At 38.4% G+C, this 57,671-nt stretch carries 55 protein-coding genes and 1 pseudogene (1 of these 56 running past the window's edge); 10 read left to right on the forward strand and 46 right to left on the reverse strand.

Translation table 11 applies throughout. The annotated features are described in order from the left end of the window. Positions 1-160 precede the first annotated feature (160 nt). The 23 genes from ABEQ24_RS06390 to ABEQ24_RS06500 form a co-directional block, all read right to left on the reverse strand. On the reverse strand, positions 161-733 hold the full coding sequence (locus ABEQ24_RS06390) for a DJ-1/PfpI family protein (RefSeq protein WP_430005993.1): 573 nt from the start codon (positions 731-733) through the stop codon (positions 161-163). A gap of 768 nt (positions 734-1,501) precedes the next feature. Then, positions 1,502-3,283 (reverse strand): L-lactate permease, encoded by a 1,782-nt coding sequence (locus tag ABEQ24_RS06395; protein WP_430005994.1) that lies wholly within the window; start codon positions 3,281-3,283, stop codon positions 1,502-1,504. Positions 3,284-3,530: 247 nt separating this feature from the next. Beyond that, positions 3,531-4,298 carry an IclR family transcriptional regulator gene (locus ABEQ24_RS06400; protein WP_430005995.1) on the reverse strand — a complete coding sequence of 256 codons (768 nt, stop codon included), beginning with the start codon at positions 4,296-4,298 and terminating at the stop codon, positions 3,531-3,533. A 73-nt stretch (positions 4,299-4,371) separates the two neighbouring features. Then, positions 4,372-5,148 carry a fumarylacetoacetate hydrolase family protein gene (locus ABEQ24_RS06405; protein ID WP_430005996.1) on the reverse strand — a complete coding sequence of 259 codons (777 nt, stop codon included), beginning with the start codon at positions 5,146-5,148 and terminating at the stop codon, positions 4,372-4,374. A 13-nt stretch (positions 5,149-5,161) separates the two neighbouring features. Then, positions 5,162-6,349, reverse strand: a complete 1,188-nt coding sequence (locus ABEQ24_RS06410) for an NAD(P)-dependent malic enzyme (protein WP_430005997.1) — start codon at positions 6,347-6,349, stop codon at positions 5,162-5,164. A 30-nt stretch (positions 6,350-6,379) separates the two neighbouring features. Then, the gene (locus tag ABEQ24_RS06415) at positions 6,380-8,560 is read right to left on the reverse strand and encodes a malate synthase G (RefSeq protein WP_430005998.1); all 2,181 of its coding nucleotides are present in this window, start codon (positions 8,558-8,560) and stop codon (positions 6,380-6,382) included. A 117-nt stretch (positions 8,561-8,677) separates the two neighbouring features. Continuing rightward, a complete protein-coding gene (locus ABEQ24_RS06420) occupies positions 8,678-10,132 on the reverse strand; it encodes an FAD-binding oxidoreductase (protein WP_430005999.1) in 1,455 nt (484 codons plus the stop codon). After that, complete coding sequence (locus ABEQ24_RS06425; RefSeq protein ID WP_430006000.1) at positions 10,132-11,496, reverse strand: (Fe-S)-binding protein; 1,365 nt, start codon at positions 11,494-11,496, stop codon at positions 10,132-10,134. The genes ABEQ24_RS06420 and ABEQ24_RS06425 overlap by 1 nt, the downstream gene beginning before the upstream one ends. After that, positions 11,497-12,804, reverse strand: coding sequence for an FAD-binding oxidoreductase (locus tag ABEQ24_RS06430; RefSeq protein ID WP_430006001.1), 1,308 nt, complete (start codon positions 12,802-12,804; stop codon positions 11,497-11,499). It abuts the gene before it with no gap. Positions 12,805-12,864: 60 nt separating this feature from the next. After that, the gene (locus ABEQ24_RS06435; protein WP_430006002.1) at positions 12,865-13,557 is read right to left on the reverse strand and encodes a FadR/GntR family transcriptional regulator; all 693 of its coding nucleotides are present in this window, start codon (positions 13,555-13,557) and stop codon (positions 12,865-12,867) included. Positions 13,558-13,713: 156 nt separating this feature from the next. Further along, positions 13,714-14,733 (reverse strand): zinc-binding alcohol dehydrogenase family protein, encoded by a 1,020-nt coding sequence (locus ABEQ24_RS06440; RefSeq protein ID WP_430006003.1) that lies wholly within the window; start codon positions 14,731-14,733, stop codon positions 13,714-13,716. A gap of 128 nt (positions 14,734-14,861) precedes the next feature. After that, positions 14,862-15,947 carry a Gfo/Idh/MocA family protein gene (locus ABEQ24_RS06445; RefSeq protein WP_430006004.1) on the reverse strand — a complete coding sequence of 362 codons (1,086 nt, stop codon included), beginning with the start codon at positions 15,945-15,947 and terminating at the stop codon, positions 14,862-14,864. After that, positions 15,934-16,848, reverse strand: coding sequence for a sugar phosphate isomerase/epimerase family protein (locus ABEQ24_RS06450; protein ID WP_430006005.1), 915 nt, complete (start codon positions 16,846-16,848; stop codon positions 15,934-15,936). The genes ABEQ24_RS06445 and ABEQ24_RS06450 overlap by 14 nt, the downstream gene beginning before the upstream one ends. A gap of 9 nt (positions 16,849-16,857) precedes the next feature. Continuing rightward, positions 16,858-17,838, reverse strand: coding sequence for a Gfo/Idh/MocA family protein (locus tag ABEQ24_RS06455; RefSeq protein ID WP_430006006.1), 981 nt, complete (start codon positions 17,836-17,838; stop codon positions 16,858-16,860). Positions 17,839-17,854: 16 nt separating this feature from the next. Further along, complete coding sequence (locus ABEQ24_RS06460) at positions 17,855-18,682, reverse strand: carbohydrate ABC transporter permease (RefSeq protein WP_430006007.1); 828 nt, start codon at positions 18,680-18,682, stop codon at positions 17,855-17,857. 11 nt (positions 18,683-18,693) lie between these two features. After that, positions 18,694-19,638: a carbohydrate ABC transporter permease gene (locus tag ABEQ24_RS06465; protein WP_430006008.1), complete on the reverse strand. Its 945-nt coding sequence runs from the start codon at positions 19,636-19,638 to the stop codon at positions 18,694-18,696. Positions 19,639-19,700: 62 nt separating this feature from the next. Continuing rightward, the gene (locus tag ABEQ24_RS06470) at positions 19,701-20,984 is read right to left on the reverse strand and encodes an ABC transporter substrate-binding protein (protein WP_430006009.1); all 1,284 of its coding nucleotides are present in this window, start codon (positions 20,982-20,984) and stop codon (positions 19,701-19,703) included. A 208-nt stretch (positions 20,985-21,192) separates the two neighbouring features. Continuing rightward, on the reverse strand, positions 21,193-22,329 hold the full coding sequence (locus tag ABEQ24_RS06475) for a GntR family transcriptional regulator (protein ID WP_430006010.1): 1,137 nt from the start codon (positions 22,327-22,329) through the stop codon (positions 21,193-21,195). 168 nt (positions 22,330-22,497) lie between these two features. Continuing rightward, positions 22,498-23,622 carry a Gfo/Idh/MocA family protein gene (locus tag ABEQ24_RS06480; protein ID WP_430006124.1) on the reverse strand — a complete coding sequence of 375 codons (1,125 nt, stop codon included), beginning with the start codon at positions 23,620-23,622 and terminating at the stop codon, positions 22,498-22,500. 190 nt (positions 23,623-23,812) lie between these two features. Beyond that, a complete protein-coding gene (gene mgrA / locus ABEQ24_RS06485; protein WP_430006011.1) occupies positions 23,813-24,808 on the reverse strand; it encodes an L-glyceraldehyde 3-phosphate reductase in 996 nt (331 codons plus the stop codon). Between the two features lie 133 nt (positions 24,809-24,941). Continuing rightward, on the reverse strand, positions 24,942-26,195 hold the full coding sequence (locus tag ABEQ24_RS06490) for a YeeE/YedE family protein (protein ID WP_430006012.1): 1,254 nt from the start codon (positions 26,193-26,195) through the stop codon (positions 24,942-24,944). Between the two features lie 476 nt (positions 26,196-26,671). Continuing rightward, positions 26,672-27,337, reverse strand: coding sequence for a GNAT family N-acetyltransferase (locus ABEQ24_RS06495; protein ID WP_430006013.1), 666 nt, complete (start codon positions 27,335-27,337; stop codon positions 26,672-26,674). 12 nt (positions 27,338-27,349) lie between these two features. Beyond that, on the reverse strand, positions 27,350-28,234 hold the full coding sequence (locus ABEQ24_RS06500; protein WP_430006014.1) for a carbon-nitrogen hydrolase family protein: 885 nt from the start codon (positions 28,232-28,234) through the stop codon (positions 27,350-27,352). Positions 28,235-28,392: 158 nt separating this feature from the next. Here ABEQ24_RS06500 and ABEQ24_RS06505 point away from each other — a divergent pair, with 158 nt between their 5' ends. Further along, a complete protein-coding gene (locus ABEQ24_RS06505; RefSeq protein ID WP_430006015.1) occupies positions 28,393-28,905 on the forward strand; it encodes an ion channel in 513 nt (170 codons plus the stop codon). 25 nt (positions 28,906-28,930) lie between these two features. On the opposite strand, the gene ABEQ24_RS06510 is transcribed toward ABEQ24_RS06505, so the two are convergent. Continuing rightward, positions 28,931-30,040, reverse strand: coding sequence for a histidine kinase N-terminal domain-containing protein (locus tag ABEQ24_RS06510; protein WP_430006016.1), 1,110 nt, complete (start codon positions 30,038-30,040; stop codon positions 28,931-28,933). Positions 30,041-30,282: 242 nt separating this feature from the next. Beyond that, the gene (locus ABEQ24_RS06515; protein WP_430006125.1) at positions 30,283-30,963 is read right to left on the reverse strand and encodes a cyclic nucleotide-binding domain-containing protein; all 681 of its coding nucleotides are present in this window, start codon (positions 30,961-30,963) and stop codon (positions 30,283-30,285) included. Between the two features lie 91 nt (positions 30,964-31,054). Here ABEQ24_RS06515 and ABEQ24_RS06520 point away from each other — a divergent pair, with 91 nt between their 5' ends. Further along, complete coding sequence (locus ABEQ24_RS06520) at positions 31,055-31,477, forward strand: DMT family transporter (RefSeq protein ID WP_430006017.1); 423 nt, start codon at positions 31,055-31,057, stop codon at positions 31,475-31,477. Positions 31,478-31,491: 14 nt separating this feature from the next. Continuing rightward, positions 31,492-31,917, forward strand: a pseudogene (locus ABEQ24_RS06525) (DMT family transporter); the annotation flags it as partial. Positions 31,918-31,954: 37 nt separating this feature from the next. Here ABEQ24_RS06525 and ABEQ24_RS06530 read toward each other — a convergent pair. Continuing rightward, the gene (locus ABEQ24_RS06530; RefSeq protein ID WP_430006018.1) at positions 31,955-32,437 is read right to left on the reverse strand and encodes a CBO0543 family protein; all 483 of its coding nucleotides are present in this window, start codon (positions 32,435-32,437) and stop codon (positions 31,955-31,957) included. Between the two features lie 114 nt (positions 32,438-32,551). On the opposite strand from ABEQ24_RS06530, the gene ABEQ24_RS06535 reads away from it, so the two are divergent. Beyond that, positions 32,552-32,794, forward strand: a complete 243-nt coding sequence (locus tag ABEQ24_RS06535; protein WP_430006019.1) for a hypothetical protein — start codon at positions 32,552-32,554, stop codon at positions 32,792-32,794. Between the two features lie 21 nt (positions 32,795-32,815). Here ABEQ24_RS06535 and ABEQ24_RS06540 read toward each other — a convergent pair whose 3' ends face one another. Genes ABEQ24_RS06540 through ABEQ24_RS06555 form a run of 4 tightly spaced genes read right to left on the reverse strand, consistent with a single transcriptional unit; the run spans position 32,816 to position 35,618 of the window. Continuing rightward, complete coding sequence (locus tag ABEQ24_RS06540) at positions 32,816-33,280, reverse strand: DinB family protein (RefSeq protein ID WP_430006020.1); 465 nt, start codon at positions 33,278-33,280, stop codon at positions 32,816-32,818. Beyond that, positions 33,280-33,981, reverse strand: a complete 702-nt coding sequence (locus ABEQ24_RS06545) for a Type 1 glutamine amidotransferase-like domain-containing protein (protein ID WP_430006021.1) — start codon at positions 33,979-33,981, stop codon at positions 33,280-33,282. The genes ABEQ24_RS06540 and ABEQ24_RS06545 overlap by 1 nt, the downstream gene beginning before the upstream one ends. An 18-nt stretch (positions 33,982-33,999) precedes the next feature. Then, the gene (locus ABEQ24_RS06550; protein ID WP_430006022.1) at positions 34,000-34,857 is read right to left on the reverse strand and encodes a DUF3307 domain-containing protein; all 858 of its coding nucleotides are present in this window, start codon (positions 34,855-34,857) and stop codon (positions 34,000-34,002) included. Further along, complete coding sequence (locus ABEQ24_RS06555; RefSeq protein WP_430006023.1) at positions 34,854-35,618, reverse strand: hypothetical protein; 765 nt, start codon at positions 35,616-35,618, stop codon at positions 34,854-34,856. Before ABEQ24_RS06555 ends, ABEQ24_RS06550 begins: the two co-directional genes overlap by 4 nt. Before the next feature lie 293 nt (positions 35,619-35,911). Here ABEQ24_RS06555 and ABEQ24_RS06560 point away from each other — a divergent pair, with 293 nt between their 5' ends. The 6 genes from ABEQ24_RS06560 (at position 35,912) to ABEQ24_RS06585 (ending at position 40,492) form a co-directional block, all read left to right on the forward strand. Continuing rightward, on the forward strand, positions 35,912-36,121 hold the full coding sequence (locus ABEQ24_RS06560; protein ID WP_430006024.1) for a hypothetical protein: 210 nt from the start codon (positions 35,912-35,914) through the stop codon (positions 36,119-36,121). A 65-nt stretch (positions 36,122-36,186) separates the two neighbouring features. Next, positions 36,187-36,966, forward strand: a complete 780-nt coding sequence (locus ABEQ24_RS06565) for a hypothetical protein (RefSeq protein WP_430006025.1) — start codon at positions 36,187-36,189, stop codon at positions 36,964-36,966. Then, positions 36,963-37,226: a PqqD family protein gene (locus ABEQ24_RS06570; protein WP_430006026.1), complete on the forward strand. Its 264-nt coding sequence runs from the start codon at positions 36,963-36,965 to the stop codon at positions 37,224-37,226. The genes ABEQ24_RS06565 and ABEQ24_RS06570 overlap by 4 nt, the downstream gene beginning before the upstream one ends. Then, entirely contained in the window at positions 37,216-37,659 is a 444-nt protein-coding gene (locus tag ABEQ24_RS06575) for a S24/S26 family peptidase (RefSeq protein WP_430006027.1), read from the forward strand. The genes ABEQ24_RS06570 and ABEQ24_RS06575 overlap by 11 nt, the downstream gene beginning before the upstream one ends. Next, on the forward strand, positions 37,656-39,458 hold the full coding sequence (locus ABEQ24_RS06580) for an ABC transporter ATP-binding protein (RefSeq protein WP_430006028.1): 1,803 nt from the start codon (positions 37,656-37,658) through the stop codon (positions 39,456-39,458). Before ABEQ24_RS06575 ends, ABEQ24_RS06580 begins: the two co-directional genes overlap by 4 nt. A 20-nt stretch (positions 39,459-39,478) precedes the next feature. Beyond that, on the forward strand, positions 39,479-40,492 hold the full coding sequence (locus ABEQ24_RS06585; protein ID WP_430006029.1) for a nucleotidyltransferase family protein: 1,014 nt from the start codon (positions 39,479-39,481) through the stop codon (positions 40,490-40,492). A 14-nt stretch (positions 40,493-40,506) separates the two neighbouring features. On the opposite strand, the gene ABEQ24_RS06590 is transcribed toward ABEQ24_RS06585, so the two are convergent. The 16 genes from ABEQ24_RS06590 to ABEQ24_RS06665 form a co-directional block, all read right to left on the reverse strand. Further along, on the reverse strand, positions 40,507-42,846 hold the full coding sequence (locus ABEQ24_RS06590; protein ID WP_430006030.1) for a right-handed parallel beta-helix repeat-containing protein: 2,340 nt from the start codon (positions 42,844-42,846) through the stop codon (positions 40,507-40,509). 136 nt (positions 42,847-42,982) lie between these two features. Continuing rightward, positions 42,983-44,782: an ABC transporter ATP-binding protein gene (locus ABEQ24_RS06595; RefSeq protein WP_430006031.1), complete on the reverse strand. Its 1,800-nt coding sequence runs from the start codon at positions 44,780-44,782 to the stop codon at positions 42,983-42,985. An 18-nt stretch (positions 44,783-44,800) separates the two neighbouring features. Continuing rightward, complete coding sequence (locus ABEQ24_RS06600) at positions 44,801-45,958, reverse strand: nucleotidyltransferase domain-containing protein (protein WP_430006032.1); 1,158 nt, start codon at positions 45,956-45,958, stop codon at positions 44,801-44,803. A 14-nt stretch (positions 45,959-45,972) separates the two neighbouring features. Next, positions 45,973-46,416, reverse strand: coding sequence for a lasso peptide biosynthesis B2 protein (locus ABEQ24_RS06605; protein ID WP_430006033.1), 444 nt, complete (start codon positions 46,414-46,416; stop codon positions 45,973-45,975). A 9-nt stretch (positions 46,417-46,425) separates the two neighbouring features. Beyond that, positions 46,426-46,716: a lasso peptide biosynthesis PqqD family chaperone gene (locus tag ABEQ24_RS06610; protein WP_430006034.1), complete on the reverse strand. Its 291-nt coding sequence runs from the start codon at positions 46,714-46,716 to the stop codon at positions 46,426-46,428. Further along, positions 46,703-47,644, reverse strand: a complete 942-nt coding sequence (locus ABEQ24_RS06615; protein ID WP_430006035.1) for an aldolase — start codon at positions 47,642-47,644, stop codon at positions 46,703-46,705. The genes ABEQ24_RS06610 and ABEQ24_RS06615 overlap by 14 nt, the downstream gene beginning before the upstream one ends. A gap of 112 nt (positions 47,645-47,756) precedes the next feature. After that, positions 47,757-47,912, reverse strand: coding sequence for a paeninodin family lasso peptide (locus tag ABEQ24_RS06620; RefSeq protein ID WP_430006036.1), 156 nt, complete (start codon positions 47,910-47,912; stop codon positions 47,757-47,759). 14 nt (positions 47,913-47,926) lie between these two features. Then, positions 47,927-49,873, reverse strand: a complete 1,947-nt coding sequence (locus tag ABEQ24_RS06625) for an asparagine synthase-related protein (RefSeq protein WP_430006037.1) — start codon at positions 49,871-49,873, stop codon at positions 47,927-47,929. A 203-nt stretch (positions 49,874-50,076) separates the two neighbouring features. Then, positions 50,077-51,111 carry a UDP-glucose 4-epimerase GalE gene (gene galE / locus ABEQ24_RS06630; protein WP_430006038.1) on the reverse strand — a complete coding sequence of 345 codons (1,035 nt, stop codon included), beginning with the start codon at positions 51,109-51,111 and terminating at the stop codon, positions 50,077-50,079. Between the two features lie 84 nt (positions 51,112-51,195). After that, on the reverse strand, positions 51,196-52,353 hold the full coding sequence (locus ABEQ24_RS06635; RefSeq protein ID WP_430006039.1) for an aminotransferase class I/II-fold pyridoxal phosphate-dependent enzyme: 1,158 nt from the start codon (positions 52,351-52,353) through the stop codon (positions 51,196-51,198). Between the two features lie 22 nt (positions 52,354-52,375). Continuing rightward, positions 52,376-52,999, reverse strand: coding sequence for an acetyltransferase (locus tag ABEQ24_RS06640; RefSeq protein WP_430006126.1), 624 nt, complete (start codon positions 52,997-52,999; stop codon positions 52,376-52,378). 4 nt (positions 53,000-53,003) lie between these two features. Then, positions 53,004-53,600, reverse strand: coding sequence for a sugar transferase (locus tag ABEQ24_RS06645; protein WP_430006040.1), 597 nt, complete (start codon positions 53,598-53,600; stop codon positions 53,004-53,006). Positions 53,601-53,622: 22 nt separating this feature from the next. Next, positions 53,623-55,179 (reverse strand): lipopolysaccharide biosynthesis protein, encoded by a 1,557-nt coding sequence (locus ABEQ24_RS06650; RefSeq protein ID WP_430006041.1) that lies wholly within the window; start codon positions 55,177-55,179, stop codon positions 53,623-53,625. A gap of 66 nt (positions 55,180-55,245) precedes the next feature. Further along, a complete protein-coding gene (locus ABEQ24_RS06655) occupies positions 55,246-56,415 on the reverse strand; it encodes a glycoside hydrolase family 88 protein (RefSeq protein WP_430006042.1) in 1,170 nt (389 codons plus the stop codon). Between the two features lie 15 nt (positions 56,416-56,430). Beyond that, on the reverse strand, positions 56,431-57,618 hold the full coding sequence (locus ABEQ24_RS06660) for a glycosyltransferase (protein ID WP_430006043.1): 1,188 nt from the start codon (positions 57,616-57,618) through the stop codon (positions 56,431-56,433). A gap of 11 nt (positions 57,619-57,629) precedes the next feature. Beyond that, positions 57,630-57,671, reverse strand: the final stretch of a protein-coding gene (locus ABEQ24_RS06665; RefSeq protein ID WP_430006044.1) for a glycosyltransferase. It continues 1,152 nt past the right edge of the window; 42 of the gene's 1,194 nt are visible here — the last part of the coding sequence; its start codon lies off the right edge, out of view — the gene reads right to left on this strand; the stop codon is at positions 57,630-57,632.

The raw sequence follows: 57,671 nt of genomic DNA on the forward strand, positions 1-57,671 counted from the left end.
CGGCGAGCCTGCGGGGTCTTCCATTTCGCTCTATTTTCCCGCAGGAGTCAAGTTCCTTCCGCTACAATCCACTAAGTGTTATAAACATCTAGTCTAAAAACAACAATTTTTACGAAAAAGACCGTGAGATTAAGTTCTCACAGTCTTATCATTTCTTTAATTAAACCCCTGTTTTCTGCGGAACATGAAGGACTTTGAAGAATTCTTTCATAAATCCCGGCAAATCAGGCCAGGCGTGCCCTGTTACCAGGTTTCCATCAACATGAAGCATTTCTTCAATATATGTGGCGCCAGCTGCTTCAACTTCAGGTCTGCATGCACTGTATGCCGTGACTTCACGCCCTTTTATATATTCCCGTACAGTAGTAAGTACAAGCTGACCGTGACAGATAACACCTAAAGGCTTATCTTCTTTTAAAAAATGAGCAGCAATTTCCTGAACTTTTGAATTCATGCGAATATACTCAGGAGCTCGTCCTCCGGGAATAATCAGTCCGTCAAAATCAGCAGGATCAATTTCATCTACAGATGCATGTGAATCAATTTTATAGCCTAATTTCTCTGTAAAGGTATCCATTTCCGGGAGAAAATCATGGACAACTGTCTGCAATTTCTTCTTTACAGGTGAAGCAATCGTGCACGAAATATTTTCTTCCAGGCATCGGTAATAAGGATAAAATACCTCCAGGGCTTCAACAGCATCTCCGGTCAGAATCAGAACATTTTTACTCATTTTTACTACCTTCCTTCGTTATAATATCAAAGCAGGATACGTGAGTCTGTTCTTTGGTGAGATGACTTCAGCTATGCAGGATCATTCTAAGAACAGTATAGCATTGAGTGCTAATCGATTTTTCATTACAGTTTTTTTACAATTTTGTTAATGGTCTCTCTGCTTTTTGTACAGGTTTCCCATTTTCCTCTATTCCCGCAGGAGTCAAGTTTGCCACAAACCACTTAGGGTTACTATTTAGTACTGCAGCAACAATATTTATGAAAGGCTCTTTTCTTAACGATTGTTGCTTTTAGGCTAGTAGTTATAACCATAAGGGGTGCAGCGGAAGGAGATTGACTCCTTCTGGTGAATAGAGGGAATTGGTTGATTCCCCTTTTTTGTGCAAAAACCTAAATTGTGGAATCATAGCGTGCGGTTGATTCCCCTTTTCGTTGTAAAAACCAAAATGGTGGAATCATAGGATGTGATTGATTCCCCTTTTCAGCGCAAAAACCAAAATGGTGGAATCATAGCATGTGGTTGATTCCCCTTTTCCGTGCAAAAACTCAAATGGTGGAATCATAGCGTGCATTTGATTCTACTTTTCTGCACAATAAACAAAATATAGAGGATAATCAAAAACAACAATCTATGCGAAAACAGCCTTATGAAAAGAGCAAAGAAAATAATCCGTACTAAACGAAATTCAAGTTGGAATTTCACATAATAGTCCGGATTTTTCTTTGGCTGAAAACCTTTTGTCCCAGCCTCTACACAAAAACACAATTATGATTTTATACTCTTATCGCTGCTCACAATCATTTCTGATCGCTTCTGGTTAGTTGCCACAATATATATGGCTGCCATCGCAATTGCAACGGCAATATAGGAACCTAGGTTGAAGATGCCTTTTTGTGAATACCAAACGATGGAATATCCGACTGCTCCTGATAATAAAGCATAATAAGTGAATGGAAATAATGTTTTTCGAATCACAAGTCCTTCTTTGCCGAAAAGTCCAACGACTGCTGATGCTGCGACGACATTATGAACGCATATCATGTTTCCGGCAGCTCCTCCTACTGCTTGGAGAGCTACTATCCATGTAGGATTAACGCCAATTTGTGAACCAACATCGTATTGGAATAAACTGAACATCATGTTGCTGACTGTGTTGCTTCCCGCAATAAAAGCTCCGATGCCGCCAATGAAAGTTGCAAAGAACGGCCAGAATTCTCCTGCAATAGCCGCCGCTCCGTTTGCAAGCTCAATCGGCATTTTATCAAAACCTGAAGCACCGCCTCCCGAGTTAATGAAAACCTGGACCATTGGGACGGTAAAAACAAGTGCAGTGGAAGCGGCTATTGTCGTTTTTGCTGATTGTGACCACGCATTTTTGTATGCGCTTCCATTCATGCCGTGCAAAAAATATGTGATGACGGACACTAAGATAAAGATTGTTCCAGGCAAATAGAGCGGCTGAAAGCTTGCACTGACTTCTGAACCAAACATGTTAGGGAATGATACAACCCATGATTGAAGCCAGCCTAATACAGGAAGCGTTTTCAATCTTGAAATCACCAAGAACATACCAACAAGAATATATGGCGCCCACGCCATAATCATACTCATATTTCCGCTTTTATGGCTGATATCTTTTATTTCAAGTGAACCCATCCATTCTGGATCCCATTTTGACTTTTCTTCAAAATCCCATGCTTCTTCTTTGGGAGGCATAAGGAATCCTTTTTTTGCTGCGAAAACTACAATTGCAAGCCCTGCTAATCCGCCGACCATAGACGGAAATTCCGGTCCTAAAGTATTTGCAACAATTACGTAAGGAATGGTCATAGCGAAAGCTGAAAATAAAGCAAATTTCCATACCTTCAATCCCTCAGAAAATGATTTGTTTTTTCCGAAATATCTTGTCATCAATGCGACTACAAACAGGGGAATCAGCGTTCCGGCAATCATATGTAAAATCGCAACCTGGCCTCCAATCTCTGTGACCAGTGCAAGGAAATCATCAGTAATCCCTGCATCTGCGGATAAGCCTGTTTGCACGCCGACAAGCATCGGTGTTCCCACTGCACCAAATGATACAGGAGTGCTTTGAATAACCATTCCTGCGATTACAGCAGCCATAGCCGGGAATCCCAGTCCGACCATCAGCGGTACAGCAACTGCTGCCGGTGTTCCAAAGCCTGATGCACCTTCAATAAATGACCCGAAAAGCCAGGCGATGATAATAACCTGAATGCGCCTGTCTACAGAAATATCTGTAAAACCCTGGCGGATCGTTTTAATTCCTCCGCTCTCCTGCAATGTGTTTAGCAGAAGAATCGCCCCGAAAATAATGTACAGCAGTGTTGCTGCAACAACCAATCCATTGACAGATGCTGCTGCAACAGTTGCTCCAGGCACTTTCCATACAAACAGCGCAAGTCCGATCGCGGTCAGATACGAAATTGGCATGGCTTTGCTGGCTGGCCACCTTAGACCTACCAAGAAGATACCTACGACTAAAATCGGCAGTAGTGATAGAAATCCTAACATCCCCGTACTCACAAACAATTCCCCCTTTTTGTTTCGTAATGCGCAACATCATTTCCGTTTGTTTCCAATGAAGAAACATGTTATACAACAATATTTAATATTGTTGTATAACACGAAGTGCCTCAAATCAATTATACAAACTATGATTATAATTTCAACAATATTTAGAAAATTTAATCTCTTATTTTCCCCAAAAAAAATTTGTCCGGAATACCTTTTAAAAAGTGAACTCGAACAAATTTTAACATGGAAGCTTATTCTATTTTTCAAAGCCAAGTCTTACCGATATTTGCCTGCCTATATTTTGCATGCGTGACTGGAGCTGTTCCAGTCTTTCTTCTGTCATGCGAATTGTAGGGCCAGAAATACTTACAGCCGCAATAGCATTCCCCATGTGATCAAAAATAGGCACAGCGATGCACGTAATTCCATTTTCATTCTCTTCCAGGTCAAGAGCATATCCTTTTTGTCTGACCGATTTCAGCTCCAGGAGGAAGTCTTCTTTATTTGTAATCGTTTTATCAGTATGCATCGGGAGGCCTTTTCGCTCCAGAATGTCCAATACCGTGTTAGATGGAAGATGGGCTAATATCGCTTTCCCAACTGATGTACAGTGCATGGGGGCACGCTTGCCCACTTTTGAATGCATTCGCAGCGTTTCACTGCCGTCAAGCTTTTCTATATACACGACTTCCCCTTGATCATACACGACTAAATGGATAACCTCATTTGTTTCATTTTCAAGTTCCTGTAAATACATTCTCGCTTCAGCTCTTAAATCAATGGATTCAAGCAGCTTTGAACTGATTTCCAGGAATTTATAGCCAAGCTTGTACTTTCCCGTCTCAGGATCCTGTTCAACATAGCCGTATTGCACAAGTGTAGACAAAATCCTGTAAACGGAGCTTTTATTAATATCGATTTGATTCGCTATTTCGGTAACTCCAAGTCCGCCTTTTTTTAAACTTACGAGCGTGATGATATCAAGTGCCCTGCTGACGGACTTTACCATATTTTCTCGATCCAACCCTCTCACCTCTGGTGCATATTGACTTTAACTCTAGTATATCATGCCTGATACCGGGTAAAGAAAGGATCCCCTAGCTTTTAACGCTCTCTCTTGCTTCAGCGAATGAATTCCTCAGAATGCCGATTTCTTTGATTTCGCATTCGATGACATCACCTGTATTGACTAATTCTGCCCCAACAGGACTTCCTGTTAAAATGACGTCCCCTTCACTCAAGGTCATGACGCTGGTTAAATAGGAAATCATTTTCCGGATTGGAATAATCATGAGATCAGTCGGGCTATCCTGCTTCAAATCCCCGTTTAACCTCGCTTCCACATTCACATTGAATGGATCAAGCTCTGTTTCAATTGCTGGTCCAAGAGGCGTGAATGTGTCAAATGATTTGCCGATTGTCCAGTGTCCGTCTCCGTGGAAAAATGCAGGAGCTGTTACGTCATTTCCTACTGTGAAGCCAAACACATAATCCATAATGTCTGATTCAGGGACGTTTTTTGCCTTTTTCCCTATGATAATGGCAAGCTCTGACTCAAATTTCACCTGTTTTGCGCCTGCAGGTATGACAATATTTTCTTCAGGACCAATTACGGATGAAGTCGGCTTGAAGAAAAACACCGGAATTTCAGGCAGAACCTCAGGCAGATCTTCCTTATTTGATACGTAGTTGGCACCAATTCCGATAATCTGATTTGGAAGTATTGGTGCAAGAAGCTGAACCTGCTCTATTTGAAAAGAACGGCCTGTATACTCCCAGTCTCTAAAAATATCACCTTGTATTTCTTTGATTTCAGAGTCTTTTAATACTCCGCTATAGACAGCTGACTGATCTTTAAATCGGACAAATTTCATGACTGTACCCCTTTCAAAACGCAGTTTTGCGAGCAGCACCTGAAATGACGGCTGCTCTTGCTACAGCTTCTGCTACAGCTGCGGCGACTCTTTTATCAAAAGCATGTGGAATGACATAATCATATTCAAGCTCTGATGGTGTAATTAAATCTGCAATGGCATAGACAGCAGCCATTTTCATTGCCTCATTGATTTCTTTTGCATGCACCTGCAGGGCTCCTTTAAAAATCCCTGGAAATGCCAGGACATTATTGACTTGATTAGACAAATCTGATCTTCCTGTTCCCACAATGACTGCTCCAGCGGCTTTTGCATCCTCAGGCATGATTTCCGGTTCTGGATTAGCCATGGCAAAAATAATCGCATCCTTATTCATTCTTTGTACCATTTCACCAGAAACTGCACCTGCAGCTGAAACGCCGATAAAAACATCTGCTTCCTTTAAAGCGTCACCAAGCGTCCCTTGGAATAAACTTTTATTTGTCAGCTCTGAGATTATTTCCTTCATCGGATTCATTCCGGTTGTTCGTCCCTCGTAGATCGCACCTTTTGTATCGCACATGATGACATTTTCTGCTCCCATCTCAAGGAGCAGCTTTGTAATCGCAATTCCGGCAGCACCGGCGCCATTTATGACAATTTTCACATTTTTAAGCCTCTTATTAACCATTTTTAACGCATTTATCAGGCCAGCAGCTGTTACAATGGCTGTACCGTGCTGATCATCGTGAAAAACCGGGATATTCATTTCCTTTTTTAGTCGTTCTTCAACAATAAAGCAATTCGGAGCAGAAATATCTTCTAAATTTACGCCGCCAAAAGTCGGCTCCAGCGCTTTCACAATGGCAATAATCTCTTCAGGATCATTCGTATTCAGACAAAGCGGAAAAGCATCAATGTCGGCAAAAGCTTTAAACAAAGCGGCTTTTCCTTCCATTACAGGCATAGAAGCTGGGGCTCCAATATTACCTAAGCCCAATACAGCGGAGCCGTCTGAAATGACGGCAACCAAATTGCCTTTCATCGTATAATCGTAGATTTTTTCAGGGTTTTGATGGATTTCTCTGCAAGGCTCTGCCACCCCTGGGGAATAAACCAGACTTAAATCATGCGAATTTTCTACGGAAACTTTAACAGTAACACTTAATTTCCCATGTGAACGCTTGTGAAGTTCCAGCGATTTTTCCCGAAGGTGCTGCATTGCCTCATCTCCTCTAAATAAATGATTAGATTATTGCTTAACTGCAAATTTAGCTTTAGCTTCTAAGCGTCTGCGATGCAGGATTGGTTCTGTGTAGCCATTTGGCTGATTATAGCCTTCAAAAACAAGGTCGCATGCTGCCTGGAAAGCAACAGAATTTTCATAATCAGGAGCCATTGGCATATAAAGAGGATCTCCTTCATTCTGTTTGTCTACCACTTTTGCCATGCGTTCAAGCGTTTCTCTAACCTGCACTTTTGTGCAGATTCCATGGTGCAGCCAGTTTGCAAGATGCTGACTTGAGATTCTGAGAGTAGCACGGTCTTCCATCAAGCCGACATTATAGTAATCCGGCACCTTAGAACAGCCGACACCCTGCTCAACCCACCGCACAACATATCCAAGAATTCCTTGTGCATTGTTATCAAGCTCCTGCTGAATTTCTTCCTTGCTCCAACTTGCTTTTTCAGCAGCAGGAATGGTGAGAATGTCATCTCTTAAATCCTTCGCTTCCTTCTTAAGCTGATTTTGAACCTCTGTTACATCTACCTGGTGATAATGCAGGGCATGAAGCGTTGCTGCTGTTGGCGAAGGAACCCAAGCTGTATTTGCTCCCGCTTTTAGATGGCCGGATTTCTGTTTAAGCATCTCTGCCATCATATCCGGCATAGCCCACATGCCTTTGCCGATTTGAGCACGGCCCTGAAAGCCGCTTTCAAGGCCTGCATAAACATTTGATTTTTCATAGCCCAAAAGCCAAGCGGAAGATTTCATGTCATTTTTAGGAATCATCGGTCCTGCTTCCATAGAAGTGTGAATTTCATCACCGGTACGGTCTAAGAATCCGGTATTAATGAAAGCGATACGGTCTTTTACTTCACGGATTGCTGCTTTTAAGTTCAGAGACGTCCGTCTTTCTTCATCCATTACCCCGATTTTAATGGTATTGCGTTCAAGCCCAAGCAAATCCTCGACTCTATTAAACAGAGTGTTGGCAAAGGCAACTTCTTTCGATCCGTGCATTTTTGGTTTAACGATATAGACAGATCCTTTTGAAGAGTTTTGATAGTGTCCGGTTCCGAGCAAGGAATGTTTTGCAAGCAGTGCAGTCATCACACAATCCAGGATCCCTTCCCTGATTTCCTCTCCGTTTTCATCAAGAATGGCATTGTTTGTCATTAAGTGGCCTACATTTCGCACAAACATCAGTGATCTTCCAGAGAGAGCAAATTCTTCACCATTAACGCTTGTATACGTTCGGTCAGGGTTCAAGGTACGTGTCATTGTTCGTTTGCCTTTTTTAAATGTAGATGCCAGATTTCCTGTCATTAAGCCGAGCCAGTTCCGGTAGACAATCACTTTGTCTTCCGCATCTACAGCTGTAACAGAATCTTCGCAATCCATGATTGTTGTCAGAGCAGCTTCAAGCAAAACATCTTTCACACCGGCTAAATCTGTTTTTCCGATTGAATGGTTTCGGTCGATTTGAATTTCAAAATGGAGCCCGTTGTTTTTAAAAAGAATGGCAGAGGGCGAATCTGCATCTCCCTGATATCCAGCCAATTTTTTCTTGTCTTTAAGGCCTGTTTTTTGACCGCTGCTTAATGTGACCGATAATGCACCATCAATAACCGCGTATTCTGCAGCATCTTTATGGGATGCATCTTCTAACGGCACTGTTTCGTCAAGAAAATTACGTGCAAATTCAATGACTTTTTCACCGCGTACAGGGTTATATGAGCCTTCGCGGCCGGCACCGTCCTCTTCACTGATGGCATCTGTCCCGTATAAGGCATCATATAAGCTTCCCCAGCGTGCATTTGCCGCATTGATGGCATAGCGCGCATTATTGACCGGCACGACTAATTGAGGACCTGCCTGAACAGCAATTTCATCATCTACATGCTGAGTTGTAATCTTAAACTCCTCTGCTTCAGGCTCTAAGTATCCCATTTCATGTAAAAATGCTTTATAAGCTTCAAAATCAAATGCCCCGCTGTTTTCCCTGTGCCATGAATTTATTTTCCTCTGAATTTCATCGCGGACAGCCAGCAGTTCTTTGTTTTCAGGACTCAATTCCTTAACAATGGCTTCAAAACCTGACCAGAATGCCTCTTGATCTAAACCTGTCTGAGGAAGTGCTTCTGAATTAATAAATTCATAGAGTACGTCTGCTACTTGAAGATTGCCTTTTTGAATATAGCCTTTCATCTTCCGTTCCTCCTTGTGTTTGTTATTACAAAACGATGTTTTTCTTTTTGTTAAAAAAATAATAGCATGAAAATCAAAGCGTTTACAATCATTTTCAGAACATTTTACCAATTTAATTTACATGCCTGCTGCTTTCATTTCTTTTTTTACTTCCGCGCAGCGTCCTGGACTTGGAAATAATTTTCCTGCATTTAATAGATTATCAGGGTTAAAGACTTCTCTGACTCTTGTTTGTGCTGAAATTTCTTCTTCCGTAAAGACAAACCGCATTTCTTCTCTCTTTTCAATACCTACCCCATGTTCACCTGTAATCGTTCCGCCAACTTCGGCACAAACCTGCAGACATGCGCTGCCGGCTTTTAAAGCCGCCTCAGTCTGACCCGGAATTCTTGAATCGAACAAGACCAGCGGATGCAGATTGCCGTCTCCTGCATGAAAGATATTGGCGATTCGGAGACCTGATTCTTTACTGATCAGATTTATTTTTTCAAGGACTTCAGGCAGTCTGCTCCGGGGGATGACTCCATCCTGTACAAGATAATCAGGTGAAATGGCTCCCATTGCTCCAAACCCAGTTTTTCTGTTTGCCCACCATCTTGCACGCTCTGCTTCACTTTCAGCAGCCTTTACTTCACGGACATTCCATTTCGTGCAAACCTCAAGAATTTGAGTGATTTGTTCATCGATGCCGGCAGATATACCGTCTACTTCTATTAATAAGACCGCTTCAATGTCTTTCGGGTGTCCTACGGGAAAAGCTGCCGCCTCAACACCTTCAATTGCGGTTTTATCCATCATTTCAAGAGCTGCAGGGACAATCCCGGCTGAAATAATGTCTGAAACAGCGCCGCTGCCGTCTGACACACTATCAAAGTAAGCAAGGACCGTCTGTTTCGATTCAGGGTTTTTTAAGATCCTCACCGTGATCTTTGTGACGATTCCAAGCGTTCCTTCTGATCCTGTTATTAATCCCAGCAGATCATAGCCCGGCGAATCCGGAATCCCATTTTTCCCAATTTCAATGATTTCACCATTAGGCAGAACAACTTCAAGACCAAGGATATGGTTTGTTGTTACGCCATATTTGAGGCAATGGGCGCCGCCTGCATTTTCTGCAACGTTTCCCCCTATAGTACAGCAATATTGACTGGATGGATCCGGCGCATAGTAATACCCTTTATCTGCAATTGAGTTCGTTAATTTAAGATTGACGAAACCGGGTTCAACGACTGCCCGTCTATTTTCAAGATCTACACTGATCAGTTTTTTCATTTTCACGAGACTGATAATGACTTCACCGTTAATTGGAATGGCGCCTCCGCTTAAGCCTGTTCCTGCACCCCTTGCAAGGAATGGCAGCTGATTTTCTGAGCAATATTTGACGAGTGCTGCGACTTCTTCTGTATTCTTCGGAAAAACAACTGCTTTTGGCAAATGCTTGTGGATGGTAAAGCCGTCACAATCATAGGCTATTAAATCTTCTTTATGATAGAGAATATTTGATGGACCGCCTGTCAATTTTGCAAGACTATGAATATGTTTATCTTTCGTTTTAAGTCCTTTAACAGCCATTAAAGCTCCTCCTTTCCTTTTTCCTCCATTTGATAGGCCCAATCAAGAAGCTGTACGGTATGAACAACTTTCTGATTTCTGCCGTATTTTTGCACACCCATAGCCATTTGGAGCATACAGCCGGGATTCCCCATTGAGATCATTTCAACGTCATCCGGAACATTTTCCATTTTGCTTTCAAGTACAGCTCCTGCCATTTCGGGGTTGGTTATGTTGTAAATGCCTGCACTTCCGCAGCATCTATCAGCATTAGGCATATGGACCATTTCCACGCCTGGAATATCCAATAAGATATCGCGCGGTTCCTGGCGCACACCCTGTCCATGTGCTAAGTGGCATGCATCATGATAGGTGATTCTTGTGTTTAATTCAGCTTTAGGTTTTTCATAGCCGGTGTCATGCAGGTATTTTGAAACATCGACTACTTTTGCTGCAAACTCTTCTGCTTTTTCATGCCATTCTGTGTCAACTTCCCGGAACAATTCCCCATACTCCTTCAGCATACATCCGCATCCTGCTGCATTAACAATAACTTGATCCGAATCTTTAAAAGCCTCAATGTTCTGTTTTGCAAGCTTGCGGCCAGTATCTCTGTCGCCTGCATGAACATGGAGGGCACCGCAGCAAGTCTGATTTTGCGGAATGGCAACGTCATTTCCGTTCTTCGTTAATACATTTATTGTGGATTCGTTAATATCACTGAACATAACGTCCATCACACAGCCAGTCAGGAAGGAAACTTCAGTCTTAGCCTTACCCTGTGCAGGGATGACCGTTTGATTTTTGTATTTTTTTCTCACGGGCATCTTGATTTCCGGCATAATGGCTTCCATGTCAGCCAGATGTTTTGGCATGACCTTCAGCATCCCGGTTTTGCGCACCGCTTTTTGAATACCGCTTTTTTGATAAAATTTAAGCAGACTTCCAACAGTATTCAATCGATCTTGATGAGGAAACAGTCCTTTTAAGAAAAATTTGCTTACAGATCCTTTTACTCCGGTTAAAGGCATTGCCTGGCGGATCTGTCCCCTGGCTTCCTCAATGAGACCGCCGACATCAACATCTGCAGGACATGCCGTCGTGCAGGCGCGGCAATCAAGGCAGGCGAAAACCGGATCCATGAATTGTTCATTCACTTGAAGCTTTCCATCTGCAACTGATTTGATTAAATGCACCCTTCCTCGCGGTGAATGCTGCTCCTGCCCTGTTATCTCATAGGTTGGACAGGACTCAAGACACATGCCGCAATGGACGCAGTCTGCCCATTTGCTCTCATCAGGATGATCCTTCCATAAATAATTGCTGAGACTTGTTTCCTTGCATGCCGGGGATGCCTGCTTTAAGTCACTTTCTCTTATGCTCACTTAAATACCTCCCAGATAACGTTTGTAATTCAGGATTGATTTTGGATCGATTGCGGCTTTAATCCCTTGAATCAGAAAGAAATATGATGGCTTTTCTCCCCATACTTCTGTTTTGTGCCTCAATGCGTATGGCAGGTGCTTGATGAGCGTATACCCGCCCAATTGAGCGGTAATTTGCTGAATACGCTCAATTGCACCTATTACGTCATTGCTGCTTCCTCTCAGAATGACTTGGCATAAACCGTGCCCTAATCCTCCATGAGCTTCAATCGACACCGACTTATGCATTCCGGCACTTTCCTTTACAATGTGGAAAACATCCAGGTTTTTCACCCCGATTTTCAAGACAGCTTCAGTAACTGAACCAGGCTTTGAGCTGACACCGCTGGGAGCTGTCTTATAAAACGCATCCCAAAATAATTCTGCTTCCGCTTGAGGCAGCAGCGAAAACAATGTACCCTCCGGCACGATGCTTTTTATAAACTCTTCCTGATAGCGGACTGATGGTTCGAAATCCTCAAAACTGATTGCAAGCGTATACATTTCATGGTTGGATAAACGTTTAGATAAGGCAGGGCTCAATAGTTCCAAAGCGATTGGCTCCATCATGGAATCCAGCAGTTTTATAACGAAAAGACTCATTTCTTCCTGAAGTTCAATCGGAAAAGATAAAAGAATAAGGCTTTCATATTTTGGAACTGGCCTGAGCTTCAACGTGATTTCTGTCACAACTCCAAGCGTGCCCATAGAACCTATAAAAAGTTTATTCATATCATAGCCGGCAACGTTTTTAACAACTTTTCCGCCTGATCGGATGATTTGACCGTCAGGATAAACGATTCTAAGTCCAATAACTGAATCTCTTGATGATCCGTAGCCAAGCCGTTTGGGACCGCTTTCATTAGTTGAGATAATTCCTCCGATCGTTGCATGCTCTGGCCAGGCAGGATCAAGTGAAACTTTTTGCATGTGCTTTGCTAAATAATCCTGAAGCTCTTTGAACGTTGTTCCTGCTTTCACGGTTACTGTCATATCTCCGGGAGTATGCTCTGTTATACCCGTGTAATGAGCCAGGGACAACTGGATATCTGCATATTCTGTTAATCCTCCAAATCCGCGCTTTGTCCCTCCGCCGATAATGGAAACTTTTTTGCCATTTTGATCAGCAAATTTAAGGACTTGTGTGATCTCCTCTTCTGTAGTCGGGAACACGGTCATTTCACCATTATTTCCGAGCAAGTGATTCGTCTGACCCTCCGTTTTTACTTTTTCTTCAGGGAAAAGTGAGATTAATTCTGTCAGGATCAAAACTCCACCTCCAATTGTTTTGTAATAACAAACACTGTTTTATATTTAGTGTAAAAAAATTCAGTTATTCTGCTGAAGACTCTTATGAAGTATGGATTCTACGAACGTTAAATGCTGCAGCATGTATTCGCTAGATTGATTCGGTTTACCGGAAGAAATACTTTCGAAGATGCGCTCATGGTGTACTGCAATGGTTTCTATCGCCTCATTATCACATTTGATAAACTGGTGAAAATCAATCATTGCATGTTTAATCGTGGTGGATATGACTTGTACAAACTGAATCAGCAGTGCATTGCCGGTTGCTTTGGCAATCGATAAGTGAAATTGATAATCATCTTCCCAGGGGGCATCAGTCTGAGTTGATAAAATCATGTTCATTTGCTTAAGATCTTTTTCGGAACGATTGCAGGCAGCCATTTCTGCCATGCCGGTTTCAACAATTTTTCTAACTTGAAAAAGCTCGGTAACATCATTTGCATTTGTCAGCATAACAGCATGGCTAAAAATTTTTCTTGAATCAAATTTGCTGACATACGTGCCTTCGCCCTGTTTCACTACTACAAGACCTTTTCCTTTTAAAGCTGTGATGGCATCGCGGACGGCTGATCGCCCAACTCCAAACCTCTCGCAAAGCTCTCTAACCGAAGGCAGCTTTTCCCCAGCAGCAATCGAGCCATCCAAAATCATTTTCTCAATTTGCTCGCTGATTGTATCTGAAACCTTCCTGGTTGAAATTTTTTCTATTAGCACTTATTCACAGCCTTTCTTTTCAGACATCACATATCTGACAAGTAATCTAGTATAGTTTCATTTAAACATGATGACCTTCATTTTTCAATTCATTTATTGAATAATTCTGAAAATAAATGAAAAAGCGGCCCTCAAGCCGCTAAATCTTTGTTTCTATTAAAATTGTTCCAGCACTATTTTCCCGATCGTACTTCCGCTCTCTAATGATTGATGTGCTTTCTTAATATTCGCGGCATTTATTGGTGATAGAGTTTGTTTTAAGGTTGTTTTTAAAATTCCCTCATCTATCAGGCCGCTGATTTTGTTCAGCAGGATCTGCTGTTCTTGCATGTCTTCTGTTTGATACATAGCTCTTGTGAACATAAATTCCCAGACAAATGTGACACTCTTGCTTTTTAACAAATTCAAATCAAGAGGTTCCTTGTTTTCAACGATTGAACAAATTTTACCCTGAGGCTTTATTACTTCACTCATACCATTCCAGTGCTGATCTGTGTTATTCAGACAAAAAATATAGTCTACTTCTGTGATTTGCAGATTTTGAAGCTCTTCTTTCAAAGATTTATGATGATTTATCAGATGATCCGCACCATATTTCTCTGCCCATTTTCTCGTTTCAGGCCTTGATGCTGTTGCAATCACGTTCAGACCTGCCCATTTTGCAAGCTGTATCGCGATAGATCCCACTCCTCCTGCTCCGCCGATAATCAAAATTTGTTTTCTTTTGTTTCGTTCCTTATCAGCAGGATCAATCATTAATCGATCGAACATCCCTTCATATGCTGTAATCGCCGTCAGCGGAAGTGCAGCTGCTTCTGCATGAGTAAGAGATTTGGGCTTTTTCCCTACAATTCTTTCATCTGCCAGATGATATTCGCTGTAAGTGCCTTGCCTTGTGATGCTGCCGGCATAAAACACTTCATCGCCAGGTTTAAAATCGGTGCAATTCTCACCGGTTTCCACCACTGTGCCGCTTGCATCCCAGCCGAGAATTTTTGGCTCATCCTCTGCTTTTTCTTTAGGTGTTCGCACTTTTGTATCAACAGGATTAATGGAAATGGCTTTAACCTGTACCAGCAGATCTTTTCCAGAAGCCGCCGGTTTTTCCAGTTCAATATCGAGCAAGCTTTCTTCATGTTCGATTGGCAAGTATTTATACAGTCCGATTGCTTTCATGAATGATTCCTCCCCATTTGATTCTATTAGTTAGTATGGGGAGAATAATCGAATAAATCAATTAAATCAACTTGGATAAACAAACAAAAAACGCCTAAAATCATAGGCGTTTTAGTAAACTGATCTACTTAAACAAATACCGGAACCTTAATATCTACTTCTTTTCCAAGTGCAGAGGAACGGAGTACTCCGTCTATAATTGCCTGATTAAGCAGGATTTGCTCTGCCGGGATTGGAGCTGGTCGATTTTCTTTTATGGCTGACACAAAATCTCTTACTTTTTCATGGAAAATATCAATTTTATGATCAATGACCGGAACCTGTGTTTCTGAATGCTGTCCGACAATATCGTGAAAGAGTGAAATACTTCCGATGCCGCCGTCCCAGACACCGCTCCAAGGTCCTTGTCCTGCAGGTGTCAGCTTAAGTCCTGCGTCTGTACCGAGAAAAATGGTAGGACCTAAGGAATCCATGTGCATCGCCCATGAAATTTTAAAATTCAGCACCTTGCCTCCTTCTAATCGAACCATCGCGACTCCAAAGTCTTCTACTTCAAATCTGGCTGCTTCATGATGATAGTGAGGATTCCTGCCAAAATGACTGGAAGTATAGGCTGAAACCGTTAATGGCTTAGGGTAATTCAATGCATTCAAGGCCAAGTCCAAAGAATAACAGCCAATATCCGCCATTGCACCAGCTCCTGCCAGCTCCTTATTTATGAATGTTCCCCCTGGCATCCCCCTTCTTCTTCCTCCTCCGGTTTGAATATAATAGACATCTCCAAGCTGTCCGGATTGAACAATTTCTTTAATCGTTTTCATATTTGGATCATATCGCGGCTGAAATCCGACTGTCAGCATTTTTCCAGTGCGGCGTGATGTCTCAACCATTTCAACTGCTTGTTCTAGTGTAACTGCCAGCGGTTTTTCAACCAGCACATGTTTATCTGCAAGCAATGAATCAATACTGGTTCTGTGGTGTGTGACATTTGGCGTACAGACACTTACACCATCTAAATCAAGTTCAAGCAATTCCAGATGACTGTCGAATGCCCTGGCATCGCGAATTCCCAGCTGTTCGATAAATTCCTTCGCTTTTCCGGGAATGACGTCTGCAACTGCAGCAATTGTAACATCCTTCATTTGCAGGTAGGCTTTAGCATGTACAGCAGCAATTCCTCCGCTTCCAATAATTCCAATTTTAATAGTTGACATCCGCAATTCCTCCTGATTTCTTTTTATGAAAAACCGACTGAAGAAAATCTTTAGCTCGCTTAATGCCTTCTTGTTCAGAAGACAGTGACCCCCAATAATGATGATCCTCAAGCTCGATGCTGATCGGACCTTTATACCCGATAGCATCTAATCTGACAGCAACCTTTCTCCAGTCAACCTCCCCATGACCCGGAATCGTATAGCGCCATGCCCCTTCGGAAAAGTCGTACTTAGAATCAAATACGCCGGGCAAGTGGCCCAAATCATATTGTTCCTCTTTCAGCAGCGCTGTATCTTTTCCATGACAGTAAAGGATTTTTTCGGCAAACTCATCGAGAAACCGAAGATAATCAATGCCAAGTCTCACCAAATGAGAAGGATCATAGTTCACTCCGAAATGCTTGGACGGCACCTCATTAAACATATATCTGAGCACCTCTGGAGTCGTTCCAAGGGTTGGATACGCCGGTGCAGGACCAGGCCAGCCTTCAAGTGCCAGGAAAAGATTGTTTTTCTCGGCAAGCCCAACCACCTCAGGAAATGTTTCTTTCCATATTTCTAAGCTTCTTTTTTTAGGAATCAGGCTGTTTTCCGGCACAAGACACATGAAAATCACCTTGCCTTCCAATGCTGATACTTGTTCAAACTGTTCCTTTAATGATAGAACTGCATTCCAGCGTTTTCCTTCATCCTCACTTAAAAGATCCGTGTTCCCAACACAGCCTTTTCCATCAATTGAACCAATTTCTATTTGATAGTTCGCTGCTATTTTTGCAACTGAGTCGTCAAGGCGCGGGAGGTCAAGTACCTTGATTCCATTTTCATTGGCCCATTTTGCTGTGAATTCAATTCCTTCTTTTCCGAAATACGGGGGTATCCTCATACCGATTTTATTGTCCATATTAATCCCTCACACTTTCTTAGAATAATCCTCAATTTGGTTTTCACTGGCACCTTCATAAATGGCTTTTGTAAAATACAAAACCTGAACAGCAAATTCGCCTGGAACTTGAACCTCTTCTTCCCCGGTTATGGCACGGATGAAGCTTTTATCCGTGTTTGTTTCCGCAGCATCAATGCTTTGTATTTCGGGCGCTTCCCCGTTTCTGACTAGTGAAACCTGTCCATTCTCGCAGAAGATGGCTCCTTTATCGCCCAAAAATGAATATGTTTCATGCCAGCATGGCGACATCCCTGCAATCGTGATCGTTCCCATCACGTTTTTTGTGTATTTAACTGTTGTAAATGAATCAATATCCACTTCTGTACCGCGCTGATGAATAAATGATTTTGTTTCAACCGGTGCGAGTCCTGTAATCCATAGAAGAGAATCTAAAATATGACTGCCTGAATCAAACAGCATACCGCCGCCTGACAAAGCTGTTTTTTGTCTCCATGTACCGGCTGACAAGTAGATCCAATCCTGATAAAGAGAGGCATTTACGCTTGTTAATGCGCCGATTTGATTTTCTTCGATCAGCTTTTTTATATGAAGAAATTCAGGTTGGAAATGACGCTGGTACGAGATTTGCAGCACGCATTTCCTCTCTTTAGAAAGGTCAATCAATTCTTCCGCTTCTTCGATAGAACATACCATTGGTTTCTCAAGCAATACGTGACAGCCTTTTAAAAGTGCTGCTTTGGCATGCTTGTAATGAAGCGTATGCGGAGAGCAAATAATCACGCCATCAATCTCTGACTTGTTCAGCATTTCTTCAAAATCATCGAATTCCAAAGCTTCTAGCTCATGAGTCTGAATGAAACTCCGTCTGCTTTCAGGATTCGGGTCGGCAATTGCTGTGATAAGGACATTCTCTAATTCTTTTAAATGTGAGGCATGATAATGGGCAATTCCGCCAGAGCCTATAAAACCAATTCTAATCTTTCCCATGCGGATTCATCTCCTGTCATCCTTTTATACCGCTGAACGTAATGCCTTTAATAAATGTTTTTTGCAGGAAAAAGAATAAGATAATGATTGGAAGTGTCATTAATGTTGAGACAGCCATCATCAATCCCCATTCTGTTCCTCTTTGGCTCTGGAATTGCTGCAAGCCTAGGGAAAGCGTGTAGGATGTTTCGTCTGTCAGATAAAGCAGGGGTCCTAAAAAATCTGTCCAGCTTCCCATAAATTGAAACAGACCTACTGCAAGCACTGCCGGTTTTGCAAGCGGAAGCATAATCTGCCAATATATGCGGAATTCTCCCGCTCCATCAATTCTCGCTGCATCCATTAACGTATCTGGCAATCCGAGAAAGAATTGACGGAGTAAAAAGATGTAGAAAGGAACTCCGAAAAAGACAGGGACAATCAGCGGAAGAGGACTGCCAACCCACCCAAGTTTTTCAAACAGAATAAACAGGGGAATCATCGTAACTTGTCCTGGGATCATCATGACGGCAATCGTCACTATGAATAAAGCATTGCTCCCTTTAAATTTTAATTTCGCGAAACCGTAAGCTACCAAAGGGCATGTGATGACAGCACCGATTGTGCTGAACACGGTAATCACAACTGTATTTTTCAAATAGCTGAAAAAAGGAATATATTCAACAGCCTCCTGATAATTGCTCCATTTAAAAGGGCTTGGAATCCATTCAGGAGGAAACGAAAAAATTTGCGTTTGATCTTTTAACGAAGTAGACAGCATCCAGAAAAACGGAACTAAAAAGAGAATCGAAATCAAGATCAGAAATGCATGGGCAAAAATACTTTTTGAAGTTTTGGTTTTCATCGTATCCCTCCTTATTTTCCTTGATAGTGAACCCACCTTTTAGAAGTTGAAAAGATAACGGCTGTTAAGATCATAATGATGGCAAAAAGGATCCAGGCCATTGCTGAGGCATAGCCCATTTTAAAGAACTTGAATCCATTGTCATATAAATACATGACATAAAACGTTAAGGAATTTGCCGGTGTGCCCTGTCCGCCGGTAAGCGCGTACGGCAAAGCAAACTGCTGAAATGCGCCAATGACACCCATTACGAGGTTAAAGAAGATAACTGGAGTTAACAATGGCAGGGTAATATGTATCGTTTTCTGCAGCCAATTTGCCCCATCCACTTCAGCGGCATCATAGTAATCTTCAGATATATCCGTAAGACCTGCCAAATAGATGACAACTGCCTGGCCGATGCCCCAAAGCGACATCATCACGATGGATGGTTTAGACCAGGTTTCACTGCCCAGCCATGCGGGACCTTGAATTCCCAGAAGATCCAGCATTCCATTGACTAATCCAAACTGCGGATTTAAGAGCCACATCCAAAGGACGGCAAGCGCAACCTGAGGCACTAGTGTCGGCAAGAAGAAAATCGTGCGGTAAACTGTCATTCCTTTTACCTTTAAGTTCAAAATCATCGCCAGACATACACCAAAAATAATGCTCAGCGGAACATAAAAGACGGCAAAATAGATGGTATTTGATACAGACTTCCAAAAAAGGTCATCACTCATCAGCTCTTTATAATTCTGCATTCCTACAAACTCTCCAGGCTGAAGGATGCTGTAAGTTGTGAAACTGAAATAGATGGATGAAATTAATGGAAAAGCATAAAAAATAATAAGTCCTATGATCCATGGTGATACAAATAGTAAACCGTATAAGGAAGATTTGTTTCTCCATACTTTCTTTTTTGTGACAGGAACCTCTTTTATTGTGGCTGAGTTCTTTATTGCTGGCTGCTGCATGAAAACATACCTCCTTTAGTTTTGTTTCAGGGATTCCCCAATTGGAGAATCCCCTTGCAGCCCTACTTTAAAGATTTTTCTACTTTTTCATTCACTTTTTTCAGAAGTTCCTCAGGGGTTCCGTTGCCTCTAGTTGCATTTTCAACAGCACTTGCAAGTTCATTCCAATATAAGCTTCCTTGTGTCATAACAGGTCTGTGATTACTTGAAGGCAAGATCTCAACAAATTCTTTAAGAATCGGATCATCCTTGTACCCTAATTCCTCATTTACAGAATCAATAATGGAAAAGTCTTTAGCAATTCCGCTGAAGATTTTCTGTCCTTCTTCGCCGCTGAAGAATTTAAGGAATTCCCAGGCCGCTTCTTTTTCTTTAGCACCTTTAGGTATGACTACGGACCAGCCGCCAGACCAGGTTGAGAAGTTATCTCCTGTAGGCGTCGGGATTGGAAAAACACCATACTCTAAATCCGGCTTGAATTTATTGATGGCAGACACAGTCCAAGGACCGCTTATTTTCATGCTGATTTGTTCTGTCAAGAATGGATCCATTGCACCAGTACCTTGTGAATTTGTGAAAGCTGTAATGTCCTCGATATTGTATTTTTTAGCGTAATCTGTGATCCACTGCAATGCTTCAACATTTTTTGGATCATCAGCCGTTACTTCCTGTGTTTCAGGGTTATAAAAATCTCCTCCAAATGCCCAGCCCCAGCCGTAGAACCAGCCTTGATCAAGCCATGGAATAAAGCCAATCTGAGAGAATCTTTTCCCTTTTTTAATCGTTAATTTTTCTGCTGCTTCTTCGAGTTCTGCAATAGTCTTAGGAGGGTTTTCCGGATCAAGTCCGGCTTTTTCGAAATGTTTTTTGTTGTAGTAAACTAAGCGGGAATCTGTCGTTGTGGGTAAACCGTAAAGTTTATCTTCGAAGGTTGCTTCTTCCCATGCGAATGGATAGAAATTTTCTTTGGAAATCTTATCTTTTTTGGCGAGATCACTTAAATCTTCAAGCGAGCCTTGAGCAGCCCAGGATGCAATCTCAAATCTGTCGAAGTAGGCGACATCCGGAGGATTTCCGCCGGCAATGGATGAAAGGAGTTTTTCGTTTGAGCCTTCGCCTTGATTTGCAATATATACCGATTTCACTTTAATATCTGGATTTTTCTTTTCAAAAGCTTTTACAACCTCGTTAACAGCATCACCTGTAATATCTGTCATTGGATGCCAAAATGTAATGGTCGTCTTGCCATCAGCACTTTCCTTGGTTGACGCTGAATCAGAACTGCAGCCCGACAAAAGGAGTAAAAATGAAACAGCTACTAAAAAAATACTTTTCAAATGCCTCATGATAAATCCCCCTCTATTCTTTTAATAAAAAAACGATTGTTTGTACAAATCCTCCTTTCGCTAATCAAATAAAGCGCTTTCAAATAATATAATGACATGTCATGTTGTTATGTTTTATAGTTACTATATTAATAGGTTTTGAAATTATAAGTCAATATATTTTTCAGAATATTTGAAAATAAATAAAAATAGATCTGAATATTCAGACCTATTTCATTGAAAAAGCTTTAGTTGTCTCACCTGGAACGAGCGTGTGCGGTATAAATATCTGCTGAACGGCAAAGTCTGAATCCAGCATTTTTTCTTTAAGAAGATTCACCGCTTCTATAGCAATCCTCTGTTCATCCTGTTTAATATGAGTAAACTGAATTCTGGAGTTCCCGGGAGAATCAAAACAAACGACAGACACTTCATCTGAAATCCGCCTTCCGAGCCTCGATAAAGCGGCAGCTACTAGTTCTCCAATAGAATGTTCACATGCTACTATGGCTGTTATACCGCGATGTCTGTCCAGAAAATTGTCTAACATCATTGTGTCCTCTTTAAAAACGCAAGAATCCGCCATTTCATGCAATGGCATGCTGTTTTTTATTTCAGTCAAGATATAGTCTCTATTCAGCTTAACACCCTGTTCTGAATGGGCAATATGAAAGCCCATCACTCTCTCCTCAATAGCTGTCGTTCCTTCTGAAGGCGGAGAAATGAACCCGATTTCTCTGTGTCCCATTTCAAATAATTGATTTGTTAATTCTGCTGCTGCTTTTCGGTGATCGGTACATACAAATGAGGCAGGTATCCCTTTGATGAAACGATCAATCAAAACGACGGGGAAATTCTTTGAAACGAGTTCAAGAAGTTTATTATTTACATGCTCTCCGTGAACCGGAAAGACAATCAACCCCTCTGCCCCCATATCAAGGAAATCATTTACAGCCTGTTCCTCAATTTCCTTCTTCCCGTAGCTGAGTTTCAAGAGAATCGTAAACCCCAGTTCGCTGCACCTCTTTTCAATACCCTTTACAAGTCCCATTCCGTAGCTTTCATCAAAACTTGGCAGAATAAATCCGATTAAATGACGTTTTGATCGCACCGGCTTTGCAGCAAGAGCGAAACCATTTTCCGCACCTGGATGAATAACATATGAACCCTTTCCCTGAATTCTTTCAATATAGTTTTCTTCAGAGAGTAAATCCAATGCTTTTTTTGTGGTTATACGGCTCACTTCGAATTGCTCTGCAAGTTCTTTTTCAGAAGGAACCTTGTCGCCCATCCTTAATTTCCCGCTTTGAATCTGGTTTAACAGTAAATTATATACTTTCAGGTAAAGAGGATTAAAAGTTGTCATAGCGTCACCTTTCAACAGTTGATATATTCAATATAACAACTATTTCTTCACTAGAAAAGTATTTTGTATGAAAACTAGGAATATTCATACTTTTTATATATAGAATTATAGTGTCTACCTAATGGGAAAACCACACCAATCCATAAAAAAAGCAGGATTTCTCCCGCTTTAACTCATTTGTTCAATTTTATTTGCAATGGAAATCCATTTCTTTTCATTCGACGAACGTTCGATTGCCTCAAGAATTAGCTGATTTTGCAATCCATCGTGAAAATTCGGCTGTTTAAGTTCATTATTTGTAATCGCTTTCATCAATTCTGATATTAAGTTCACAAATGTATGTTCATATCCAATGATATGTCCTGCCGGCCAGTATGCATGGGCATAAGGATGCTCTTCTTCCGTACAGTTAATGACCCTGAAGCCCTGAAGACCTTTGTCATCTTCTGTTAAGTACACATGCAAATTGTTCATGTTTTCAAGATCCCATTTGATGGACCCAAACTCAGCATTGATTTCAAAACTATTGCGATTCCTATTTCCCGCTGCAAAACGAGTTGCCTCAAAAACTCCCATAGCCCCATTTTCAAATTTTGCAATGAATGATGTGGCATCGTCGACATCAACCTGTCCTTTTTTCCCTGCTTCGCCTTCTATTGGACGCTCTTTAATAAATGTCTCCATCGCTCCAACAACCTCTGATATTTCGCCAACAAGAAATCTCGAAAGATCAATAATATGTGCCCCTATATCTCCTAAAGCTCCAGACCCTGTGACTTCTTTTTTCAATCTCCATGCAATCGGGAATTCAGGATCCATGATCCAGTCCTGAAGATAGGTTGCACGAACATGATAGATTCGGCCAAGCCTTCCTTGCTGAATCAGCTTTTTCGCATATTGAACGGCAGGAGCGAAGCGGTAATTATGCGAGATCATATGAACAACTTTATTTCTTGTCACTGCCTCAAGCATCCTTTCAGCCTGCTCCACATTTAATGACAAGGGTTTTTCACAAATCACATGCTTCCCGGCTTCTGCAGCAGCAATCGCGATTTCTGCATGAGAATTATTAGGAGTGACAATATCGATTAAATCAATATCATCTCTTTCAATCAATTTCCGCCAATCTGTTTCATAGGTTTCAAAGCCAAGTTCTTCAGCTGCCTGCTTAACACCCTCTTCACTGCGGCCGGCAATTGCTTTAAGGACTGGGATTGCAGAGCCTGGAAAGAAAAATGGAACATTCCGATAAGCCAGACTGTGTGCTTTTCCCATAAACTTGTATCCTATCATTCCAACTCGTATTTCTTTCAAAACAGATCACCAGCTTTCATAGATTAGTTGTTATAAAAATGCTGTCATTATAATCACTAATTAGTCTTAAAATAGAAATATCCTCTTTTTCTCGCAATAAATTTTTTTATCTGAATTTAATAGACTAGATTTTATAAAGAAAAGCCTTGCTAAAAAGCAAGGCTTCCCATTATTTATCTGCCAGAATCATTTCAATTCTATCAAGCTCAGCCTCAGTAAATTCAAGATGGTCTAATGCTGCAACGTTCTCTTCGATCTGGCTTACTTTGCTCGCTCCAATAAGTGCAGACGTCACTCTTCCTTCTCTCAAAACCCATGCTAATGCCATTTGGGCAAGGTTTTGGCCGCGATTTTCAGCAATCTCATTAAGCTGCTTGATTTTATGTACCATTTCTTCTGTCACACGGTCTTCACTCAGGGCGCCGGTTGATTTGGCCGCTCTCGAATCAGCAGGAACTCCTGATAGATATTTGCTTGTCAGCAAGCCCTGTTCAAGAGGACAAAAAGCGATTGAGCCTGTTCTATTTTCCTGCAGGACATCCTGCAGACCGTTTTCGATCCAGCGGTTGAGCATTGAATAACTGGGCTGATGAATAAGAAGGGGTGTGCCGAGTCGGTTTAATATTTTTACGGCTTCTGCTGTTTGCTCAGCTGTGTAGCTTGAAATTCCTACGTATAAAGCTTTTCCCTGACGGACGATTTGATCTAATGCTCCCATTGTTTCTTCAAGAGGTGTATTAGGATCCGGACGGTGGGAGTAAAAAATATCTACATAATCCAGCCCCATGCGTTTTAAGCTTTGATCCAAACTTGCAATCAAATATTTTTTTGAGCCCCATTCGCCATAAGGGCCGTCCCACATATGATAGCCAGCTTTTGAAGAAATGATTAATTCATCCCGGTATGGTGCAAAATCTGTTTTTAGCACTTGTCCAAACATTTCTTCGGCAGACCCTGGAGGGGGACCATAGTTGTTTGCAAGATCAAAATGAGTAATTCCAAGATCAAATGCGCGGCGAAGCATGGCGCGGCCGTTTTCAAACGAATCCACTCCGCCAAAATTGTGCCACAGCCCAAGTGAAATGGCCGGCAGAAGCAGACCGGAATTTCCGCAGCGGTTGTACTTCATTGATTGATATCGATCTGAACTTGCTGAGTATGTCATTTAGATTCCTCCCTTTATCACTTTCTTTTGTATAGTAGTCGAAGAAAGCGATTTCGTAAACGAATCTGTCTTATTTTTTAAATAATTAGTCTTTTTGAACTAACAAAAAGAAAGAACCCTCATAAGAGAGTTCTCAGCAAATAGAGTCTGTTGATTTCGGGTTTTTCAGACCGAACAGCGGACGGATGAACAAGGCAAGGAATGTTCCAAGCATGGCCATGATCATCCATACCCATCCATGAAGACTGAAGGATGCGATCCCTCCAAAGTAAGCGCCGATGTTACAGCCAAATGCCAATCGGGCCCCATATCCCATCATAAGTCCTCCGATTATTGAGGCTCCTGCTACACCTGGTTTAATTTTTCCCGGTTTGAAGGTTCCTTGTGCTGCCGCTGAAATAAAGGCACCTAGGATAATGCCGAAGTTCATGACACTAGTTGAATCAGCGAGCACTGTTTTTGTAAGTGCAGCTCCGTTGGCTCCTGCAAAATAGCCCCAGCTTGAAACATCAACGCCGCCAGCCATTAATGCTTTTCCGCCCCAAAGAGCAAACGCTGACGTGATTCCCCAAGGATTACCTCTAATCGAGAGAGTTAATGCATTTAACAGGGCTAAAATGATGGCAGCGGCAAATAATGGCCATGATCCGCGAATGATTTTTTTCCAGCCTTTTGTTGTTGGCAGCGGCTTCATCATCGGCGGATTTTTCTTTTTGGCAATTTGAACGGTCATCCAGTAGATGAGAGCAAAAGCTGCTAATTGAACAAGAAGTGCCCCAAAATAACCGAGCCCAGTTGAAGTTGCCAGTGAAATCGGAGGCAGTGCAGGCATATCCTCCATCCAGAATGTAAAATGATACACACCTATGACAGAGCCTGCGATAAATGATATCAAGGTCAAAATCATAGATGATGAGCCGCCTCCAACAGAGTAAAGTGTCCCGGATGCACACCCGTTTCCAAGCTGCATCCCAATTCCGAAAAGAAACGAACCGAAAATGACGCTCACTCCAACTGGAGAGACATAGCCTGCAGGTGCTGTACCTGTAAAACTGAAGCCTGTGCTTAAAATAATGGCAAATAACACTGAAGCAATGGCAAGCATAAGCATATGGGCCTGAAGTCCCTGCACGTTTCCGACAGACATCAGGCGGCGGAAAGCAGATGTAAAGCCAAAGCGGGCATGAAGCAATGTGACTCCAAGCAGGATGCCGATTATATATAACACAGCCTGAGTTGCATTTGCAGCTGTTAAAATCGCAATGAGCAGGATAACTGCTGCAAGCACCCCTGCCACAACAAGCGGCTTTTGCACGGGATTTAACTCAGACAAAACAGTTGTTCTTTGTTTATATGATGAAGATCTATCTATTGTTGTTTCTGCCATTCTGATAAACTCCTTTTCCTATATATTTAGTCGGGAATATATTTATCTATTTACCATACAATGTCTCTTAGGATTTGTAAATGGAGATGCTCAATTTCAAAAAAATGAATCATTATCCTATGAGATCTAAAAGTTTGAAGTTGCGTCATTCCCCAAGCCTCTTGGAATAACTTAGAATAGGCATGACAATGGACGTGAAATCCATGGCGGTTGTTTAGGCGACTAGCTCAGATATTGACTTAATGGCAAGTTTGCTCCGGTCAGAAGCTGAGGGTGAAGGAAACAGGGGCATACAGCAGCGGCAGCACGCAATAAACGGCATTGCTTTTATCAGCCAAAGCCGGGTGAATGTGATATTAATTATCAAACTTGATGCTAAAGCGAGAAGACCCTGTGGATCTTCCCGCTTTTGTATATATACAGATAAAACCTGATTGAGATACAGATAGACTTATCTACCTAAAATGTCTGCTCCCTTAATTCTTAAAAGGATTTTTCCATTCCATTAAAGCTGCGTAATTGCAGGAATCCACATCCTCTAAATAATTTTGTACAACATGAAGTGGACATCTTCCGCATCTGAGCAAAAAGGAAAGAACGGGATCTTTTAAATTACCATTAACCACTTGATCGACATACTGAATAGGCGTTAATTTGTCTGAATGCTGCTTGTAGCCAGGCATTCTGCCGCCTCCAAGCAGTCTGTCCAATCCCCTGTGCACAACCACATCATACATGGAAAACATAAGCCATTTTCCAAGTCCTGACTTTCTGTATGATGGAAGAACACCAATATCAACGACATACAGGGTATTGCCATTTGGTTCATGATTTCGAATATATCCATTGTCTGTGATCTCTTCCCATGTATGATCTGGATGATCTGGATTAAACTGGACAAGCAATCCTGTCATGGAACCGGCTACTTCTCCATTTAATTCAATGCAAAGTGCCCCCTCCGGAAAGAGCGTAATATGATTTTTCAGCTGCTCCTCATTCCACCATAATTCTGATGGAAATGGCGGCGGAAAACTTTCCTGCTGAATGCGGATCAATGCATCAAAATCCTTTTCTGTGTAATTTCGAACGACTGCTTTAACAGGCTTGCCGCCATCAAAAACGAAAAATTCTTTTACGTACAAGAGAACTCCTCCTTATAGCAGCGTCCGATCCCCCTGCTTCGCTTCCCAATCTGGGTATAAATCAGTGCGCCGATCACGCCATGTTGTAACAGAACCGCTCGCACGGACTTTATAAAGCAGTTCAAGATCAAGATCTGCTGTTACAATCATAGGCTGATTGATTTCCCCTTCTGCCGCTAATCCTTTAGGAGGAAATGGTACATCATTCGGCGTTATAACAGCTGCCTGACCAAAGTTTCCTCTCATAAAGTCAACTGTCGGGAGTGATCCTACCGTACCTGTTGTGACGACATAGACTTGATTTTCAATTGCGCGTGCATGACTTGTATACCGCACTCTGTGGAAACCGTGGCGGTCATCTGTACATGACGGGCAGAATATGACATCCGCTCCTTTTGCTTTAGCGATCCTCACAATCTCAGGAAACTCAATGTCATAGCAAGTCAGCATAGCTATGGTTCCTTTTTCTGTTTCAAATACTTCAAGGTCATCTCCGGGCGTCATATCCCACTCATGGACTTCCGTTGGTGTTATGTGAAGCTTGGCCTGCTCTGCAACGCGTCCATCCGGATAAAATAAATGCGCTACATTATACAGACGGCCCTCTCTTTTAATAACATGTGTTCCGCCTATGATATGCATGCCCATTTTTTCAGCTAAATCCGTAAACAATTTCAAGTATTGATCCGTAAAATCAGGTAAATCATTTATCGTTAACGCTTTCCCCTCTTTATCTCCGATTGACATAAGCTGAGTTGTAAAAAACTCCGGAAAAAGCACAAAGTCAGACCCAAATTCTTCTGCTGTTTTCATATAATGCTCTACTTGATCTGCAAATTCTTTAAACGAACTGATCGTGTGGAGATCATATTGAACAGCTGATACTCTAAGCTGCATGTTACCCCTCTCTTTCTTTTTTCGTGATAAAAACATTAGTAGATAAATCAGCATATTTAACAAGTACGCACCTTTGTGATAGGTAGTGAAAAAAAGTAAACCGTATGAGATTTTCATGAAAGGAGAAAATAGGAAAAATACATTTATACGAGGGAACTATGCAGGCAAAACGAGAATTTAATAAAAAAAAACTTTATACCTATCTGGCTCTAAACATTTTTATGATCTCCCTGCTTTTGGCAGAAACGTTTTTACCTCTTGATATTCCTCATAACATACTTTTTGCAGCTTTGTTTGTGATGCTGCTCATTTGTTTGTATTTTCTATTTGAATTTATTATCTCTATTCCTAAAACGGAAGAAAGCCTCCAAAGCATCTTTACAGGCTCTGGTTTACTTCTCACACTAATTATTACAACTTATGCAAACCTTTATATACAAATATACCGGATCAAAGGAGAAAAATCCTTTAAGTTCTCTGGAAAAGAACTTTCAGGCGATGATTTCTTATACTATAGCATTACAACATTCACCACAACCGGTTTTGGAGACATTACATCAATTGGTGTAGTCTCAAATATGATAGCCGCTTCTGAAATGCTGATCGGATTCATTATCAGCACTTTGTTTATGGCTATTATCACATCAAAGCTAATAAAAAACTTAAAATAGACCTGGATCAGGCCCAGGTCTATTGCTATGCGGAAATATGGGGAAGGGAAAGGGAAAACCGGGTCATTTGCTCATCAGAAGAACAGTGAATTGTCCCTTGATGGCTTTCGATTATTTTTCTGCAGATGTAAAGGCCAATTCCCGTCCCTAATTCTTTTGTTGTGAAAAAAGGTTCAAAAATCGACTGAATTTGCTTAGTAGGAATCATAGGTCCATTGTTTCCTATATGTACATATGTTTTATCTTCTATCATTTCAAATTCAATCGTAATCGTACGGTCGGCCTCAATTTTTTGAAGTGCATCAATGGAATTGAGCATTAGATTTAAAAAGACTTGTCTTAGTTCATCTTTGCTCGCAAAAACTCTGGTCTGTCTTTTAGAGATTTCCTGGACCTTTACGCTTCCGTCAAGAAGACTCGGATACATAAATGCCAGAACCTCATCTAATAATTCACTAAGATCAAGCAGTTCCCGTTTACTTTCAATTGTCTCTTTTTTGGAGGCGTGTAGAAATTGGGAGACCCTAAAATTCAGCTGATCAACCTCATGACTGATAATGTCCAAGTACTTTAAATCAGGACTTTCATTTTGCATGAGTTTAATGAAGCCTTTCACAGCAGTAAGCGGATTTCTGAATTCATGGACAAAGCTTGATGACATTTGACCCAAAATGGTCAGCCTCTCTTTATGGCTTTGATCGATGAATGAAATTTTCTCCTGGAGAATCTCTTCTTTAACTTCTGTGTATTTCTTCACGGCAAAATAAGAAAACTGATCAAAAAGAACATTAATTTCTTCAATATAAGGCTGCAGGTCGCTTCGCGGTATACCAGAACTGACAATATACCGGATGACTTCCCGTCTTCCAAGGTTCACATTATTAATAAAATCGCCGATGTTCACATTTGCTTCTACTCGTTCCAGAGCTACTTTACTTGCCAGAAAATCGATCTCATCTGAACTTAACGGACTCTGAATCGTTTTTTTTACCAATTCATACATCCTCAACCCGTTTTTGTGAACTTCTTCCTGATGCAGATCGTCTTCTGAAATCGTAATTTTCTGGCGCCATGCAGCGATAAAGGTTGAAATATTTTCATCTAAAAACCGAATTAATTCGTCTGAAGCTGTCATTAGTAAAAGCACCCCTAATTCTCGCAAAAAAAATCATATGTATTTCTATCTCTGTTTAGATGTGGAACCATTAATAGGGCTAAAGTTTGGAATATTCCTTCTAAACTATACAAATTACATTCTATCATAATATGAATTTTTTCGGTATTTCCCTTTTTACTTTTGGAAGAATGGAATGTGCTGAATGATGTATTTTACTGAATATGTCAAATAATGGAATAGAGTAGACCCAAACTTCCGCTCTAACGGTATATATCCCCTGCAAGGCTTCGCAGTTCACTTTCATTCATCACTTCATAGGCATTTTCTCTTTTTCGGATGGTTCCTCTTTTACAAAGCATATCAAGCGTACGCAGGAGATGCCGATAGCTTGAGCCGAGCATTTCAGAGAGGTACGTAAGGTTTTCTTTAAAAACGATTCGGTCATTTTTCACCCCAGTAGCTAAAATATAGCTTGAAAGCCTGTGTTCAAGCGGATAGTACAAATTAATGGAGCTGTTTTTTGAAAGCTTGTTCAGTTTATCGGATAAAGAAAAGCCCATAAAAGTTAAAAATAAAGAATCCCTCAGCAATTTCTCTCTTACCGGCGGCAAATAGATGCCAATGCAATAGGTATCGTCAATCGCCTGAACACTTGATGCCGCTCCGCGAATTTGGAACAGTTCTACATCTCCAAGCACTTTAAATCCCTCATAAAATGAGAGCAGCAGTGATTTCCCGTTTGATAATGTTGTGAAAACCTTCGCACGGCCATCTACAAAAAAATAGAGATAATCCATATCTGCCCCTTCACGGCACAGGTATTCATTTTTTGAAAAGAGATAGAGATCCATCCATTCATTCATATCTGAGGAAAAGTAGCCCGCAATATTGTTTTTGGACATGTACGCTTCAAATAATGGCTGATCGATTATTTTTTTCATAAAAACCTCTAATGATGTGACATATGTCATCATTATACCTCTTTTATAGGTGGATAATGAAACAAGACATCTATTGAAGGAGTGAATATTTTTGTACAACCTGATCTCTGCTGCTGTTGGCGCTTTTATTGCCATCATGATTGTCTTTAACGGAGAACTCTCAAATGGCATTGGAAATTACACCTCAAGTGTTGCGATTCATCTCGTCGGGCTTCTTTGTATTTCAGCAGTTTTCTTATTTATAAAAAAACCTATTCGTTTTCAAAAAGGACTGCCTCTTTATTTATACAGCGCAGGCTTCATTGGAGTGGTAACTGTCCTTTTTTCAAACATCAGCGTCATGTCTCTTGGGGTATCGGTCACAATTGCACTTGGACTCTTGGGTCAGTCCCTGGCTGCCATTATCATCGATCACTACGGGATGCTTGGCATGAAAACCGTAAAATTCAACAAAACAAAATGCATCGGTCTTGCCTTTATTCTGTTTGGCTGTGCCGTAATGACGATCTATTAAGGAGGCAATTTTCAATGGTTTACTTGATCATTTCGATTTTAGCCGGTGTTTCTATTGTGATCGCAAGAATCATCAATTCCAACCTTGCAGACAAAATCGGCTTGCTTGAAGGAACGCTTATTAATTTTGTGACTGGTCTGTTGTTATCGATGATTTTTCTTTTATTCGGCAGTGAAGCAGTTTCCCTATCGTCTCTAAACTTCGGCAGTGTCCCGCTATGGGCTTATTTAGGCGGTGCTGCAGGTGTCATCGTCATCTTACTTTCAAGCTATCTCACACCTAAAGTATCTGCTTTTTATTTAACACTCTTTATCTTCATTGGACAGTTATTTACAGGTGTCGTGTTTGACTACTTTACACTTGGAGAATTGTCTAAAGGGAAAATCATTGGAGGACTGCTTGTTTTATTTGGTCTCGTCTTTAATTTGAAAATTGACCGAAAAGAAGAAATGGATCCTCCCAAGATCCCATTTCGAATTAATAGTCCTGATATGTATCTTCATTTTTATTTGTCCATTTCACAACGGCAGCAAGAGCCCTTATAGTAAAAAGCGTAAAGCTGATAGTTGCGAATGTATGAAAAACAGACCATTTCTTCCATTTAAATAAACGCGTCTTTTTTTCCATATACCATTGCGCAATGGACATCGGCACACTCCAAGTTAAACTTTTCAGCAGAATCCCAGTCATTTTATCTTTGTAGGAATGACGGACCCAAATCACACTTAATAACGGAAAAAACACTAAATCAAACAAAATATTTGTTTTGAAAATTTTTGAAAATGGCCTTACAGGGTATTCGATCCTTTTTGTATTGACAACATAAGCATCTATCAGGGTAGACAAGATTCCCTTTGCAAAAAAAACAATCAGCATTTCCTTTCCATTAGGTTTCCGTATTGCAAAAGGGAACATGACCGCACAAAGTGCAAACAGTCCTTTGATCATCGTTTTTTCCATTTTCAACATCCTTAATCTTTTTTGATAGTATCTGCTTTTATCAAAAAAAATTATACAGGAACTTAGCTAAAAAGCCTGCATATGCTAATGATGACCATATTGAGGAGGTTTAACATGTATCCTTACATGCCGCATTCATACGCACGATATCCCAAACCAGTCATGCAGCAGCTGAAAATGTCAACATTAAGTGCCATTCAGCCATTTGTTCAGCATGGTTTAAAAGAAGCACATTTTACTTCGTACCAGCATGCACTTATGGAAGTAGCCGCCATGTCCTATCTGCTTGGAAAAGGATATGATTACAATGCTGCATATCAGTTAGTCGAAGCTTGGGAAGTGAATGAATCATTTTAAAAGGCTGGGTCTCCAGCCTTTTTATTGCATTAACCCTCTGTCGATAAAACTTGCTCCGACAGGTTTCCTTTCTATTTCTCTTGCCCAGACAGACAGCTGGCCAATGTGGTGGATTTCATGGGCAATCACATGGCGGATAATTTCCCCTTTTTTATAGGTGCCATCCATCCATGGCGGCGTTACTTTTTCATGTTCATAGGCTATGTTCCACTTTTGCAGATACGATATCATTTCAGGCTGCAGCTCTCTTGATAATCGGCTAATCTTTTCAAGTGAGTCGTATTCCCTGATTGTATAGTCGATGACCTCATTACCCTTAAGAACATTGATCCAGCTGTATTCCACATCAATAATATGAAGCAGTGTTTCTATAATCGTGCCGGTTCCTCCTGTCCGTTTTTTCCACAATTCATCTTCAGACAAATCTTTGCACCATTCAAACCACTCTTCTCTTACTTGCCAATTGTATGTAAAAAACAGCTGCATTATTGTTCACCCAAGTATAAAGGGATTTTTTCTTCTTCACATACAGAATTTTCTGTCTTTTTGACAAAAAATGCTTTAGCATCTTGTCTTGAACGGAGCATTTTATACATTTTTTCATCGATAAAGTGAATAGCAGCACCATCATCCAGGGCGTATCCCGCTTTCATTTTTCCGGACAAAATATGCTCTTTATAAGCAGGTCTGCGTTTCTCCTCCCCATCATAGTGGGGGCAGCAGCTGCCATGCAGAAAGCCGAGTCCGTTCAATTTATACAGCGGAGCGTTCATTGGATCAGTCAGCCCCTCTTCAAACCAGCAAATAGCGCCCGCACTCAAACCTGCCAGTATGGTCCCGTTCTCATAAGCTTTTCTAATAATCAAATCCAGACCCCATTCTTTCCATAAAACCAGCAAGTTTCTTGTACTGCCGCCGCCAACATAAAGGATGTCCTGCGACAGAACAAAATCCTCCAGATCATGAAAATGAGGATCGAACAAGGCCAAGTGATCAGGCACACAAGGCTTCGAATGAAAGGCCTCATAAAACCGTTCGATATATTGATTCTGGTCCCCGCTTGCTGTCGGCACAAAACAAATTTTCGGAAGATCCTTCATACTTTGCTTCAATATGTATTGATCGAGCAGCGGATTTTCAGGTTCCATACTAAAACCGCCGCCCCCCATCGCTATAATCTGCCTCACAGACATCATCTCCTAAAGTTAAATTAATACTTCCCTCAGCAGCAAGCCAAAGAAAATGCCAAGAAGCATGGATGTTAATGTCCCAAGAAGAAAATACTCAGCCCAATTCCGGTCGTCCATCTGCTTAAATCTCGCGATTGACTTAGCCGTTACAATAAAAGCGATCGCAGGATATGCACTGTAAAAGGTTAAAATGATGACCAGAAGCCTCTCTATATACCCGATCAACTTTCCGCGGGAGAGATCATGCTTATTAAACGTATAATAATTGTACTCTTCAACAAGGCCTCCCGCACCATTCATCTGCTCCTCTTTCCGCTCATTCTTAAAAGAATACCTGCCCTCAAACGAAAGCAGCTGAGCCGGCAGCGTCCCCAGCAGAATCCGGATAATGTGCCCGCTCACACTAGTCACCAAAATCACAATAATGCTAATAAAAAGAACTGCATTTGCTATGCTTAATGAAGCATTCTCTGTTAAAAGCTCAATTCCTTTTTCCTGCAGTCCAGTAATCGTCACCTGAAAGAACAAATGACAGGTAATAATAATCATGGCCAAATGGACGAGCTGATCGGCGATAAAATAGAACAATTTTTTACTATTTTGATGGTCGGTTGTCCTGTCCAGCAGCTTAATTTTCAGAAAATCGATCAAAAAATGAGTCCCCACTAAAAACAAACTCGGTAAAACGACAATTTCCAGCGGCTTTGCAAATTTATAGGACAGCCCCCAGAACAACAGGATAACCGGTAAAAGTACCAGTAAGTGATGCAGCATATGCTTTTTCAAATTCTTCAGCTTTTCTCGCACCATCTCATCTGATTGGAGAAAAAAATCAGCAATTAAATGAGCCAGAATGAGACTTAATAAAATCATAGGTTCCCTTTTCCCTCCTCGTTTTCATACCATTCGCTGATGTTGTTCTGTAAATGGGTGCGGATGGATTGCTGCAGTTCTGCAAGAGTTTGATGTGAATCAGGGAATTCTTTTTGCTGAAGCGAATTTGTGACAGCCGTCAAATTAGCGGAAATCATTTCTAATTCCTCTCCGCTGCCTTTTTTAAAATGACTTGAAATCGTTGATGGAGATTTGCTGAGTATGCCGGAAATTTTTCTTTGCTGACGAAAAATCCCATATAAAGAAAACACAACTCTCTGGATGTCTGTTTGTTCATTCATTATTTTTTGCCGTAAAATTAAGAGCGAATTGATTAACACTTGAATTTCATTGTAGTTCCCATTCAGATGGAATCTGAACTGTGCATTGTCTGCTCCCGCTTTTTTCAAAGATTCATTGGCTTCTCTTGCAAGCTTGATCATCGGATGAATCCACGTTTCTATATCAATCTCTTTTAGCTCTCTATTGATGTCCCCAAAAGAAACCCCGAAATATGGAGGATTGTCCCGCAGCTTCCAAATAACACTGATGAAATGGGCAATCGCATAGGCAGTGGAAAATCCATTTGCGATCAAAATCACTTCATCTCCCCTGCGGTGCTTCACAATCACTTCTTCATTTGTCCAAGTCTTAATCCATTTTACCATTTTTTCTAAATAGGCTGATAATTCTTCACCCATTCCTTCTGCTGAAGAATTTTGGATGTCCATGATGAAGATTGAAGCCGGGTATGTGGGCATTCGATGTTCCTCCTAATACAAGAGCTTTTGTTCGATTATATCGTCAAATATATCAAATGTTCGATTATATCGTCAAACTTTTATGATGTAAGTCTTTTTAAACGAATATAATTATATTCTATAAAAGTGTGATAATAGTACTGTTTGTCGAAAATTAATTCTTTAAATGTACGTTAATAAGAACTATAATTATTTTATAAAGAACAAAAATCTAATATTAAATCTCGAAATGAAACAACTATGAAGTTTTTATTGTTCTTTATAAAGAATTATAATAAGGAAAGAGGCCTATTATGAAGAAAGAACATGAAGGAAATGTATCACGTCCGATGGTTTTGAGTCATCAGCCAATTCGGTTTGAGACAGCTCAGAGCTGGAATAAAGGCCATGGTAATGTGGATCATCCTGGAAAAGGGAACGGCGGGATTCATTATCCTAATCCACCATATACCGGTCCCCGCCATGATAATGGGGGAGGAAAGGGAAAGGGAAAAGGAAATTAAAATCCACAATAAAGAAGGTCCATATGTCTTATGGCCTTCTTTAAATGGTGATTGAGGAGAACAATATGACCTTTATAAATACTAAAATTGGCGGGCATAACATAAGACTGCATTGTGAAAATAAGAAACTAGTTGAATATTTAACTCATCAATTCCTTCAAATAGATAACGGCAGAATAATAGATTTATCGATATTTATTGCGGTAGGATACGGCCAGTCCTTTATAAATTATGATGTCGAGGTTTCTGAAACCCAAAATTACATCACTTTTAAAAGAGCAGATTACAAAATTACAGTTGACCCAAAATACACGCATGCTGAAGTGCACGTTCACAACGAACTTGCATTAAAACACGCTTTAATGAATCTTTACAGTTCTTTTATTGTTCATAAAAATTGGGGATTACTTCTGCATTCGTCTTGTGTACTTGAGACAAATGGAGCACACATTTTCACAGGTCATTCTGGAGCAGGTAAATCAACAGCAGCCAAGCTATCTTCCCCCCGCCCGCTATTATCAGACGAAGCAACAATCATAAAAATCAATAAAGACGGAATTCTGGCCTATGACTCACCATTCAGAAGTGAATTGTATGGACAGGGTCCTGTATTTAATACAAAACTTCTAAGCATTGACCTCCTTCATCAGTCTCTTTCTATAGAAAGAAACATGGTTGATAAATCCTCTGCCCTTTTAGCATTGATGGATAAAGTATTTTATTGGCCAAGTAATAAAAGAGAAACGAAAAGAATTCTCACAATGCTTAGTTTACTCGTAGAACAAGTTGAGATTTATGATCTCTATTTTCAAAAAAACAATCGATTTTGGGAGCTGATTTTATGACTGCATATTATAAGCAAGCATCGGATTGCGAAACTGTTGAAATCGATGGAGAATGGATGATTCTGCACTCAGGGCAATTCACTATTACAAAATTAAACGAAATGGGCGGTTACTGCTGGTCATTGCTAAAAGATCCACACACTTTGGATGAACTAATTCTATCTTATATAGCTGAGTTTAATAATACCAATGCTGAAAATGAGCTACAGTGCTTTCTTAAAGAACTGGAAAAATGCGGATTAATTGAACATGCGGTTTGATCACAAAACCATTAATCTTTTAAAAGCGACCATTGAAAATCACGGCTGGATCGACTTGCCTGCTGATGGATTCAGTATGTATCCCTTTATCCAAAAAGGTGACATTTGCAGATTCACTAAATTCAATTACAAGAAATTTAAAAAAGGTGATATCCTGCTTTTCTATACAACGTCTGGAAAGATGATTGCCCACCGCTTATACAAATACGAAAATGGCTATTTCTTTTTAAAAGGCGATACTAATGAATGCCTGGATGAGCCAGTTTCACTTGCACAAGTTATTGGCTGCCTCGAATCAGTTCAAAAAGATAAAGGAATGATCCATATGCATAATCCTTTTGCATTCCTATATAGTAAAGCAGTTGTTTCAACTCCCTTTTCAGCAAGGCTGTTCCGCTTATATTTAAATAAAAAACACGGTGCAGCATCATGATCAAAAAGAAATGGATCGTGTTCAAGAATATGTTTTTAATAGAAGATATCCGCAGGACATTCAATTTGCTGGGTCCCTATCTAATAAAATACAAAAGTTCCTACATTTCTCTTTTTCTAATTATGCTCTTGCAAATATTTTTAACGATAGGATTTGCATGGTTCTTTGGAACGATTACAGATGCTGCCGTTCAAAGTAAAACGGAAAAACTTATATGGCTGCTGCCTCTTGGCCTCGGCTTCCTAATCATAAGTCTGGCATCTTCTTACTCTTACACTTATTTAGAGTCCATCACAATCAACAAAGTTAAACTCGAACTTAAAGAGCACGTGTTAAAGCATTTACTTCTTCTGCCCGTGAAAAAAACATCAAACATGCGCACTGGAGATTTAATGACTCATTTCACAAATGATGTCAATTGCATCGAAGGAGTCATCGGCAGCAATCTGCTTTATCTTATTCAGCTCCCTTTAACATTCGCTGCTGTTTCTGTTTACATGTTTATCATCAATTGGCAGATGGCTTTAATAGGTTTTACTGTGATCCCTCTTGCCGTTGCTATTGGGGCTGTTTTTGGCATTAAGCTTAGAAACAACAGCAGAAAAATGTTTACTCAAATCAGTGAAATAAACAGTACACTTAATGAAATTTTTCAGGGTTTATCCGTTATCCGATCTTTTCTTTTAGAGAAAAAAATGTCTCAAAAGCAAAACAGTCAAAACCAGGATCTCTTTACATTAGAAATGAAAAATACTAAACTTCGGGGCTTTTTTTATATTGGTGGAGAAGCCATTACTTCCATCACTTATATAACGGGACTTTGCCTCGGAGCTTATTTTGTTTCTAAATCATTGATTACAGTTGGTTCGCTGCTCACCTTCGTAACTCTGATGCAGCATTTGATCTCCCCGCTTACCGGTTTAGCAGGAATTTGGGGCAGCTTCCAAAGTTCAGCATCAGCAGTTGAAAGACTGTCAAACGTATTAAATGAAGAAATTGAACTAAACCATCTTCCTGAATACGTTCCATCAAAAATCAAAGGCTCTATACAACTGAAGAACATTACCTTTAGTTACGATCAGCAAAAAAATTCGATAGATAACATGACATTAGATATACCAGCAGGCCAAACAGTTGCGATTGTCGGGCCAAGCGGTGCAGGAAAATCAACACTTTTTCACCTCATCCAAGGCTTCTATCAGCCAGACAGCGGAATAGTTACACTGGATCACAATCCAGCAAAACTCCTTCCCCCATCTGTTGTAAGAAGTTCTTTCGCATATGTTGCGCAAGAAACCTTTCTTTTCTCTGGAACAATCAAAGATAACCTCCTGCTCGCACGGCCAAACATTTCAAATCAAGAGCTCGTTACTGCAGCAAAACAAGCAAACATTCATAATTTCATCATGACATTGCCAAATCAGTATGACACAGAAGTCGGCGAAAGAGGCGTTCGCCTATCAGGAGGACAAAAACAAAGACTCTCCATTGCAAGAGCCATCTTAAAAAATGCACCTATCCTGTTATTAGATGAAGCAACATCCGCACTCGACAGTGAAAGTGAGCTATTTGTCAAAGAAGCATTAGCCGCAATCAAAAACAAAACGACACTCATTATCGCCCATCGATTATCGACGATTCAGCATGCGGACCTAATTGTAGTAATGGATGAAGGGAAAATTGTTCAGATGGGGAGACATGATGAGTTGATTACTCAAGAAGGATTATATAAGAAATTATCACACCTGCAATTTAACGCTAATGAAAAAACTCCTTCTTTACATGCAATCTCTCACTAATAATGAAGGATGGATTAAAGATGATCATTCAATTTTTACACTCACTATATAATCAAACAAAATTACCAGAAGAGGAAAATAACTATGAGATTTTAATAGAAGACATGAATCATTTCTCAATTGAGCCTCAAGTATATCATCTATTAAAACAACATGACCGACTGATTGAAACACCTGCTTTTTTCCGTGAATACTTAAAAAAAGCAACAGATCAAATCCTGCTTCAAAACTTTTTTATCAAAGTACAAATGGAAAAGATATTAAAACTGTTTGAAACTCAAATGATAAACACCATTCCTTTAAAAGGTGTCTATTTTGCTGATAAATATTTTGGGCATATCGCTGCAAGATCTACTTCTGATATTGACCTACTGATCCATCAAAAGGACATACACACTGTTGATGGATTACTAAGAAATAGTGGATTTATCTACGAAGATGAGGGTCCTAAAGATCACTTTCATTGCAGCTACAGATTAGATTTGCCTGGATCCTCCATCCCATTAAGAGTAGAAATACATTGGAACCTATTAAAAGAAAACACCTCAGATCTAGACATTATGGAGTTTTGGAATGATGCGGTTCCTATAAAGGCATATCAGCATATTAAAGAACTCTCCCACCAGCATGCTTTTTATATGATTGTGCTTCATGCATGGCGTCATAATTTAGATTCACTAAGGCATTTTATTGATGTAATCCAGATAGTGAACGTTTTAGATAACAAGATTTGTTTTAAATCTCTGTTTATACAAGCAAAGAAAGATAAGACTTTAAAAAGAGTTCAGAGAACGTTGAGAATCGTTTATAGGGTGTTTGATGAAATAAAATATCCAGAACAACTATCGGTACCAACGAATTACGGTAAGTGGTGGGAATATGAGAAAATTAGGGATCGGGAGTATCGGAGTTTGAGGGTTTATGTAGACTTTTTTGACTTTGAATATCTGAGTTATGAAAATAGCAAACAAAAATTTAGAGCTGTTAAAGAGTATTATACAAAAAGAATTCACTCACTTACATCAAGCGAGTGAATTGGACGATAAATTTATAATTTTTTTACTGTTATATTTATAGGGATATTTGTAGTGGATTTAATTACTAAGGAGTTCGAATTTAAGAAAGTGATAGCAGGATAAACGATTTCATTAGTCGATGACAAACATCTTACATACAATTCTGATGAACCAAGATTATGATTTACGGTAGCTGAATACCCATTACCATCCGGCATTAATGAAATAGTTGATTTATATGTGTCGTCCACATCATATCCTATAAAGATACCAGCTTCACCTGGCGGTAAATTTATATTCTGATAGTTGTTGTCTGCGGAAATAAAATTAATCATTGGCCTTGAGTTATTGTAATAATTTGGACTTATAGCACTTAAACCTGTATATTTAACTGTTGAATCTTTCATAAAAAAGGTGAACACTGACCATACAATTGGTTTATCATGGTGTATAAAATAAGAAAAAGATGAATTAGAAATGGTTATATTACAATCTACTAATTTTAACAATCCATTTGGCTGGTTAAAATCTGTTGCAAATAGATATGTCAATGAGTTTGAAATGATTTCACATTTTTCTAGAAATGTCTGCGCTGGGAATCCTTGAGAATTTATATTCCCAACTTTAACAATTGTGTCAGTAAGTTTTGAATTGAATATAAGCAGTTCTCGATCTTTCGTCCCAAACACTAAATTAGTAAGAGTGCAATTTAAGAATTCGCAGTCGCTAATTTTCACCTTCTCACTAACTGTTGCACCATTAACCGTTTGAACAGTTATTCTCAAGTTATTAAATATACAATTGTTATACTTGTATACACGCAATAGAAATTCTCTAGGAACAGTTGAGTCAAAGATACAATCTTCTATGACATTTGCAGTAATTGAAGGAGTTCCAGAAATACTTGAATACTTTAAGCGGTTATTCCTAAACACATTGTTAACATTATTTGTCCCCATATTTATATTAGTGATGTCTACTAGATTGTTGTCTGTAAAATTCACTTGATAAGAAGTGTTGCCAAAAAATGATAAGTTTCCTCCTGTAAAACTGTTTCCCTGGATGTTTACATATGCATTTCCAAAATTCGAACTCATTAGTCCTATATTGGTTGTACAATTATAGATTACATTTCCTTTAACACTTGCGAACAATAAGCTATAAAGATTAATCCCTATTCCATCCATATTGTATATATGGTTGTTTTCAATTTGTATTGAATAGCACCCTGCTAAAATGCCATGATTACTGCCATAAATTAAATTATTTCTAATAATACAATTATCCCCATATGAGTCTTCCTGATTAATTCCATACCTTGTAGGATCACTAAAGATCGGTTTTCCATCCAAGAAACTGTTGGTTCCCTTCCCGTTATCACGAATTGTATTATTTTGAACAATATTGTAACTGCCTCCTAGAGAGATTCCTCCACGGTGCCCGTTGAAGATTTCGTTGTACTCTACAACGTTATGATGTGGAATTAAACCAAATTTAAGAGTAATTTGCATGTTTTTGAGGGGATTCGTTTCATTGAATAAGACAAACCTCATTTTAGCAGCACCTAGAGGTATTGAGATATCATTGTAGATTTTTCTTTTTTTCAAAACTCCAATAAAAGAATTGTCTGACTTGTAAAAAAAGACATCCACATCTTTTGTTGTTAAAGCAGTCAATCTCGTATATCCAGCTCCAGCAATAAGGAATGATGAAAATGTGGCATCAGTTGGGATAGTGATAAAAGAAGAGGCTAAAGTGTTCGAGGAAGAAATCGGTTGTCCAGAGGTATAGTCTAAGTTATTTAAAGTAAGGCCTAGATTAAATTCCGCTAGTTCTCTTATAGATGAACTTGTAAATGTAACATTGTCCCCCATATAATCTCTTACAATACAGTTTTTAATTGAACAATATCTTGTGCTCTTCGTAAAGACCACACCATATGTGTGTTCCATACGCCGCTCCTGAGCAGCATTAAAGAAGCTTCTATCATCTCTGCAGCCAATGATAGTCCCTCCAGTCAAATGGGCATCACTGACATTGTCGAATTCTATGCTGTTGCCTCTAAAATTATAGTAATCAGATGTTGTTCTTGTATCAAACGGAGATTTTCTATCTGAATCGTAAATAACCTTTAATGTAGATCCATTAAGATTTAAAGTTAAGTTACTTACCATCTTTATGACCCTAGGATAGCAAATTGCATATGTGCCTTTTGGCAGGATCACACCAGAGTAACCGTTGTTTTTTGCATACTGAATAGCGTTGTTAATGCCTTGTATATTAGCATCTGCTTTTATATAGTCTGCATTAGCATAAGGTTTGTTAGGAATTCCTTGTGTAATGTTCCATCTCACCAATTCTATTAAATACATACAAATTTCCTTTCATAATAAGAATAGTTAACATATCAATCCTTATTAAAGTGGTTTATATAAAATATGAATTTAATAAAAAGTTGATTGGACTAAAGATATTTTTTAAAGTAAAAGGCACTCTTGATTGAGTGCCTTAAGAATTAGCCTTTAACTGATTACCTAGAAGCTGACGGAACATACCTTTTTTATCCAGAGTAAGCTGGTGATATCCCCCGGTCTGTATAACTTGTCCGTTCTCCAAAACGATAACTTGGTCCGCATTTCTAATGGTGGACATTCGATGAGCGATTACAATAATTGTCATCTTTCCTTTTATCTTTGTAAGAGCTTGTTGTATTTTAGCTTCATTGACAGTATCAAGAGCACTCGTTGCTTCATCTAAAACTAAAATGGAAGGTTTTTTTAATATAGCCCTTGCTAAAACGAGTCTTTGTCTCTCTCCTCCTGATAGCCTGATACCTCGATCCCCTATCATTGTATCTAACCCATTTGGCAGCTTTTTTACGAACTCAGATGCAGAAGAGAATTCCAGCGACTCCCACATATCTTCATCTGTAGCATCTTGTTTAATAAGCAGCAGATTTTCCCTGATTGTTGTATTAAATAAGAAAGGATCTTGAGGGACATAACTTATTGTTCTCCTTAACATCAACAAGTTTTTATCGCTTAAAGGTGTATCATCGATGCTCACCAGCCCATCTTTCGGCGTCATTAATCCCATTAAAATATCTATAAGTGTACTTTTCCCAGCACCGGAACGACCTACAATAGCTGTCATTTGATTTGACGGAATGGACAAGTTGATATTACGTAATGCATATGCAGTATCATTATCATGATATCTGAAACTTACGTTTGAGCATTTAATTTCTTTTTTAACTTCCAATGAATGTTCTGAATTCTGATCCCAATTTTGGATTTCTCTTTCATCATTACATGTATTTAAAAGTAAAATGAGAGCTTTAAAAGAAGGAATGGTGGCAGCAATTTGCTCTAAATTTGACTGAATTCCAGTAAATTTTGGCCATAGCCTTGAAAATATTAGAATGATGAGCATCAATTCTGCTGTTTTTGCATAAAACAACGTGATGGCAAAATACATAAATATTGCTATTAATATGCCAGAAGATACTTTATAAAGAAAGTGAGAGTTTGCCCGTACTTTTGCCAATTCATTTACATTAGATTCCATTTTTTCAGATATATCTCTAAACCAATTGAAATGAAATCCTTCAAGGTTGTTGCTTTTTATATCCTTAATTCCGTTCATATGATCTGATATACCCGCGAAATAGGCTTTTGAAAGTTCATATGTTTCCCCGCCCAGGTTTTTTGACTGTCTTATCAATTTTCTAGAAAAAAAACTTAATATAATTCCAAAAAAAATGACAAGCGCAGTAAGAGAGGGTGATAACCATAAGGCTATAGCTACTTGAACTGCTGTAAATAGAAGTGATGCAATAAATTGAAGAAAAAAATGAGTCCCTCCAGCTACTCTATTGATTTCAGAGGTCATAATATTGTTCAAATCTGATTTTCGCTTATTTAAAAAATATTTCCACCTAGCCTGTAATAGTCCTCTGTAAACCTCTTCTTTTAAGTGCCTCAAATAACCCTGTTGAATTCTTGTACTTAGCATTGCCAGCTGACGCTGAAAAATATTTTGTGCAAGGACTATAGATATATATAACCCCAAGACAATGAGTAAACTATACTCCATTGAAAAAGTTTGAAAGAAGCTAAACAAATTTGACAATGGGAATGACTGATGGGTTCCTATATTAAAGATACCTGTTATTGACATTAAAGGAATGAGTAAAAAAATCCCTATACTATCTAAAAAGCCTATTACAATCATTCCAAAAAAAGTGTAATAGAGGGACCTGCCTGCAAATTTATGTAGATGTTTCATAAAGTAAGATACAGACTCCATGAAATTCCCCTCCTCTCTTTAAGCAATTTTTTTGCTTTTTCTCATAGCCCAAATTATTGGCCTTAAGGGAATATACAAAAAGTGCATGCTGGAAGGCAGCATGATTACTTCCTTATCCTTAGGGAATGGAAGCATACAGCTTACTAAATAATATACTTTATGACTGAGAGATTTAATAGAAAAAAGATATCTTGCATGGTACTTTTCTACAGCTTTAGGTAAAGGAGGTGTATGCAGATTAACCATTCTCGTTATATAGAACATTGTGAGCTCAGCTAATTTGAATGCACGTTTTGAAATTAATTGTTTTGATTGATTAGGTATAGGAGTTTGAAGAAGATTATTTGCTAAAATAATTACTTTACCGCAGATATGTGAATATTGATATCTTCTTAACAGCCTCATTAGAAAATTCCAATCCACTTTTTGTTTAATAAGCCTATCAATATCAATCATCCATCTTAGCCTCGACCAGCCATGTCGCGCACCATGAGTTAACAGAAACATAAATAAATCTTCTCTTCCCAGATAATAAATTGGGAATTCTGTTAATGCACTTTTTCTTTTTCTGTTCCACAAATCAGCAAATGGAGGTTCTTTTGCCGGACCAGGATTAAGTCTCCAATGCACTTCTAATTTCACTCCACTGTCCGGATTTTCATAATTCACATGATGATGTCTCCATTTCCAATCATCAAGAATACTAGTAATATATTCATCCTTAACAAACCCTATTTGTGTAAGCAACTGATCAACTTTTTCTAAATCAGCAATTGGAATGAGTACATCAATATCACTGGATGTCCTAAGTGAAAGATCTCCATATAAATCTATAGACAATACAGGTCCCTTCAAAAAAAGTACATCCACTCTTTCTTCGAGAAAATATTGACTAATTTTTTTCATTTGTCCACTAAGGTGCAGCATATTAAAAGAATTTTGTTTGTAGAAAAATGCAAAGGTATTCAAAATATTGAGAGGAACTCCGTCAATTCCTTTCAACTTAGGATAAAGAAGAGCGTAAACACGATGGTGCAGAGACAATTCAACGAGTAAGTCCCAGTCAATATTTTTGGCAGGTTCAATTCTCAGCAAACCATCTTCATGGTTTAGGATTTGAAGAATTAATGTCAGTTCATAGGAAAGTTGATCTGTATTTAATATTAATTTTTTCATATATTCACCTATTTTCAGCCTAAGCGTTTTGCAAATGTACATGTAATAGTAAAACGATGCCTTTCATTTGCCCCTGTAACATAGTACTTGCCGCTGCGAAGCCATGCATGAGCCGTTAATTCTTTTACATTATTTCTAGAAGTGCCCATATATAAAGTACTATCAATTCCTCTTCGTTCGAGCATCTTCATTGAAGCAATTGCCCTAACTAAGCACATCGTTTCCCAAGGAGCATACTTAGAAGCAACATGGATAGCACTAGATATATTTTTCAAAGTATCTAAATTCGCCTCATAATTTGTTATGGAAGATTCTTTATTCCTTTCACCTAGGTATTTAGAAGTTTTGGAGAATGGAAGGCATTTAATTACTCTGGCAAACGCTAAAAAAATAAAAGCTTCCACTATTAATAATTTCATTTGTCTATTAAGTGTTAATATGCTTTTTACTCGATTCATTTATATCTCCTAATTTTTAATAATAATTAGATGCTCCTTATGCAAAGAAGATAAAAAGGAAACGACTTGCTCTTTACACTGAGCAGCTTCAACTTTATAACTTGAAGTAATTTTTTCAATAATTTTTTCTATTACGATTGGTTCAGAAATAATATCCCAAATATCTCCGCCTACATATCCGAGACTATAATATTTTCCGTTTTCAACACTCATCATAACTTTATCTCCATCCATATCACTTACTATAAAACCAGGCTTTTGACAGACAATGCTTTGCAGTTCAAGATTAAATGTTTGCAACTTGCATTTCCTCCTTAGGTATATTTTCTAAAACTTGCTTCACTAGTTCATTTGGTGTGAACCTTGAAATCGGTCTGATGATCTGTTGAACAAAAGTTCTCTCTATTATGTTTGCAGTAAACTTAAAGTGCCAATCTAACAGACACATGTCGTTGAGTAGGAAATTCCTATACGTATGCAAATATAGCGTTTTAAATGCAAGTAATTTAGTTATTGAATTAATTTCGATTACATTATTTTCTGCTGTTTTGGTTAACTCAAAAACTCCGCCTAATGGAACCTCTTTGTTTAAAAAATGATCACCTGCAGGAATTGCAAACTTTGTTTCCCTTTCGAAGAGAGGAGTTAAGCTCTTTGAATCAATTCCAAATTGATCTAAGCTTTCTTTCCAGAGTTTTTGTTGCGGATATGCTGGAATTACAACAGGGATATTTCTGTCATCTAATTTCACAGGTATTACATCATCCGAGATAAGTTTGTAGCCTTTTTGAATGAAAGCAGAAGCAAGAGTTGACTTACCAGCACCGGAATGGCCAATAAACGCATAGGCTTTTCCATTTATTTCAATGGCACTTCCATGTAGAGGCAGGATTTTGTCTTGCAACAGACAGATGCCTATACAAGTTCCCAAAATAAACATCTTTACAACATCCATTCTCTGTCTATCTAAGATATGGACTTTTATTGTACAGGCACCCGCTATATAAAAAACGGCTATGTTTGGAATGAACAGCCACACTTGTTCCTCCTTTATATGAAACTGAACTTCTTCATTCTCAATAAATCTTTTCATCTCACAACTTAAGTCAACTAATAAGATATTTAGTTTAGGGTAGACAATTTGATCTTTATCAAACGGAAGCTCCTCAAATTTAATATCACTATAGATTGTATATCCGAAAGCTAAATATCTTGTTACTTCACTCAAATGCCTCACTCCAATATCCTTATATTAATCTTGTGAATGAAGTCCCCTGTTAAATTCAGCAGGGGACTTTCAAACATATTATTGCAAATTATAAGTATTTTAAATGCTTGTATTAGCTAGTGAATCTCTTCCATGTTCCTGGGTTATTAGGATCAACAGGAGTACCTGGAACATAAGCCTCATCAGTATATGGGCCATGTACAGTTGAAGCCATTGTCATTTTCACATCAAGAACTTCTAATACAGGAGCTTGCCACTCTTTTTTCATTTTTTCACCTCCCTTCAAATAAAATTTTTAATAAACCGGTATACAACTAAGCATCTCATTAAAGATTTATAATTTGGATCAATTGCCTTTTCAGGAATTGGTCCAAAATTCAAATTCTCAACGGCTTCTTTAATAACAGGAACATTGAAAATGTGTTGAGTACTATGGTCATTTACCATTTCATCTATTTCAATTCTTAGTTTCTTCCATTGACTATTCATATTCATGCGGTGTACCCAATCTGCCCCTTGTACTCCTCTTACTTTTTGATTTAATCGGATATCATTTGGCAAATAGTTTTTTGTAGCATTTCTGATCAAAGCTCTATCTAAACCGTTTTGTACATATTGTTCTTCCGGCAAAGATAAACAATAGCGTATAACTCTTAAATCGTTGGATGGATCACGCTTCCACAATGAGTATTGCATAGATAACTTTGAGGCAAGTGTATTGCTTGCATTCCAGTGAAAAACCTCTTTAAAGTGACTTTTTCTTTGATTATAAATATTATCATCAAGAAACCAGCCATTATCTCCAATTCCGTAATCTTTAAGTTTTTCATATACTCTAGTTTTAATAGCCAAGTCTTCATTGAGTGGATTAGGAATTTCATAAGGTGAACTGCTTGGCAAGATTTTATTAAGTGCAGGAAATGCAGTTTGAGCAATACTCGGAATTCTTTTATATCTGCTGCCCCCAACGTTTAGACTATATAGATGTAGTTCCCGCATCAATTTAATCCATTTTAACTTCTTTAACAGGATGGAATAGTATTCTATTGCAGAACCCCATGAAATGGATAAATTACCTCTTCCTCCATTTAATAAAATTCCAACATTATCTCTGGCAGCTTCCTCAAACATTCCTTTAAGCCAAAATGAATTTTCAAAAAATTTGTATGGCATCTCCATAACATCTAAAAATGGATCTATCTCCGAGTAAGGATCTCTTCCTTCAAAAGAAAGATAGTTGTCTTGAATGTTGCCTACAAAATTCACAGTTGATTTAATTAGCGGCGTTTCATCTGTCAATAAGTGTCTAGGTGTAAAGTCCACAAAATCATCTGGTGGAATATAACTATATGTATGAAGCTTTTTACCCGTCTTTTTTAATTTTCTAGAAGCAAATCCTGCAATTGCTCCAGAATCTAATCCACCGCTTAATTGAGCGCCAATTTCCTTATATGATCTTAAGCGTGATGAAACCGCTTCATGGAAAACCTCCTGAAATGATTCAATGTAATCGTTGTCGTTTTTGTAGCGAATGGTTTTAAAATTACTCAGAGTACAATATTGCTGAATATAGACCTTTCCATGCTTAAGTATGAAACTGTGAGATGGCTGCAATTGATTAATATTCTGATAGGGAGTAATCGAAGTGTCTACTGTATCCACCATGCCTGAAATTGCCAAAAACTCAGCTATCCATTGTTCATTAAGTTTCTTTTTACTTTTACTTATTTTTACTAAAGGTTTTATGGTACTGCTAAAGCAAAATTCATTATTACTGTAAGCATAATAAAGGGTTCTGCTTCCTGAAAAATCCCTTGCTCCAAAAATCATTTCCTGTTTTTCATCCCAGATGACATAAGCAAAATCACCTACCAAATATTTAGGCGAATCTTCTTTCCATTTCTCATAGGTAAGTAAGATTAATTCACTATCTGTCATCGTTTTTCTTAAACCCTGATTTACACCAAGCCTATCGAATAATTCCTCACGATTATCAATAATAGCATCAGCTGTTATTGCAAGTTTTCTTATTGAATCATAATAGGGTAAAATTTCACTAATCGACTCTGGAGTGATCCACTGAGCGTGACATCCAAAAAACAGATGCTTATTTATCCAAATTTTGATTTCATCAGATGGAAAATGTATGAATTCATCCATGATTACTCTAGCATGTTCATATTTAATCGCAGTATTATTAAACTGGTAAATTCCTGTGATAGCGCTCATTGTTACACCCTTAATTCATTCTCAATAGAGAACAAAAAGATTTTAATTACCATTTATCTGTATCTACTAATTAACTATTTTACATAGTTCTAAAGACTCGAATTTTTTATATATTCTATATTAAGAACATTACTATACATTCAAAAAGAACACAACGTTTTTTTGTAGAAAGATGGAAAAAAAGCAAAAGTATTACGCCTTTATTAAGATTGTAATACTTTTATTGGGGCGGAGTATCCATTAGGATTTCTTACTTGCCACTGCCAAGAATCTTCAAGCATATCACGAAGAGATTTAGCCGCTTTCCAGTTTAACTCTGCTTCTGCTTTTTCAGAATTTGCATAACTGATTGCAATATCTCCTTTTCTCCGTTCTGTAACAGTAAAAGGGATCTTCTTTTTTGATACTCTCTCAAATTCATTAATTACCTCTAAAACGCTAGATCCACATCCAGTACCAAGATTATAGGTCTCAACACCTATAGTTATTAGTGCTTTCTCTAATGCCTTTAAATGACCTTTAGCTAAGTCAACAACATGAATGTAATCTCTAATTCCGGTTCCATCCGGTGTTGGATAATTGTTGCCGTAAATGCTTAATTCTTGAAGCTTTCCTACGGCTACTTGTGTGATATAAGGAACAAGATTATTTGGTATACCATTCGGGTCCTCGCCTATGAGTCCACTGTTATGTGCACCTACAGGATTGAAGTATCTTAAAATCGAAATACTCCATCTACTGTTTGACATTCCCAAATCTCTTAGAATTTCTTCTGACATCAATTTTGTTCTTCCGTATGGATTAGTGGCTTGCAAAGGTAATTCCTCTTTAAGCGGCATACTTTCATGTGTACCATAAACAGTTGCAGAAGAACTGAAAACAAGATTATAGACATCATGGTTTTCCATGACTTCACAAAGATTAAGCGTGCTTATCAGGTTATTCTGGTAATATCTTAAAGGTATTGTAACGGATTCACCCACAGCTTTTAGCCCTGCCAGATGGATTACAGCAGCTATGTCATTCTCAGTAAAAACGTTTTCTAATTTCTCTTTTTGACCTAAATCAAAATCATAACTTATAAAATCTTTACCCGTGATAAGCTTTACTCGATCAAGTGCCGCAGGATGACTATTGCAGAAATTGTCAACTACAACTATCTCAAACCCAGCATCGAGCAATTCCACACAAATATGAGTTCCGATATATCCAGCTCCGCCTGTCACTAAAATTTTCAATATTCTCCGCTCCTTCTCCCAATTGAAAATAAACATCTCATTAGATATGACATGTTTAACAGATGTTTAAATGATTTTATATTTTTAACCGGCAATAGAATTTGTAATGATCGCTGATTTTATACACTTAATAATGATCAATTGATCATCTCTCGACATTCCCGATCCTGATGGAAGACAAAGACCCAAATTAAATAATTCTTCCGAAATTCTATGGTTTTCATTGTGAGGATAAAATAATGATTCTTTGAATAATGGCTGCATATGCAATGGTTTCCAAACATGCCTTGCTTCAATGTTTTCTTTTTCAAGCAGTTGAATTAGTGAAGCAGCATTCATTCCAAATTCTTCTTCATTTATAGTTAAAGCTGTAAGCCATCTATTAGATTTGGTTTCAGCCAATTCTGGCATTAATTGAACTCCTGGAAGTTCAGAAAATTGTTCTTTGTATAATTCAAAGATTTCTCTTCGTGACCTCACTCGATCATCTAATACCTCTAATTGACCTCTCCCAATACCTGCCAGGATGTTACTCAATCGATAATTGTAACCTGTCTGACTATGCTCATAATAAGGAGCTGTGTCTCTAGCTTGTGCAGCAAGAAATCTGGCTTCTTCAAGTAATTCTGTTTCATCAGAAACAAGCATTCCCCCACCTGATGTAGTAATAATTTTATTTCCATTAAAGGAAAAAATACCGAATTTACCAAAAGTGCCGCTGTTTTTCCCTTTATATGTGGAACCGAGTGATTCAGCTGCATCTTCGATAATTGGGACACCATAAAGGTCACAAATGGCTGTAATTTCATCCATTTTAGCAATTTGACCGTAAAGGTTTACCACAATGACAGCCTTAGGTAGTTGATTTCTTTTTTCTGCATCAAGAAATGCTTGTATTAATGCTTCAGGGGACATATTCCATGTGTCGGGTTCAGAATCTATAAAAACAGGAATTGCCCTTTCATAAAGAATTGGATTTGCACTCGCTACAAAAGTTAGTGTAGAGCAGAAAACATAATCCCCCTTCTTTACTTCCAATAGTTTCAGGGCTAAATGAATGGCTGCTGTTCCTGAACTCAGTGCTACAGCACCTTGTGCCCCCACATAGTTTGCCATTTCTTTTTCAAATGCATTTACATTAGGACCTAGAGGAGCGATCCAATTACTTTCAAAAGCCTGATTAATGTACTTCTGTTCATTTCCGCTCATGTGCGGAGGAGACAAGTAGATTCTTTTGTTCATTAATATTCTCCTTCCGGTCCTTTTAATCTAGATACCTCGCTGGAATCCCTGCAGCCGTTCTGCGATTGGAGATATGATGAATCACTACTGAACCGGCTCCAACTATAGCCCATTCCCCGATAGTTTTATTAGGAATAATGGTAGCTGAAGCTCCAATATGAGAACCAGTACCTGCAGTCACACTTCCTGTCAAAGTTGCATTCGGAGAAATGTGCACGAAATCCTTAATACAATTATCATGCTCTATAATACAACCTGTATTTATTATGGAATGGTCACCAATTTTTGTGTTTGCATTTACAATACAGCCGGGCATTAATACAGAACCTACTCCTATTTTTGCAGATTGACTTACGATTGCCGCAGGATGAATGATCGTGGCAAATTGATTTGGGCTCAGATTCAACTCTTCTATTATTTTCATACGAATATTGTTGTCTCCAATAGCAACAATAAACTTAATATCAGGGTACTTACTTAAAAGTTCATGATAGATTTTGACCTGACCATATATAACGCCTTCAAATTCTTCAATTGCTTCAAACTTATCATCAAGAACTGCTGTAATCTGGTAACTATTTTGCTCCAATATCATGTCACAAACAACTTTACTGTGTCCCCCATGCCCAATAACGACAATTTTCATTTTTTCACTCATTTCCTGCTCCTTTAAACCTTTCTATAGTGGCAAAACCAGCTTGGTTGATACCATCAGACTTAATTACTTTCTTTATCGTTAGAAGTAAAATCTTCATATCAAGCAATACGCTTTGATTGTTTACATACCAAACATCCAAATCGAATTTTTTTTCCCATGATATAGCGTTTCTGCCATTAATTTGAGCCCAGCCTGTAATACCCGGCCTAACTAGATGCCTTTTTGCCTGTTCCTCCGTATACAAGGGCAGATACTCCATCAGTAATGGTCTGGGACCAACTAAACTTAGTTCTCCTTTTAAAACGTTAAATAATTGAGGTAATTCATCCAGACTATATTTTCTCAAGAACAACCCAAATGAAGTAATTCTTTCTTCATCAGATAATAAAAAACCATTTTCATCTTTTTCATCCGTCATCGTGCGGAATTTGTAAAGAGAAAATGGCTTTTTATTTAATCCTGGTCTAACTTGTTTAAAGATAACTGGAGATCCAATTTTGTACTTCACTAATATAGCAATGACTATAATTGCTATAAAAAGAATGATAAGTGCAAAAAATGCCAAGGTTATATCAAAGATTTTTTTCATCCCGTCCTCCTATGCATCTGTCTTATCGGCTGATTTGAGAATTTTTCAGATTACCTTTTATTTTTTTTGAAATGTTGTTCAGCAAACCTGTTAAGATGTTTGCCAGATAGATATATTCATCCGTTTTTCTAAATAATAAAATGTAAAATCCATTTGGTACTGTAAAACAAACAATCCCTTTTAGAATAAGCATTAAGAAGGTATCTGCTTGAATAAAGCTTGATAAAATGTAGGTTAATAAGCAAGCAGCTATTGCTATTAAAGTGTAATAAGTGTAACTCTTGTAATAAACCCATATGGATATTTTAAAAAACCTTTTACAAACAAAGTAAGGAGTAGTCCAGAAAGGAACAAGCACTGTACTGATTAAGGTTCCTATAAAAACCCCAATTAGGCCTAATTGTTTAACCAGTAAAATTGAAAAGAATAGATTGATAAAAGCCTGAATAAGAGGTGCAAAGCGATCTTCATGAAATATCCCTGCTGTTGTCTTCACAGTAGTTATGGAGTTTCTCATCCCTCTTTCGTAAAAAAGGATAATGAGAACAATTAGAACACCGTTTCCTAACAAATAATCAGATCCTATCCACAAAGAAATAAAGGGCTCTATGAGGATAAATATTACAATTGAAAAAAGTGAATACAGCCAAAAATTCAAAAACATTATAACTTTAAAGATTTGATAAACTTTTTCCTTGCTTTCATTTGCCACCAGGTTTCCAATACTGTGATATAGATTGTTAAAGATTTGATAAGTAAAGGTTCTAAAAATTTCGATGAGCATATGATAATTCGAGTACAATCCTACCGCAGCTACACTCACAAAAGAAGAAATAATGATATTATCTGTTCCGAAAATAAGAAAAACACCAATATTCTGGAGTATAATAGCTTTCACATTTTTAATAATATGATCCTTTGTATCCTTGTCAATTTTCTGGCTTGATTTACTTTTTAGGAAAGGATACATCCTATTTACTACCATAGCTAATGATACCGAAGTAACAAGTGTAATGACACTTTCTATTGCTAAGAACAACAAATAATTTTGAGTGTAATGCAAAATAAAAATTTTAAGCAAAGTAGATATAATGGCTGATACTGTATAAAAACCAGTTACAATATAATTTTTTTGGCAAACATTCAAAAAAGAACTTTTATGTACATACAGATAAGGCAGGACAGTATTCAATAGAAAAATAAGATAGATTAACGTAACGTTTTCAATTTTTGTATCTTTAATTATAAAACTTAAAAACGGAAGAAGCAGCAAACCAAGAGCAAGAACCACAAAAGCTATCACTAAATAGACTCTTTTGTATAAATTCATTAATGCACTTATTTTTTTATGATCATTATCTGAGACAGGTTTATATAAACTGTACATAATACTGGCGCCAAATCCAGCTTCGACCAGCGTCAGCATTCCAAGAACATTAGTTAGTAAGCCATTCAAACCAAGGTACTCTATTCCTAAGCTATAGATAAAAACTGTTCTTGAAACAAAGCTTAGAAGAGTTATAATGACTTGGTTGCCTAAGCCTGCAGATATATTTATTAATGAATTTTTTACTCTCATATCTGATCTCCGTTTTGTATATGACTTATGTCTTTATTCAATTAATGTGGAATATAAACTTCAATTCTATAATTTCATAGAATTGATAATTCTAATACATAACCCTTGAGTAAAGGGTAAGATGTTAAACAACATTGAATAAACTCCAATATCTTTTGTATCTCCTTGTGAAAAATCTACTGCACCATTTCTCCGTGTAACATTCATTAAAAATGAAACAGCTTTTTGAGTGCTTGCATTACACTCTATTGAAAGCTCCTTTATTTGTGATGCATTTAGCATAAACCATGCTAAGATTGCAGTAGTGGAAGAATCAGATCTAGATTCATCTCTCGTTATTGTCCATTTCCAACTGCCATCCAGTTGTTGTAACTTTAAAGCTGCTTTAGCTAATCGAACAATACTCTCTTCCAAGTAGTGTTTATCATTATTCTCTAATGATAATTCTTTCCAGCTATCTATTAATCCTAAAGCATACCATCCCATCCCTCTACCCCACCCATATAATCCGACTGGGACATAATTTGAAACTTTGTAAGCGTGAGCTGGAATAAAATGTTGTTTAAGTATTCCATACTTCTCAAATGATTTAATTTGCTTTATAGCTAAATCAATACACTCTTGTTTCTTGAATTTATTCCCATAAGCTATTAAAAAAGGACAGATAAACCCAATTGTATCTACATATCTATACGCCATCATAGATTTTCGATAACCTACAGTTCCATCTTCTCCTACATGGTCTCTTATTAGGTTCCAAGTATAATCAAATGCTTTTTTATATTTTTTAGTATCCATACAATCTATTTTCATAACTGAATATGCTAAAATAGCAGCATCTATTTCAGTCGGGGCACTTTTCCAGTCACCATTTTTATCGAATTTCGTATTCAAATATTTTTGCAGCAATGCTTTCGATTTTTTTTGAACTGAGGTTTGTGAAGTTAAGCCCAAAATTATTGAAGCTTCTTGCCAGTATTGTATTTCTTTTCTAGAGTAATTCCCTTTAATAATATCTATTAGAATTAGTCTTGTATTATCAGTAACCATAATCCTAGGGGTATGGATTAACCATTTTTCACCCCTGTTAGTAATAGATTTTTGCCATTCTGTCTTATTTTTAAATCGGCCAATGTGAATTCTACTAAACCAATCATTTAGTTTTGGTATTATATCAAATAATATGAAAACTAATAGTAATAATAGGAAGATATATACAGTAAATTTAAGAATCATTGTTTTTCCTGCTCCCTAGTTCGCTTCTATCAATTTATAGAACTTTTCAATTTCGTGTTCTGTTCCATTATTCTCTTTAGTAAGTGCTAGAATAATTTTTTTTCTTAATTCTTCCTCAATTATTAGTTTTTCTATACCCTTAGCTATAGCTTTAAAGTTCATTTCTACAATCAGACCATTGTGATTATGAAGAATTTGATCTTTAACAGTTGAAAAATTAGTAACAACAATCGGCTTATGAAGGATTTTAGCCTCATCAATAGCAATTGATTTGCCCTCAAATCTAGAAGTTTGGACATAAATATCTGCATGTCTTATATACGGATAAGGATTTTCTTTTATACCTATGAGTAAAAAAGAATTCTCTAAATTATTTTCCTTAATCATTTTTTCTAAGTTTAGTCGTTCCTCCCCTTCACCAATAACTTTCCAAACTACATTAAAACCCTTTTCAACTAATTCTTTACAAGTTTTTATAGCTAGATCATATCCTTTTTGGTAGGTCAATCTTCCAATGGTAACTATGTTTATACATTCAGTATTAGTATTTATATTTTCTAAGGACATTTTTTGGATCATTGATTCTGAAATAATATTTTGCATCACTTCTATTTTATTAACATATTTAGGGAAATTTTGTTTTAACACTTCTGAACATTGCTCTGAAACCGTCACTAAAAAGTCTAATTTTTCGAAATATTTACAATCTATTTTTGGGTCCATTCCTAATTGAATGTAGTCATTGTGAATGAAACCTAATTTCCGCTTAGCTGAAACTTTGTCTACACAAAAAAAGATTGAATTTTTTTCTAAATATCCAATCGCAATGTCATATTCTTTTTTAATTTTATTAAAAGTTGTAGACATATATCTCCAAACTCTTTGTTCACATCTAGCTCTATTTTGTTCTGTTTTAAAAATATAACCGGCCCCGATTCTAGCAATTATGCTTTTATAATCTTTATTTTCAAAGGATTTCTTAATAGCTTTTTTAAAAGGCATATCAAACAAATAGAATCCATTCTGCTCAGGCAAGATGTTTACTTCTTTTGGAATTTTATTAAAGAATAATCCTTCATGCTTAAAGAGATATAAGTCAACATCATAAATAGAAAAATCTAATGTTTCTAATAAAGAGATTAGGGCTTTTTCAGCCCCACCGCAATTTAGATTGGGCATAATGAACAATATTTTTTTTTTCATAGCCAGCTCCATTATATTATTTTATAAAACTTATCAATTTCACCTTCTGTTCC

The sequence above is a fragment of the Metabacillus idriensis genome (genome assembly GCF_050483325.1).
In the GTDB taxonomy this organism is placed as follows: domain Bacteria; phylum Bacillota; class Bacilli; order Bacillales; family Bacillaceae; genus Bacillus_P; species Bacillus_P idriensis_A.

Bases quoted from the DNA above. Each gene is read 5' to 3' on its own strand.
- ABEQ24_RS06540 (WP_430006020.1), bottom strand. From the start codon at position 33,280: ATGCAGCTGTTTTTTACATACAATTGGCAAGTAAGAGAAGAGTGGTTT.
- ABEQ24_RS06455 (WP_430006006.1), bottom strand. From the start codon at position 17,838: ATGGGAAAGATTAGAATTGGTTTTATAGGCTCTGGCGGAATTGCCCAT.
- ABEQ24_RS06595 (WP_430006031.1), bottom strand. From the start codon at position 44,782: ATGGAGTCTGTATCTTACTTTATGAAACATCTACATAAATTTGCAGGC.
- ABEQ24_RS06460 (WP_430006007.1), bottom strand. From the start codon at position 18,682: ATGAAAACCAAAACTTCAAAAAGTATTTTTGCCCATGCATTTCTGATC.
- ABEQ24_RS06490 (WP_430006012.1), bottom strand. From the start codon at position 26,195: ATGGCAGAAACAACAATAGATAGATCTTCATCATATAAACAAAGAACA.
- ABEQ24_RS06515 (WP_430006125.1), bottom strand. From the start codon at position 30,963: ATGAAAAAAATAATCGATCAGCCATTATTTGAAGCGTACATGTCCAAA.
- ABEQ24_RS06505 (WP_430006015.1), top strand. From the start codon at position 28,393: ATGCAGGCAAAACGAGAATTTAATAAAAAAAAACTTTATACCTATCTG.
- ABEQ24_RS06500 (WP_430006014.1), bottom strand. From the start codon at position 28,234: ATGCAGCTTAGAGTATCAGCTGTTCAATATGATCTCCACACGATCAGT.
- mgrA (WP_430006011.1), bottom strand. From the start codon at position 24,808: ATGACATACTCAGCAAGTTCAGATCGATATCAATCAATGAAGTACAAC.
- ABEQ24_RS06450 (WP_430006005.1), bottom strand. From the start codon at position 16,848: ATGGACAATAAAATCGGTATGAGGATACCCCCGTATTTCGGAAAAGAA.
- ABEQ24_RS06575 (WP_430006027.1), top strand. From the start codon at position 37,216: ATGCGGTTTGATCACAAAACCATTAATCTTTTAAAAGCGACCATTGAA.
- ABEQ24_RS06465 (WP_430006008.1), bottom strand. From the start codon at position 19,638: ATGCAGCAGCCAGCAATAAAGAACTCAGCCACAATAAAAGAGGTTCCT.
- ABEQ24_RS06535 (WP_430006019.1), top strand. From the start codon at position 32,552: ATGTATCCTTACATGCCGCATTCATACGCACGATATCCCAAACCAGTC.
- ABEQ24_RS06645 (WP_430006040.1), bottom strand. From the start codon at position 53,600: ATGAAAAAAATCTTTGATATAACCTTGGCATTTTTTGCACTTATCATT.
- ABEQ24_RS06580 (WP_430006028.1), top strand. From the start codon at position 37,656: ATGATCAAAAAGAAATGGATCGTGTTCAAGAATATGTTTTTAATAGAA.
- ABEQ24_RS06565 (WP_430006025.1), top strand. From the start codon at position 36,187: ATGACCTTTATAAATACTAAAATTGGCGGGCATAACATAAGACTGCAT.
- ABEQ24_RS06440 (WP_430006003.1), bottom strand. From the start codon at position 14,733: ATGAAAGCAATCGGACTGTATAAATACTTGCCAATCGAACATGAAGAA.
- ABEQ24_RS06510 (WP_430006016.1), bottom strand. From the start codon at position 30,040: ATGACAGCTTCAGACGAATTAATTCGGTTTTTAGATGAAAATATTTCA.
- ABEQ24_RS06660 (WP_430006043.1), bottom strand. From the start codon at position 57,618: ATGAAAAAAAAAATATTGTTCATTATGCCCAATCTAAATTGCGGTGGG.
- ABEQ24_RS06405 (WP_430005996.1), bottom strand. From the start codon at position 5,148: ATGAAATTTGTCCGATTTAAAGATCAGTCAGCTGTCTATAGCGGAGTA.
- ABEQ24_RS06445 (WP_430006004.1), bottom strand. From the start codon at position 15,947: ATGTCAACTATTAAAATTGGAATTATTGGAAGCGGAGGAATTGCTGCT.
- ABEQ24_RS06415 (WP_430005998.1), bottom strand. From the start codon at position 8,560: ATGAAAGGCTATATTCAAAAAGGCAATCTTCAAGTAGCAGACGTACTC.
- ABEQ24_RS06480 (WP_430006124.1), bottom strand. From the start codon at position 23,622: ATGATAGGATACAAGTTTATGGGAAAAGCACACAGTCTGGCTTATCGG.
- ABEQ24_RS06650 (WP_430006041.1), bottom strand. From the start codon at position 55,179: ATGAGAGTAAAAAATTCATTAATAAATATATCTGCAGGCTTAGGCAAC.
- ABEQ24_RS06600 (WP_430006032.1), bottom strand. From the start codon at position 45,958: ATGAAAAAATTAATATTAAATACAGATCAACTTTCCTATGAACTGACA.
- ABEQ24_RS06560 (WP_430006024.1), top strand. From the start codon at position 35,912: ATGAAGAAAGAACATGAAGGAAATGTATCACGTCCGATGGTTTTGAGT.
- ABEQ24_RS06530 (WP_430006018.1), bottom strand. From the start codon at position 32,437: ATGGAAAAAACGATGATCAAAGGACTGTTTGCACTTTGTGCGGTCATG.
- ABEQ24_RS06655 (WP_430006042.1), bottom strand. From the start codon at position 56,415: ATGATTCTTAAATTTACTGTATATATCTTCCTATTATTACTATTAGTT.
- ABEQ24_RS06625 (WP_430006037.1), bottom strand. From the start codon at position 49,873: ATGAGCGCTATCACAGGAATTTACCAGTTTAATAATACTGCGATTAAA.
- ABEQ24_RS06590 (WP_430006030.1), bottom strand. From the start codon at position 42,846: ATGTATTTAATAGAATTGGTGAGATGGAACATTACACAAGGAATTCCT.
- ABEQ24_RS06410 (WP_430005997.1), bottom strand. From the start codon at position 6,349: ATGCAGCACCTTCGGGAAAAATCGCTGGAACTTCACAAGCGTTCACAT.
- ABEQ24_RS06475 (WP_430006010.1), bottom strand. From the start codon at position 22,329: ATGACAACTTTTAATCCTCTTTACCTGAAAGTATATAATTTACTGTTA.
- ABEQ24_RS06640 (WP_430006126.1), bottom strand. From the start codon at position 52,999: ATGAAAATTGTCGTTATTGGGCATGGGGGACACAGTAAAGTTGTTTGT.
- ABEQ24_RS06635 (WP_430006039.1), bottom strand. From the start codon at position 52,353: ATGAACAAAAGAATCTACTTGTCTCCTCCGCACATGAGCGGAAATGAA.
- ABEQ24_RS06570 (WP_430006026.1), top strand. From the start codon at position 36,963: ATGACTGCATATTATAAGCAAGCATCGGATTGCGAAACTGTTGAAATC.
- ABEQ24_RS06420 (WP_430005999.1), bottom strand. From the start codon at position 10,132: ATGGCTGTTAAAGGACTTAAAACGAAAGATAAACATATTCATAGTCTT.
- ABEQ24_RS06555 (WP_430006023.1), bottom strand. From the start codon at position 35,618: ATGCCCACATACCCGGCTTCAATCTTCATCATGGACATCCAAAATTCT.
- ABEQ24_RS06620 (WP_430006036.1), bottom strand. From the start codon at position 47,912: ATGAAAAAAGAGTGGCAAGCTCCTGTATTAGAAGTTCTTGATGTGAAA.
- ABEQ24_RS06550 (WP_430006022.1), bottom strand. From the start codon at position 34,857: ATGATTTTATTAAGTCTCATTCTGGCTCATTTAATTGCTGATTTTTTT.
- ABEQ24_RS06585 (WP_430006029.1), top strand. From the start codon at position 39,479: ATGATCATTCAATTTTTACACTCACTATATAATCAAACAAAATTACCA.
- ABEQ24_RS06605 (WP_430006033.1), bottom strand. From the start codon at position 46,416: ATGAATCGAGTAAAAAGCATATTAACACTTAATAGACAAATGAAATTA.
- ABEQ24_RS06470 (WP_430006009.1), bottom strand. From the start codon at position 20,984: ATGAGGCATTTGAAAAGTATTTTTTTAGTAGCTGTTTCATTTTTACTC.
- ABEQ24_RS06390 (WP_430005993.1), bottom strand. From the start codon at position 733: ATGAGTAAAAATGTTCTGATTCTGACCGGAGATGCTGTTGAAGCCCTG.